This is a genomic window from Peribacillus sp. FSL K6-1552, assembly GCF_038005205.1.
Taxonomy (GTDB): Bacteria; Bacillota; Bacilli; order Bacillales; family DSM-1321; genus Peribacillus; species Peribacillus butanolivorans.
The window spans coordinates 2,189,961-2,247,631 of sequence record NZ_JBBOST010000001.1 but is presented as its reverse complement, the minus strand read 5'-3'; the positions used below and the strand labels follow the sequence as shown (position 1 = coordinate 2,247,631).

The 57,671-nt window shown below is 36.3% G+C and carries 58 protein-coding genes and 5 pseudogenes (1 of these 63 only partly in view); 9 read left to right on the top strand and 54 right to left on the bottom strand.

The window, feature by feature from the left end; genetic code table 11:
• Nucleotides 1–276: 276 nt before the first annotated feature.
• Nucleotides 277–645 (bottom strand): hypothetical protein, encoded by a 369-nt coding sequence (locus NST21_RS10970; RefSeq protein WP_340889103.1) that lies wholly within the window; start codon nucleotides 643–645, stop codon nucleotides 277–279.
• An 856-nt stretch (nucleotides 646–1,501) separates the two neighbouring features.
• Between NST21_RS10970 and NST21_RS10965 the strand changes: the two genes are divergently transcribed.
• On the top strand, nucleotides 1,502–1,630 hold the full coding sequence (locus NST21_RS10965) for a hypothetical protein (RefSeq protein ID WP_340889102.1): 129 nt from the start codon (nucleotides 1,502–1,504) through the stop codon (nucleotides 1,628–1,630).
• A 334-nt stretch (nucleotides 1,631–1,964) separates the two neighbouring features.
• Here NST21_RS10965 and NST21_RS10960 read toward each other — a convergent pair whose 3' ends face one another.
• The 5 genes and pseudogenes from NST21_RS10960 to NST21_RS10940 form a co-directional block, all read right to left on the bottom strand.
• Complete coding sequence (locus tag NST21_RS10960) at nucleotides 1,965–2,201, bottom strand: hypothetical protein (RefSeq protein WP_340889099.1); 237 nt, start codon at nucleotides 2,199–2,201, stop codon at nucleotides 1,965–1,967.
• 128 nt (nucleotides 2,202–2,329) lie between these two features.
• Nucleotides 2,330–2,581 carry a hypothetical protein gene (locus NST21_RS10955; protein ID WP_283898867.1) on the bottom strand — a complete coding sequence of 84 codons (252 nt, stop codon included), beginning with the start codon at nucleotides 2,579–2,581 and terminating at the stop codon, nucleotides 2,330–2,332.
• 719 nt (nucleotides 2,582–3,300) lie between these two features.
• The gene (locus NST21_RS10950) at nucleotides 3,301–3,504 is read right to left on the bottom strand and encodes an alpha/beta-type small acid-soluble spore protein (RefSeq protein ID WP_034304517.1); all 204 of its coding nucleotides are present in this window, start codon (nucleotides 3,502–3,504) and stop codon (nucleotides 3,301–3,303) included.
• Between the two features lie 470 nt (nucleotides 3,505–3,974).
• A complete protein-coding gene (ltrA, locus tag NST21_RS10945) occupies nucleotides 3,975–5,237 on the bottom strand; it encodes a group II intron reverse transcriptase/maturase (protein ID WP_053344638.1) in 1,263 nt (420 codons plus the stop codon).
• Nucleotides 5,238–5,845: 608 nt separating this feature from the next.
• A pseudogene (locus NST21_RS10940) lies at nucleotides 5,846–5,935 on the bottom strand (hypothetical protein); the annotation flags it as partial.
• 155 nt (nucleotides 5,936–6,090) lie between these two features.
• Between NST21_RS10940 and NST21_RS10935 the strand changes: the two are divergent.
• Nucleotides 6,091–6,315 carry an IS110 family transposase gene (locus NST21_RS10935; protein WP_340889098.1) on the top strand — a complete coding sequence of 75 codons (225 nt, stop codon included), beginning with the start codon at nucleotides 6,091–6,093 and terminating at the stop codon, nucleotides 6,313–6,315.
• A gap of 368 nt (nucleotides 6,316–6,683) precedes the next feature.
• Here NST21_RS10935 and NST21_RS10930 read toward each other — a convergent pair whose 3' ends face one another.
• From NST21_RS10930 to NST21_RS10900, 7 genes and pseudogenes are all read right to left on the bottom strand, one after another.
• Complete coding sequence (locus tag NST21_RS10930; protein WP_340889097.1) at nucleotides 6,684–7,526, bottom strand: alpha/beta fold hydrolase; 843 nt, start codon at nucleotides 7,524–7,526, stop codon at nucleotides 6,684–6,686.
• A 129-nt stretch (nucleotides 7,527–7,655) separates the two neighbouring features.
• Nucleotides 7,656–7,832, bottom strand: a complete 177-nt coding sequence (locus NST21_RS10925) for a hypothetical protein (protein WP_235566154.1) — start codon at nucleotides 7,830–7,832, stop codon at nucleotides 7,656–7,658.
• Nucleotides 7,833–7,992: 160 nt separating this feature from the next.
• Nucleotides 7,993–8,620 (bottom strand): annotated as a pseudogene (locus NST21_RS10920) (DUF3885 domain-containing protein).
• A 294-nt stretch (nucleotides 8,621–8,914) separates the two neighbouring features.
• Nucleotides 8,915–9,562 (bottom strand): hypothetical protein, encoded by a 648-nt coding sequence (locus tag NST21_RS10915; protein ID WP_340889096.1) that lies wholly within the window; start codon nucleotides 9,560–9,562, stop codon nucleotides 8,915–8,917.
• A gap of 150 nt (nucleotides 9,563–9,712) precedes the next feature.
• On the bottom strand, nucleotides 9,713–10,294 hold the full coding sequence (locus NST21_RS10910) for a hypothetical protein (RefSeq protein WP_340889095.1): 582 nt from the start codon (nucleotides 10,292–10,294) through the stop codon (nucleotides 9,713–9,715).
• A 148-nt stretch (nucleotides 10,295–10,442) separates the two neighbouring features.
• Nucleotides 10,443–10,715 carry a CPCC family cysteine-rich protein gene (locus NST21_RS10905; protein WP_340889094.1) on the bottom strand — a complete coding sequence of 91 codons (273 nt, stop codon included), beginning with the start codon at nucleotides 10,713–10,715 and terminating at the stop codon, nucleotides 10,443–10,445.
• A 134-nt stretch (nucleotides 10,716–10,849) separates the two neighbouring features.
• Nucleotides 10,850–10,975 (bottom strand): hypothetical protein, encoded by a 126-nt coding sequence (locus NST21_RS10900; RefSeq protein ID WP_340889093.1) that lies wholly within the window; start codon nucleotides 10,973–10,975, stop codon nucleotides 10,850–10,852.
• 233 nt (nucleotides 10,976–11,208) lie between these two features.
• On the opposite strand from NST21_RS10900, the gene NST21_RS10895 reads away from it, so the two are divergent.
• Nucleotides 11,209–11,697: a GNAT family N-acetyltransferase gene (locus tag NST21_RS10895; RefSeq protein ID WP_340889090.1), complete on the top strand. Its 489-nt coding sequence runs from the start codon at nucleotides 11,209–11,211 to the stop codon at nucleotides 11,695–11,697.
• A 150-nt stretch (nucleotides 11,698–11,847) separates the two neighbouring features.
• Here NST21_RS10895 and NST21_RS10890 read toward each other — a convergent pair whose 3' ends face one another.
• The 8 genes and pseudogenes from NST21_RS10890 to NST21_RS10855 all read right to left on the bottom strand — a co-directional run bounded on the left by NST21_RS10890 (nucleotide 11,848) and on the right by NST21_RS10855 (nucleotide 19,153).
• The gene (locus NST21_RS10890; protein ID WP_340889089.1) at nucleotides 11,848–12,525 is read right to left on the bottom strand and encodes an alpha/beta family hydrolase; all 678 of its coding nucleotides are present in this window, start codon (nucleotides 12,523–12,525) and stop codon (nucleotides 11,848–11,850) included.
• Between the two features lie 153 nt (nucleotides 12,526–12,678).
• Nucleotides 12,679–13,140: a GNAT family N-acetyltransferase gene (locus NST21_RS10885; RefSeq protein ID WP_340889088.1), complete on the bottom strand. Its 462-nt coding sequence runs from the start codon at nucleotides 13,138–13,140 to the stop codon at nucleotides 12,679–12,681.
• Between the two features lie 51 nt (nucleotides 13,141–13,191).
• Nucleotides 13,192–14,190: a phosphotransferase enzyme family protein gene (locus NST21_RS10880; RefSeq protein WP_340892499.1), complete on the bottom strand. Its 999-nt coding sequence runs from the start codon at nucleotides 14,188–14,190 to the stop codon at nucleotides 13,192–13,194.
• Between the two features lie 356 nt (nucleotides 14,191–14,546).
• Complete coding sequence (locus NST21_RS10875; RefSeq protein ID WP_340889087.1) at nucleotides 14,547–14,690, bottom strand: hypothetical protein; 144 nt, start codon at nucleotides 14,688–14,690, stop codon at nucleotides 14,547–14,549.
• Between the two features lie 379 nt (nucleotides 14,691–15,069).
• On the bottom strand, nucleotides 15,070–16,467 hold the full coding sequence (locus tag NST21_RS10870) for an amino acid permease (protein WP_098178069.1): 1,398 nt from the start codon (nucleotides 16,465–16,467) through the stop codon (nucleotides 15,070–15,072).
• Nucleotides 16,468–16,833: 366 nt separating this feature from the next.
• Nucleotides 16,834–18,351, bottom strand: coding sequence for a histidine ammonia-lyase (hutH, locus tag NST21_RS10865; RefSeq protein WP_340889086.1), 1,518 nt, complete (start codon nucleotides 18,349–18,351; stop codon nucleotides 16,834–16,836).
• A gap of 116 nt (nucleotides 18,352–18,467) precedes the next feature.
• Nucleotides 18,468–18,821 (bottom strand): annotated as a pseudogene (locus tag NST21_RS10860) (HutP family protein); the annotation flags it as partial.
• Nucleotides 18,822–18,979: 158 nt separating this feature from the next.
• Complete coding sequence (locus tag NST21_RS10855; protein ID WP_340889085.1) at nucleotides 18,980–19,153, bottom strand: hypothetical protein; 174 nt, start codon at nucleotides 19,151–19,153, stop codon at nucleotides 18,980–18,982.
• Nucleotides 19,154–19,448: 295 nt separating this feature from the next.
• On the opposite strand from NST21_RS10855, the pseudogene NST21_RS28795 reads away from it, so the two are divergent.
• Nucleotides 19,449–19,574: pseudogene (locus NST21_RS28795) on the top strand (IS110 family transposase); the annotation flags it as partial.
• Nucleotides 19,575–19,912: 338 nt separating this feature from the next.
• Here NST21_RS28795 and NST21_RS10850 read toward each other — a convergent pair.
• The 4 genes from NST21_RS10850 to NST21_RS10835 all read right to left on the bottom strand — a co-directional run bounded on the left by NST21_RS10850 (nucleotide 19,913) and on the right by NST21_RS10835 (nucleotide 24,352).
• The gene (locus tag NST21_RS10850) at nucleotides 19,913–20,791 is read right to left on the bottom strand and encodes a glycoside hydrolase family 73 protein (RefSeq protein WP_057217627.1); all 879 of its coding nucleotides are present in this window, start codon (nucleotides 20,789–20,791) and stop codon (nucleotides 19,913–19,915) included.
• 136 nt (nucleotides 20,792–20,927) lie between these two features.
• Nucleotides 20,928–22,325, bottom strand: a complete 1,398-nt coding sequence (locus NST21_RS10845; protein WP_340889084.1) for a sensor histidine kinase — start codon at nucleotides 22,323–22,325, stop codon at nucleotides 20,928–20,930.
• Nucleotides 22,309–22,956 (bottom strand): response regulator transcription factor, encoded by a 648-nt coding sequence (locus tag NST21_RS10840; RefSeq protein ID WP_340889082.1) that lies wholly within the window; start codon nucleotides 22,954–22,956, stop codon nucleotides 22,309–22,311. Before NST21_RS10840 ends, NST21_RS10845 begins: the two co-directional genes overlap by 17 nt.
• Nucleotides 22,957–23,059: 103 nt before the next feature.
• On the bottom strand, nucleotides 23,060–24,352 hold the full coding sequence (locus tag NST21_RS10835) for a glycoside hydrolase family 5 protein (protein ID WP_340889081.1): 1,293 nt from the start codon (nucleotides 24,350–24,352) through the stop codon (nucleotides 23,060–23,062).
• Nucleotides 24,353–24,749: 397 nt separating this feature from the next.
• Between NST21_RS10835 and NST21_RS10830 the strand changes: the two genes are divergently transcribed.
• Both NST21_RS10830 and NST21_RS10825 read left to right on the top strand, forming a co-directional pair.
• Complete coding sequence (locus NST21_RS10830) at nucleotides 24,750–24,917, top strand: hypothetical protein (protein WP_340889079.1); 168 nt, start codon at nucleotides 24,750–24,752, stop codon at nucleotides 24,915–24,917.
• A gap of 368 nt (nucleotides 24,918–25,285) precedes the next feature.
• Nucleotides 25,286–25,741 carry a hypothetical protein gene (locus NST21_RS10825; RefSeq protein WP_340889078.1) on the top strand — a complete coding sequence of 152 codons (456 nt, stop codon included), beginning with the start codon at nucleotides 25,286–25,288 and terminating at the stop codon, nucleotides 25,739–25,741.
• Nucleotides 25,742–26,115: 374 nt separating this feature from the next.
• On the opposite strand, the gene NST21_RS10820 is transcribed toward NST21_RS10825, so the two are convergent.
• The 7 genes from NST21_RS10820 to NST21_RS10790 form a co-directional block, all read right to left on the bottom strand.
• Complete coding sequence (locus tag NST21_RS10820; protein ID WP_056523440.1) at nucleotides 26,116–26,349, bottom strand: hypothetical protein; 234 nt, start codon at nucleotides 26,347–26,349, stop codon at nucleotides 26,116–26,118.
• A gap of 140 nt (nucleotides 26,350–26,489) precedes the next feature.
• Entirely contained in the window at nucleotides 26,490–27,041 is a 552-nt protein-coding gene (locus NST21_RS10815; protein ID WP_340889076.1) for a GNAT family N-acetyltransferase, read from the bottom strand.
• 227 nt (nucleotides 27,042–27,268) lie between these two features.
• Nucleotides 27,269–27,553, bottom strand: coding sequence for a DUF3784 domain-containing protein (locus tag NST21_RS10810; protein ID WP_340889075.1), 285 nt, complete (start codon nucleotides 27,551–27,553; stop codon nucleotides 27,269–27,271).
• A gap of 163 nt (nucleotides 27,554–27,716) precedes the next feature.
• Nucleotides 27,717–28,082: a nuclear transport factor 2 family protein gene (locus NST21_RS10805; protein ID WP_340889074.1), complete on the bottom strand. Its 366-nt coding sequence runs from the start codon at nucleotides 28,080–28,082 to the stop codon at nucleotides 27,717–27,719.
• Nucleotides 28,083–28,536: 454 nt separating this feature from the next.
• The gene (locus NST21_RS10800) at nucleotides 28,537–28,980 is read right to left on the bottom strand and encodes a hypothetical protein (RefSeq protein ID WP_340889073.1); all 444 of its coding nucleotides are present in this window, start codon (nucleotides 28,978–28,980) and stop codon (nucleotides 28,537–28,539) included.
• Nucleotides 28,981–29,001: 21 nt separating this feature from the next.
• Entirely contained in the window at nucleotides 29,002–29,826 is an 825-nt protein-coding gene (locus tag NST21_RS10795) for a DUF3100 domain-containing protein (RefSeq protein WP_056523451.1), read from the bottom strand.
• 78 nt (nucleotides 29,827–29,904) lie between these two features.
• Complete coding sequence (locus NST21_RS10790) at nucleotides 29,905–31,125, bottom strand: M20 metallopeptidase family protein (protein ID WP_340889072.1); 1,221 nt, start codon at nucleotides 31,123–31,125, stop codon at nucleotides 29,905–29,907.
• Between the two features lie 932 nt (nucleotides 31,126–32,057).
• Here NST21_RS10790 and NST21_RS10785 point away from each other — a divergent pair.
• The gene (locus NST21_RS10785) at nucleotides 32,058–32,189 is read left to right on the top strand and encodes a hypothetical protein (RefSeq protein ID WP_340889071.1); all 132 of its coding nucleotides are present in this window, start codon (nucleotides 32,058–32,060) and stop codon (nucleotides 32,187–32,189) included.
• Nucleotides 32,190–32,593: 404 nt separating this feature from the next.
• Here the strand turns inward: NST21_RS10785 and NST21_RS10780 are convergent, their stop codons facing one another.
• The 4 genes from NST21_RS10780 to NST21_RS10770 form a co-directional block, all read right to left on the bottom strand.
• Nucleotides 32,594–33,721, bottom strand: coding sequence for a PepSY-associated TM helix domain-containing protein (locus NST21_RS10780; RefSeq protein WP_340889070.1), 1,128 nt, complete (start codon nucleotides 33,719–33,721; stop codon nucleotides 32,594–32,596).
• A 466-nt stretch (nucleotides 33,722–34,187) separates the two neighbouring features.
• On the bottom strand, nucleotides 34,188–34,379 hold the full coding sequence (locus NST21_RS10775; protein ID WP_056523459.1) for a hypothetical protein: 192 nt from the start codon (nucleotides 34,377–34,379) through the stop codon (nucleotides 34,188–34,190).
• Between the two features lie 459 nt (nucleotides 34,380–34,838).
• The gene (locus tag NST21_RS28790; RefSeq protein WP_387512699.1) at nucleotides 34,839–34,952 is read right to left on the bottom strand and encodes a DUF5316 family protein; all 114 of its coding nucleotides are present in this window, start codon (nucleotides 34,950–34,952) and stop codon (nucleotides 34,839–34,841) included.
• Nucleotides 34,953–35,493: 541 nt separating this feature from the next.
• A complete protein-coding gene (locus NST21_RS10770) occupies nucleotides 35,494–35,934 on the bottom strand; it encodes an Lrp/AsnC family transcriptional regulator (protein WP_056523462.1) in 441 nt (146 codons plus the stop codon).
• A gap of 139 nt (nucleotides 35,935–36,073) precedes the next feature.
• On the opposite strand from NST21_RS10770, the gene NST21_RS10765 reads away from it, so the two are divergent.
• Entirely contained in the window at nucleotides 36,074–36,658 is a 585-nt protein-coding gene (locus tag NST21_RS10765; protein WP_057217645.1) for a DJ-1/PfpI family protein, read from the top strand.
• 658 nt (nucleotides 36,659–37,316) lie between these two features.
• A complete protein-coding gene (locus NST21_RS10760) occupies nucleotides 37,317–37,970 on the top strand; it encodes a hypothetical protein (RefSeq protein WP_340889068.1) in 654 nt (217 codons plus the stop codon).
• Nucleotides 37,971–38,120: 150 nt separating this feature from the next.
• On the opposite strand, the gene NST21_RS10755 is transcribed toward NST21_RS10760, so the two are convergent.
• The 18 genes and pseudogenes from NST21_RS10755 to NST21_RS10665 all read right to left on the bottom strand — a co-directional run.
• Entirely contained in the window at nucleotides 38,121–39,743 is a 1,623-nt protein-coding gene (locus NST21_RS10755) for a long-chain-fatty-acid--CoA ligase (RefSeq protein ID WP_340889067.1), read from the bottom strand.
• A gap of 148 nt (nucleotides 39,744–39,891) precedes the next feature.
• Entirely contained in the window at nucleotides 39,892–40,296 is a 405-nt protein-coding gene (locus NST21_RS10750) for a PaaI family thioesterase (RefSeq protein ID WP_053345543.1), read from the bottom strand.
• 104 nt (nucleotides 40,297–40,400) lie between these two features.
• Entirely contained in the window at nucleotides 40,401–41,585 is a 1,185-nt protein-coding gene (locus NST21_RS10745; protein ID WP_340889066.1) for a thiolase family protein, read from the bottom strand.
• A 167-nt stretch (nucleotides 41,586–41,752) separates the two neighbouring features.
• Nucleotides 41,753–42,901: an acyl-CoA dehydrogenase family protein gene (locus NST21_RS10740; protein WP_056523471.1), complete on the bottom strand. Its 1,149-nt coding sequence runs from the start codon at nucleotides 42,899–42,901 to the stop codon at nucleotides 41,753–41,755.
• A gap of 108 nt (nucleotides 42,902–43,009) precedes the next feature.
• A complete protein-coding gene (locus NST21_RS10735) occupies nucleotides 43,010–44,179 on the bottom strand; it encodes a thiolase family protein (protein WP_340889065.1) in 1,170 nt (389 codons plus the stop codon).
• Between the two features lie 119 nt (nucleotides 44,180–44,298).
• Nucleotides 44,299–45,570 (bottom strand): MFS transporter, encoded by a 1,272-nt coding sequence (locus NST21_RS10730; protein WP_056523475.1) that lies wholly within the window; start codon nucleotides 45,568–45,570, stop codon nucleotides 44,299–44,301.
• A 232-nt stretch (nucleotides 45,571–45,802) separates the two neighbouring features.
• Complete coding sequence (locus tag NST21_RS10725) at nucleotides 45,803–47,416, bottom strand: long-chain-fatty-acid--CoA ligase (RefSeq protein ID WP_445670502.1); 1,614 nt, start codon at nucleotides 47,414–47,416, stop codon at nucleotides 45,803–45,805.
• Between the two features lie 554 nt (nucleotides 47,417–47,970).
• Entirely contained in the window at nucleotides 47,971–48,102 is a 132-nt protein-coding gene (locus NST21_RS10720) for a thiolase family protein (RefSeq protein WP_340892498.1), read from the bottom strand.
• Entirely contained in the window at nucleotides 48,103–48,531 is a 429-nt protein-coding gene (locus NST21_RS10715) for an SRPBCC family protein (RefSeq protein WP_340889061.1), read from the bottom strand. It lies immediately after the preceding gene.
• A 263-nt stretch (nucleotides 48,532–48,794) separates the two neighbouring features.
• Entirely contained in the window at nucleotides 48,795–50,585 is a 1,791-nt protein-coding gene (locus NST21_RS10710; protein WP_340892497.1) for an adenine deaminase C-terminal domain-containing protein, read from the bottom strand.
• 202 nt (nucleotides 50,586–50,787) lie between these two features.
• Nucleotides 50,788–52,368, bottom strand: a complete 1,581-nt coding sequence (locus NST21_RS10705; protein ID WP_340889060.1) for a benzoate-CoA ligase family protein — start codon at nucleotides 52,366–52,368, stop codon at nucleotides 50,788–50,790.
• 90 nt (nucleotides 52,369–52,458) lie between these two features.
• Complete coding sequence (locus NST21_RS10700; RefSeq protein WP_340889059.1) at nucleotides 52,459–53,937, bottom strand: aldehyde dehydrogenase family protein; 1,479 nt, start codon at nucleotides 53,935–53,937, stop codon at nucleotides 52,459–52,461.
• A gap of 150 nt (nucleotides 53,938–54,087) precedes the next feature.
• Nucleotides 54,088–54,879, bottom strand: a complete 792-nt coding sequence (locus tag NST21_RS10695) for a 3-hydroxyacyl-CoA dehydrogenase family protein (protein WP_340889057.1) — start codon at nucleotides 54,877–54,879, stop codon at nucleotides 54,088–54,090.
• A pseudogene (locus tag NST21_RS10685) lies at nucleotides 54,872–55,900 on the bottom strand (3-hydroxyacyl-CoA dehydrogenase family protein). The gene NST21_RS10695 and the pseudogene NST21_RS10685 overlap by 8 nt, the downstream one beginning before the upstream one ends.
• Nucleotides 55,890–56,540 (bottom strand): Phenylacetic acid catabolic protein, encoded by a 651-nt coding sequence (locus NST21_RS10680; RefSeq protein WP_057217664.1) that lies wholly within the window; start codon nucleotides 56,538–56,540, stop codon nucleotides 55,890–55,892. Before NST21_RS10680 ends, NST21_RS10685 begins: the two are co-directional and overlap by 11 nt.
• A 1-nt stretch (nucleotide 56,541) precedes the next feature.
• Complete coding sequence (locus tag NST21_RS10675; protein ID WP_340889054.1) at nucleotides 56,542–56,772, bottom strand: hypothetical protein; 231 nt, start codon at nucleotides 56,770–56,772, stop codon at nucleotides 56,542–56,544.
• Complete coding sequence (locus tag NST21_RS10670) at nucleotides 56,769–57,095, bottom strand: metal-sulfur cluster assembly factor (RefSeq protein WP_340889051.1); 327 nt, start codon at nucleotides 57,093–57,095, stop codon at nucleotides 56,769–56,771. The genes NST21_RS10675 and NST21_RS10670 overlap by 4 nt, the downstream gene beginning before the upstream one ends.
• Nucleotides 57,096–57,671 carry the 3' portion of a Phenylacetic acid catabolic protein gene (locus NST21_RS10665; protein WP_340889050.1) on the bottom strand. The gene runs 363 nt beyond the window's last position, so the window shows 576 of its 939 coding nt (coding positions 364–939); the start codon falls outside the window, past its right edge; the stop codon is at nucleotides 57,096–57,098.

Genomic DNA, 57,671 nt, shown 5'->3' with positions numbered 1-57,671 from the left:
AAATCTCTTCCTCCATTCTCTTTCTATTCTCACCTTGAACTTCTTGAAGTAACCTGCCCCTTTAGTTCCATAAGAAAAAGCTGCCTCAAAGACAGCTCCGATCTTCAGCTAACGCACCTGTTCATTAAAAATCCATTAATTTTATAAATGCCAAACTCCTCCTGAAACAGGTGTAAAGCCACATATTTTATAAAAGTTTATATTTACCTTTCTCATATGCCACAGTTTTTGTATAAAAAGAGGAAGCAAAACAATAATGACCGGGTTTGGTGAGCATCAATAAGGAGCATCAATAAGATCGTAATATTTTGTGAAAGACTTAATTCCTATGTTACTAGTAATATTCCCCTTTTCATTTTCAAACAAAAAGCCATCTTCAAATTCTCCAATATAATTCTCACCTTCATCTTCCATATATTTAATAAATGGCTCGTAGTTGCCTTGTTTTACTATGTATTGATCAGGATTTTGCCAAACACGGACCATTTCAACATCTTGAAATGTTAATTTTGTAATTCCAATTGCTAACGGAATAGGATTTCCCTCTTGAAAAATATGATCCCTTTTTATAAATACTAGTACAAAAATTAAAGCAAGTATAATAATAAAAAATCTAAAAAAATTTGACTTAAACATTGATTTCAACCTTTTTATCCCTCCCCTCTATTATTTATTTTAATAAATATAATATTAACATATAATCCTTTATACTTATTGAGCTAACCTGCCCCTTTAGTTTAAGTACATTTTTTCACAATCTCAATAGTGTAGAGCCTTTTTAGACACAATCCACTCACCTACAAAATAGAGTTCATAATGTCCATATGACTTGTATCAGAATGCTTATCGTTGTAAATACGCATTATCCTGATGCTACCCTTATATAAGGTAATGAAGGTAGGTTGCTACTTATATCTAACTGATACAGATAAGCTATTGATATGTATAGAGGTCCTGGGTGGTGCTCAGAGGTACAGTGATGGTGAATCATATGTTCTATCAGTATGCTTCAATGAGTGAACCAGCAGTGACTGTGAGGTGCAGTCTGTTGTGTATCCCTACCAATGATAGATGATATGTCTAATGCGTTATGTCGTTATGCTTATGATGGTTGATGTATCATGCTATGAGTAAGCAAGGAGCATGACGTTATGATGATAGGTAGTTCAATCGATGATGGATACAACATAGAGAGCACAAGAAGAGAAGCATATCAAGCATGTCAAGGTAAACAATGTTTACCCTCCATTGATAGAAGATTCAGTTACAAATCCGCAGGGATCCAAATGAGTTCGAGGAAAGACTTAAAGGTACGCCCTACCACTTTCATAAAAAATCACTTTTTTACCTATAATAATAACGTGTGAAGTGTCGTTCACACTACAGGACCCAAAACGCGGTTTGACCGTGAACTTTAAAAATCTAATCTTTACATTTTCAAAGGATAAAACATATAAAAATATGTTATATTATGGAACAACAAAGAAGGAGGAATTGTTCAATGAAATACCATTATAATTTTATAATTGATGGAAAGCTCATCGAAGTTGAGGAAAGAAGTTATGAACGTGCTGAGCAGCGTGCTAAAGAAATTCTGGCAGAAATGAATCAAATAAAAACCAAAAAATAAAAGCCTAATCGAGACTAAAAATCTTGGTTAGGCTTTTATTTTTACTTTTTTTTAATTTCCCCCTGCTTCTATGGAGCATTTCACGAGTTTTTCTTTCATATACAGGATTTTGTTCAATGATGAGTATACATCAGGGGTCACTGTTGCTACCTTAAAATTAGGTAATCATTATTCTGTTGGTGATTATGGGTTGAAAATGAGATATTGTGATTTAGGAGGAACAAAAGGTACTGTTTGGACAAGTGTAGATGCCTTAAAGACAGCTCTAATCTTCAGCTAAAGCACCCGTTAGTTTTATAAGAAAAAGCTTACCGCACAACCTACTTATTAGCACCTAGTTAAAGAAAGACATCCTAATGAATGAATTTCCAGTTGTTAAAATGAGTAATACACCAATTCCTATGAACAATATCCGCCAGAACCAATAACTACTTATGAAAGGAAAAAAATCGATTTTTCCTTCTTCAATCTCTTTTATACTCTTATCCATCCACTTGTACTGAAACAAACCAAAATACAGGAAAATTACTCCCGTTACAAAAACAAATAAACCACCTATCATTTCCTCCACTTCATCGAACTCCCTACTTTTTCATCCTACCATTATCTTAGTATATATTACTCTTCAACAAAGCAGCCCCTTTAGTTCCATAAGAAAAGAGCTACTGATCAGCTCCTGGCATTGAAGTACAGCACCTGTTAGTCGATTAAATTAGCCAAAACAGCTAAGAAAATAAATACTGTAATCAAAGTCGACCATCCTACTTTTCTTGTTACCGATTTCTGAAGGAATTTGATTTTAGATACAATAAAAAGAACACCAAAAAGTACAGTAAATATACATACTGATTTAAGCCAAAGAGAAATACCAATTTTATCAAGATACGGAGGAAGGAAAGTTAGTACAATAAAAATTGAACTACCAAACGCTACATTTTCCCATTTTTTCAAATTGTCCTGCCACCTTTAATTTTTCAAATTTTAAACAACATTCCAATAATAAACGTTTTTTTGGTTATTTATAAAAGTAATAATACTCTGTTTTCTTTAATTTCTTAATCAACTAATCTGCCCCGTTTGTTGCATAAGAAAAGGAGCTGTTGATCAGCTCCTGGTAATGAAGTAACGCACCCGTTAGTTTAAGTGTATAACTTCACATTTAACAAAAATAATCAACTGCGTCAGTTAGAAACCTGATCTTTCGTCTCTGATAAAGGAGCATAAAAGTATGTATTGCAAATTTTATGTATCTGTACGTACTTCCTCCCATTCTTGTTCCATATAATTTACTAGCCAATTAGAGTGTAGTGTCTTTCATGTACAACACCTTCATCTAGTGATGATGGAATTTCCAAATTTGGGTTACGTAAAAATCACTTTAACTTAATATTACCAATATAAGAGAGGTTTCTGATATTGAATAATCTGTCTCTTCTAAGGCATTCTTCGTGTTGTTCATTATCCTCTATCCCACCACCAGGTATAAAGAGCAGTGACTATTTCTCAATTATTTTTTAGAATGATTAGGAGCCTAATGCAAATAATAAACTTCAAAAAACAGTGATTGAAGATGACTACACTAAGATTATTATAGGTCATGTAGAATAATACCTTTTTAATATAAATAGGGATAGCCCAATCACTATCCCTAACATTACTTATGATTTCGATTAACGAGTTCTTCCACCTAATTGTTGTTCAGCCATTTGCACTAAACGTTTTGTAATTTCTCCACCAACAGATCCGTTTGCACGAGATGTTGTATCAGCGCCAAGTGTAACACCGAATTCACTAGCGATTTCGTATTTCATTTGTTCTAGAGCTTGCTCTGCACCATTAACTACTAATTGATTACTGTTGTTATTTCTAGCCATGTTGTCAGCTCCTATGAATGTAATGTGTTGCTATTCATAGGTTTTGATATTGTTAAGAGTTATATACATAGAAAATTAAATTAAATTAAGGAAGTGATTAAAATTAAATAACTCACCTGTAGCTCTAGAAGGGAAGAGCGGAAAACATTGTAGCAACCGGGTTGCATGGTATGGGTTTCAGAAGCTCCGAAAAGAAAATAAGCTGAGGCAGGTGTAAATCCTGCCGGTGAATATCCGTAGAGAAGCGGGTTCACCCCTAGCCTATGCTTACGAAATGAGTGCGGGTTCGAATCCCGTCAAAAAGGCTTTCTCCTCCTATTGCACAGATTGTGTCTTATGCGACAAAAAAGGCATGCTCGCCATATGGAACTAACCTGACCCGTTAGTTGCATAAAATCGAGTAGGAGGAGGCGCCTAGCCTCCGACCTCTCACACCACCGTACATACCGTTCGGTATACGGCGGTTCAGTTTAAGTCTGACGTAGTTTTGTATATCGTTCATATAGATTTACTAACCCATGATGGAGCCAATAAACATTATTAAGGGTTTTGTCTAGAATAGGACTATGCGCTATGCGCCAATAACCCTTTCTGCTATTTCCCCATTCATATGCTTTTCCAAATGGGACGCCTAATCCTTTGAGTTTCTTCACCCTCGTTCTTGGCAATTTCCATTGCTTCCATAGGCACATCCTGAGTCTTCTTCGAATCCATGAATCTAAATTCTTCAATACGTTCGGAGTATCAATGAGGGCGAAATACCCCATCCAACCTCTAAGGTATTGCTTTAACTTATTTATTCGGAGTTTCATGGGTATCGGTAATTTTCTCGAGGTCATTTCCCTGATTCGTTTCTTTACTCTCTTCACCGTTTGTTTAGCCAGTAGAACCTTCGGGTTCTTCTTTGACTTCGTGAAACTAAAACCGAGAAACGTTCTGTTCCAAGGGCGATCATACTTCGACTTCTCGTAGTTGACCTTTAGCTTCAGTTTATTTTCAATGAAGCTTGAGATATTTCCCATTGCACGTTTGGCGGCTTTTCGTGTCTTCACAAAGATAGTACTGTCATCCGCATACCTTACGAATCGAAGATTGCGTTTCTCTAGTTCTTTATCTAAATCGTCTAACATGATATTAGATAATAAAGGACTTAACGGACCTCCTTGCGGAGTTCCCTCCTCACTTTTATGAAAAAGTCCGCCTATCATAATGCCTGCTTGAAGGAATTTACGAATCAGTTTGAGAACTCGTTTATCTTCAATTTTCCGCTCTAACATTCCCATGAGCTTGTCATGATTCACTTTATCGAAGAACTTCTCCAAGTCCATATCCACTACCCATGTATAACCTTCGGTTATATAGGACTTTGCCTTTCGAACCGCCTGGTGCCCTTGTTTGTTAGGGCGAAATCCATAGCTATTCTCCGAAAAGGTTGAGTCATATATCTTAGTCAATATTTGGGCAATGGCTTGTTGAATGAAACGGTCTAGAACGGTTGGAATACCCAATAGCCGAACTCCGCCGTTTGGTTTCGGGATTTCGATACGACGGACGGGCTGCGGTTGATAGGTACCCTGTAAAAGGGCAGTTTTCATGTTGTACCATTCGGTTGCGAGGTGCGGTCTCAGGTTTTGAACCGGCATTCCATCTACACCATGGCTTCCCTTATTTCTTTCTACACGCTTCAATGCCTGTATTAAGTTTTCCCTCTCTAGTATCTGTTCCATTAACATCGTTGATATCCTTTCCCTGCGTGGACGAGATGGTCTATTTGTGCCTTTATCTGCTCCGCCCTTTTGAAGTTCCCCGTGTATTCACCACTTCTTCCTTCAAATAAGTTCCGTTAGGAATTGTTTGCTTCTTCGCAGATAACGAACGCCTAGTATTCATCCTCCTTAATCTGTTCGGTCCTTCCTTATCTTCTCGAGTAGACAAGTACTATGACCTCTGCTGACTTCTGATGATTCAGCTGTCCATCACTGGACAGGTTACCAAGTGTACTTGGCTGTCATCAGACCTCCCCGGGTAAGAGTGCAATCTTTCCCTCCATCTATCTGCTTCATTTACTCTGTACCACCTTCGGCAGTAAGGACTTTGTTTTGTTTCGCAAACTCATCCAATGATACCTAGCCTTATATGAAGTTCGTGTTCCTCAGACCGGAGGTTTGCCGCTTGCTTCCTTCAGATTCCACGTCACCGTGGACACCCTTGCATTAAGCTAACCACTACTACTGCCTTCATGGTTCGGGACTTTCACCCTATAGATTGCACCCATGCCGGGCGCACGAAAAAGCTGCCTTAAAGACAGCTCCGATTTTCAGCTAATGCACGTTCGACCTGTTTTCATTAAGGCTGTATTTAAAATAGTGGCATTTTCACGTTCTAGTAAACCGATACTGCCAATTTCACTAGAGAGAGAAATTGGGGCATCTCCATGCTCTTTCAATTAATGTTCGTATTCGCCGTCATCATCGTGATATGTTGCGATACCATTGGGGGCATATGGGCTATTTAGAAGAAACCATATAAGAATTGGAAAAACAAATCGATCAACCCCTGTCCCCCTATCGTAAGGAAGTAGAATTATTGGATGGTATACCTGGCGTGAACAAAGCTGCTGCAGCTACTTTTATCGCAGGGATGGGCGTTAATTTGACCGTATTTAAGTCGGCTAAGCATCTTGCCTCATGGGCTGGTGTGAATCCCGGAAATTATGAAAGTGCTGGTAAAAAAACAAGGAAAACCACACAAGGAAACAAAGCATTAAAAACGATGGCCGTAGAGTGTACTCGTAACCTCAAGGCAAAGTAATCGAATTGCTTCACATCGAAAAAGGATTACCAAACGTAATTTGAGCCTAGATGATGATAGGGTTCTCCTGTTTTTAAGATGTTGTAAGCAATCGCTTGAAGAAAAAAAATTAACGAAGAATTAATAATGATCGAATTCCTAAAAAAGAAAGGCTATACAATCGCTCCATCTGAACAACAAACTGCATAACCAATTAATTTAACGACATAGCACATTTACGTCCTTCAAAAAATTAATATATGGTGGGCTTATATTGTATGCCCTTCACGAATATGTGTTCATACAAAAAAGGTTGCCTCAGCAACCTCTCATAGTGAAGTAAATCACCCAGTAGTTTAACAACATTAATAAAAAGGGATTTTTTCTAATTAAGATAACCGTAGAGTGTGTTTTGTAATGACATCAATCAATGCATCCCAATCGTTATAGTGAAGCTCATGCCCTGTACCATTCAATGTGAATAAGTCTGCATTTGTAATTAAGTTAGCAAGCATCTTCCCATGTTCGTATGGAATAATTGGATCTTCAGTACCATGGATGATCAAAGTAGGAACAGTAATTTCTTTCGTTCTCGTTAGGTATGACTCACCTCCCGATATTAGACCATGATTATTCATGCTAGCTATGTTGTTAGACCTTCTTATTTCTTCGATTGCCAATTGGTGTACACGCTGTTCATCGAATGTATGTCTTGATCCAGAGATTATTCTCCATTTCCCCACGATAAATTCAATAATGGATTGGTCATTGGTCCAGTCTATTGCACCTGCTTGACCAAAAAATTTTGTCACTTTATCCTCCATTGGAGGTAGCTCTGGTGCAAAATTTGATGTCGCAATAAGGGTAACTGTCAAAACCCTTTCAGGGTGCCTTAATGCAATCATTTGAGTAAGCATGCCGCCCATTGACATCCCTACTATATGGGCTTGCTCAATACCATAACTATCTAACACATGAATAGCATCGTCAGCCAAATCTTCAAAGGAGTATTCTGGGTTTCCTGGTGGATAAGTAGTTGAACGGCCAACATCACGACTATCATACCGAATGACATATAGGCCCCGGTCTGCTAAGCGTTGACAGAAATCTTCTTCCCACCATACCATAGATGCAGTGGCTCCCATCATCAGTAAAATCGCTGGATCATTTACATTACCAAAGCTTTCAGTAAAAATAGTAATTCCATTCACTTTGATTGTTTGTTCGCTCATTTAAGATCCTCTCCTTTAAAAAGAGTTTTACCATGAAAAATATGAGGACATGCTTTCTTTTAGACTAATACTATTTTTCTACACATATTTTACATAACATTAGTTGCACGAGTTAGTTGAATGAACTTATTATTCTTTGTCCAAATCATCATCTAAGAATGATGACTTTTTAGTTTCTTCGATACCATACTTCGATTCAAGGAGTTGACCAATTTTTGAACGGTTAATACCGTTTTTTACAGCACTTTCAATTACTAAATATAGAATAAATAACGATACAATAAATATAATAATCGATTTGAACATTTTATTACCTCCATCACAAATAACTAATAAACCAATTATATCAAAAGTATTATTCTTCCAGTAAAGTGGCCCATTAACTTCATAAGAAAAAGAGCTGCCGAAGCAACTCCCTTTCTGAAGTAAGCACCTTTTGAATAAAAATTATTATTTTTCAAAAAAATCATCTAAATACTTTATCAATTTCTTCTCTGTCGTAATCTAAAATCCATTCGTTGTATTTATTATAAATATCCCGAATAGTTTCAGCTGATTTACCCAACAAATCACAACCTCTATCATCATAAACATGAAAAATGGTCTCTCTATTAATATTAATGAAAAAGATATCATGAAAAATGCTTGGTCTTATTCCCATGTCCTGATTGCATATTGCTTTTAAAAGAGGGACATATCTAATGTCTGATGTTTTACATCTGAGCATAAACCGATGTGTTATATATCTACCTTCTTCATCATCTTCAGGAAATACATAAGGTATTACTTTATGCTTTAATTTGTATAGTACATCCTTATCCCTCACAAAAGGATAGAAAATATTAACTTTTTTATCTCCGTAATCATTTACATTTGCTACGACAAAAATCTCTTCATCATCTAAATGTAAAGATTTAAATAAGTTGATTGCCTCTTTTATAGACTCCCTTAAGATAAGGACTGTTCTCGAAATCATATTCTATCTTCCACTCAACACCTAATTCAAATCGAATTCCTATATCCCAACTATAAAACAAAGCTGGCCGAAGTGATAAATTTGGAAAATTGGTTTCCATATACTTTTCAAATTCCATTTGTTAAGCTCCTATCATTTTGGCTAATGTCATATTTTAGTTGTATAAGATAAAGGTTTCCTCAGCTACCTTCCTTATTGAAGTAAAGCATCCGTTTGTTCAATAGCGATTTTATACCAATCTATAATTGCCACAATGGTACAGATAAAATTCACCTTAGCTAAGGTTTCTGACATTGAAATTATCTTTTCAAATTGTGTAATCCCTTCAACTCGGTTGAAGACGAGTTTATCTTAGTCCTCCTCCTGATTGTCAACTTCGCATAGAAGTAATGCAGCTTATAGATAAACCTCCTCATAACCTCCTACTTTTTTCTCCCGACATTATGATAATATTCATAAACGCTGACTCGCCCTCACCTACAAAATTTTTCATGTGTGATACATCAATTTTTTTCTCTATTTTCACTCTTTCCCTCTCATTGCCTTTTACCTTCACTTCATATGGTACATGATTGTTCATGAGTGATAACATGGATAAATCATCTTCTTTTTCATAAAAATCAAAGGTAAATTGAGCCTCATGATTACTGTAGTTTTCAAAAAGAAGTTCACATATCCCATACAATGTTGTTTCATCCGTCATCTCAAAACTGCAACTACTTGATTCACTTTCATAGGAAATTGCATAAATGCCTTTTGCTAATGTTTTTTGAAACGCGCTGGCTGCGACATGCGGAATGGAAAATGCTAGTATAATGGCAATCAATACAAATCGGCCATGGTATTTATTCAACGACTTCACAAGAAAATACAGGCCTGCAAATAGAAACAGAATGATAGCAATCCCTACATATTTTATTCCTTCTGTTTGCACAGGTATATGTAACGCAGTAGCAACTGTTTCACCATAAGGATATTCATGGGGGAAAGGGAAGTTTAGTGCCATAGATGTAAAAAGAAGAATTAGAGCCATATTAATAAACCTTTTATCTTTTACCAATTTAACCACATCCATTTATTCAAAATGATTTAATACGGGTACCTAGCATTAAGTTTCACACTTGTAATCATTAAATCGGTTCCATTTAAGGTAATTTTTTCATTGACATCCATAAGAAAAAGAGCTGCCGAAGCAACCCTAACCAATGTTTTAATCAATAAACCATTCTTCATACTCTTCCTGATTCAATGCCTTGATCTTGTTAATCGTTCCCCCAAGCAACTCATGGTCAGATTGGATTTCTGTTTGATACTCTGTATAATCTCCATCTCCATCAAACGAATCCACAAGGTAATGTATCGACTCTCCATCTCTATTCCATTTCACACCATATATGTCTTTAAATATTTCTGAGCCCCCGTGTCCTTCTTCACCTGAATCCATATCAAATAGGACAATTCTTGCGGAATCAGGATAACCACCGATCAGGGCCATTATATTTTTAGCAGGAGACCAAGCTATTCCATATGGTTGTTCGTATCCAGCATAATCGTATGAATCTGATATATTGCTAGATTCACCTGTTTGCAAATTCACGACGAAAATTTCCACTCTCTCTTGAACCTGACTATCAAAGGCTAAATACCGCTCATCATGGGATAAGTGCAAGCTTTTGAGATGACTATGTTCAGGCAAATCAATCTCTATTGGTTCACCATTTCCTTCAATAGACAATTTACTGTCAGATTCAAACACCTGATAGTCACCAATTTTTGTTTTATGTAAAATCAAATCGTTTACGCTACCTTATTAGGATTCGAATAATATTCCATTTCATTCTGAGAACATCCCGCGATCATGAATAAAAAAATTATTATTGAACACAAGCTACGAATATTTCCCACTCCTCATTAACGGAAATCTCCGTATTTCTATTTTTTCACTCAAGCCTTCCCAATAGTTTCCAATTAGTATCCTTTATATCGGACCTTTTTGGTTTTCTTACGTTCTTCGAAAAGGCTCCTTTACTAACTCCTAATTTAATAAAGTTTTGTTGTGCTTCTCTAAAGGAAATATTGTTTGCGCCGTCTTCATCTGGATATTTATATTGATAGCCATCATCTTCCCAAAAGCAGATTTCACAAATTTCATAGGTGTCTGGTGGTTCTTCATTCAGTGTTTTATAACCGCAGCATGGACATGTAAATTTCATAAAATGTACTCCTTTTAGAAAATCACTATTAGTTCCAATCAATATCCATATAAATTTCGAAAAGTTTTCTTCCCTTAATCGTTCCATTTTCAAAAAGAGCTTTGGAAGTATCAAATTCTTGAGTTAACGAACCACTAACTCGTGTGGTAGTACTCATCTGGATTTTGACTTATCCAGTATTCCTCATTTTTATAGTCAAAACTAAATTCTTCTCCATTTTCTACACGTTCTTGCATTTCATTAAAATTCTCCAAGGTCATTTGTCTCACCTGCCGTTTAGGTTTCCGTTAAATTATACCTTTTTCCTTATGTAGCTGTCCCCAAAAGCTGAATAAGAAAAAGCAAGTGGCCTAACCTATGCTAGTTTTTGTTACAATAAACTTATGTACGAAAATCTTGTGAGGAGATGAAGATGTACATTTAAATCTCTATTAATTTAATAAAATATTATAATGAATTTAAGAATATGGTTTATTTTGGAGGAAGGGTAGATATGCTGAACATACGAAAAGTAAAAATGGAAGACTTTCCTGAACTTGTAGTTATTGAACATCTTTGTTTTTCAAAAGAAGAAGCAGCTACAAAAGAAGCGTTCGAAAAGCGCATTCAATTAATCCCGGATAGTTTTTTTGTAGCGGAGGAGGACGGTGTGCTCGCGGGTTTAATCAATGGACCAGTCATTGACACAGCGTTCATTACAGATGAGTTATTCAGTGAGATACAGGTAAACCCAGCGTCTGGCGGTCATCAAACTATTTTAGGATTAGCTGTGTCCCCGCATTTCCAAAAACGAGGCGTGGCATCCGCGTTACTTGCTCATCTTGAAAAAGAAGCGAGAGCGAACAAACGTGAAACGATTACACTTACTTGTAAAGAGAACTTAATTCGCTTCTATGAAAACTATGGATACCTCAACAGCGGTGTTTCAAGCTCAGAGCATGGAAGAGTCATTTGGTACAACATGAGTAAAAAATTATTATGAACGTTATATATCAGCTCTAAATCAATAAGACAATAAGAAAAGTAGCCAATCCACATCATGGATGGCTACTTTTTTTATTTTTACTGAACAGAGTAATATAAGCCGGCAGGATGGTTAACGCACTGATCAATGAATACAGTGTATCCTTCTTTATGAAGAATCGCACTCGTTAGCTGAACTAGAGTTACATTTTAAGAACTTGTCTATTCTTTTCATTACATTTTCTAAGACTGTAATGGACTTTGAAGTATTAAATGGTTCAATATCTAAAGAATGATTAGCATTGGGGACTTTTTCAATTTTTATATTTGTTTTATTTTCAATTTCTTGGATTTTTCTAGAAATATAATGAGGGTCTTTTTCTCCTATAACAATAAGGGTTGAATGATTACTACTTAATAATGCTTCAAAAATTGAATCAAACTTTAAAAGTGGTGTAAGCAAAATCATTTTAGAATTCATATTCATATCAATTTTCATAAGTCCGTTGATGATAGGAATTGTACCAAGTGATTTTCCTAAAAATACCGTTTCTTGATATCGTTGATTTTTAAACACCTCAGTAATGATTTGATTGACATCATTAACAATGATTTTTGTGATATCTTCCAATGGAAACTTGATTACATCCTGGCCGTATGAATAATGAATATGAACGACATCATACTGATTCTGAAGCATTGTCATTGTCGAATAATAAAATAAAGGCTTCTCATACGTGTAACCCGCTCCAGAAAATATAAAACAAACAACCGGACTTCCGGTTTCAATATGTGTGTATTGAACTTCTTTTTCATTAATAAATGTTGTTCTTTGATTAACCTTCATAATAGTCCCCCTAGTATCATTCATTTTATTAAAATCTTAAATATAAATAAAAGGGATACAATATGAAGTTCTTCTTAAACTCCCTCATTACTTTAATAAGAAAAAGCGACCTTCCTATATTTGAAGTATCGCATCTGTTAGTTAAACAATAAACTATAACTGTTTATAAACAAATTCTCTGTACTTTATAAAGTGATGTTTTTTATAGAACTCTTTTGCATCATCGTTTTCAAACCAATAATCTAATTCAATTAAATCTATATCGTTCCTTTTCGCTATTTTATATACCTCTTCCATTAACCTCGTTCCATAACCTTTTTTCTTTTGATTCTCAACTATACTAATCTGATGCACATATACTGAATTATAACCATTTTTAAAAACATTTTCTGGATAGTTTCTAATCTCTATCCACACGTAACCAAGTGATTCTTCATTATGTTCTAAAAGAAGGAAAACAAAACTGTTGTTGTTGATTAAACTTTTGAATGTATCTTTAATTTCAGTATAGTTATATTCCTTGAAATATCTGGGATAAAGCTTTGCATGCAAATTGTGAACATATCGATTTAATTTTGCAATTTTTTCATAATCAGTAGTTTGTCTAATTTGCATAATTTCCCCTACCTAACTATTCCTATTTGTTCCATGCGAACCATCAATCTCTTAAAAAATCGAATCGAAGTGAACAATAGTACGACTTTCTTTTATTCTCCGTTCAATTTTTTGAACTGTTTTGTTTAATTGACTATCTGTATTCTTTAAATCGTACTTTTTATAGAAAAAACTATATAAAGTTAGATCTCTTAACTTTAAAAATAGAGGTATTGTTTCATAATCTTCAGGTGCAAGGTGATTTTCTGTCTCATATCCTTTTATGAATTCCCTCATAAATTCGGTAGCATATCCATCGAGGTCATTTACGCCCTCACGTTCTAAGCTCCACATAAAATAATACAGAGGTATTGCCAAATCGCTTGCAAACCAGTGATTAGAACAGTCATCAAAGTCAAAAACAAGAATCTTTCCTTCATGATAATGGAAATTGCCGTGATGAATATCAGAATGAATCAATCCAAAGTTATCTTGATGAACTGGAAGAGCATTTAATTTCTTAATAATTAATTCTTGTTGGTGTATCACTTGCTCTGGAACATCAACATGATAGAGTGTTGCATTCAATAATTCTTCTTCATACCAATTCAATCTTTTATATTCTGTTCCAGGCATGTAACTTTTTGTTTTTTTATGTAGTTGGCCTATTGTTTTCCCCCATTCAAAAAATAAATGTTCGTTAAAATTTTCATCAGTTACTTTCATCCTTGCTCCAGGTGCTTTTTCAAACAGACAACAATAAAAATTTGTCCCATCAAGACCCGTTACAATTTCAACTAAGTTATTTTCTGTTGAAGGAATAACTTTCGGAATGTTACTTCCATTATTTTGTAAATATTCAATCCACTTTAGCTCAGCAAGCACTTGCTCTTTTGTACGATGTGATTGGTGTGTCAATCTCAAGATGAATGGTGTTCCATCCCGGTAAACCTCAAATACATAGTTTTCTGCATCCCCAAGTTTTACTGGACTCTCTGCACTCACTTGAAAAAAACGCCCGGCCAATTCCACCATTTCATTTGTAAAAATATTTTCTACCGCCGCTTCCATTATCTTCACTCCTATTAATGATGTTGCTTAAGCAACAAATGACTAGTTAGTAAAAAAACGAATTACATATGTTTTATACGATATCAAGGTACCTTTTCCCTTTATTTGTATTTCATTCTTTTCTTATAAAGCTTTATGATAACAAAGGTAAATATATGTTTATATGTGTGAAGAGACTAAGTAAGAATTCCTACCATTTTTAAAATCTCGCCCATTTGTTGAAAAAAGGTCAAACAGCACGCTTTAACTATCCTGCACCTCCATAAGAATTGGTTGCCTCAGCAACTCCTCCACTCTTATTTCAAATTCTTTTGTTTTTATAGCTGAATTGTTTGAGTCAATGTCACTTTTTATTATTACTGTTCTTTTGCTTTTATTTTTTCTAAAACTTTATCATTATTTTTAAGAAGTTTTTGCCAAAGGTTAAAAACATGGATTGAAAAATAGTTTGAAAAACCCACTACAACAATTTGAATTATAACTGTCACTAAAGTAGACACCTTTTCACATCCTTGATTTTAAACCTGATCACTTTTTTGTTAATGTTCTGAATCCACGGAATAAATCACTTAAATCAATTTGCATGGTGTTTATAAAAGCTGTCCAGATAAATGAGTCTCCTCTATATTATTATATTAGTAAACCTCCTTGTTTTTTTATGTATGTAATATTTAGGAACTTTCCTCCCCATTTAGCTATACAAAAAAAGGACTGCATCAGCAGCCCTTTTGTAAACTCTTGCACTTTTTAAAAGCCAATAAGTAAATGATTTGTATTTGAAAGCATCAAATAGTATAAATCATTAGGAACTTTTCTTAACAACGAAAGTTATATTTATTTAATAATTAATTCGAATAAATTCTAAAAGGGATCTTATGTCTATTTTGCATTCCTGTGTTCATCGAAATCAATTTGACATTCTTCTAACGGAATTACTTTAGTTTTCTTAATAAATTTATAGCCAAGCCACATCACCAAAAATAATGGGATACCAAGATAGCTAGCAATTACACTCGCCCACTCAATGTGATCTCCGATAAAGGCTTGATAGTTTTGCGCCAATAAAACCGAAAAACAAAGGATAAATGAAAATATCGGTCCGAAAGGAAACCATTTTGAAAGATAAGGAAGATCGTCCAGTGAAAAACCTTGAGCAATGTATGCTTTTCTAAACCGGTAATGACTGGCAGCTATACCCAGCCAAAATATAAATCCAGTGACTCCAACTGCATTCATCAGCCAAATATATATTACTCCATCACCGAAAATGGAAGCAAAAAATGCCAACATCCCTACAAGTGAAGTTACAACCAGTCCCCAAATGGGAACGCCGCGTTTGTTGAGCTTCCCAAAAATACGCGGTGCCAGCCCTTCATTTGCCATTGAGTATAACATTCGGCTTGTCACGTAAAGACTCGAATTACCTGCGGATAGTACGGCTGTTAAAATGATAGCATTCATTACGGAAGCAGCAAATGCCAGTCCCACTTTTTCAAACACCATCGTAAACGGACTAACCATGATCGTATGTCCCTGCAGACTGCTATTCGTATAAGGAACTATCAATCCAATAACAAATATCGCTAGGATGTAAAATAGGAAAATCCTCCAAAAGATGCTGCGAACTGCACGTGGAACATTTTTTGCCGGATCTTCACTCTCGCCGGCTGCAACACCAACTATTTCTGTCCCTTGAAAAGAAAAACCAGCAGCTATGAAAATACCCAATGTTGCTAAAAAACCGCCGGCAAACGGAGCGTCGCCAACTGTGAAGTTTTTAAAACCAATCGCCTCTCCATTCATAATCCCGAATATCATCAATATACCGACAACGATAAAAATGATGATGGTCGCCACTTTAATGATCGAAAACCAATATTCCCCTTCTCCATACCCTTTAACGGATACGTAATTCAACAAGAATATCAAAACCAAAAACAAAGAACTCCATAACAATGACGGGCTGTGAGGAAACCAAAACTTCATAACCATCGTTGCGGCAGATAGTTCCGCGGCAAGCGTCATCGCCCAAGTGAACCAATAATTCCAACCAAGCGCAAACCCAAGTGCTGGATCAATAAAACGCGTTGCGTAGGTACTGAAAGCTCCGCTTACTGGCATAAATGATGCTAGTTCTCCGAGACTTGTCATAATAAAATAAACCATTATACCAATAACTGCATAAGCGACCAAAGCCCCTCCAGGTCCTGCAGTGTGAATGGCCGGCCCGCTGCCGAGAAAAAGCCCTGTTCCAATCGCACCGCCCAACGAAATCATCGTTAGATGGCGCGCTTTTAGTTTTCTTTGTAAAGTATTTGACGGCTGGTTTTGTTCATTTTTAGCAGGCAGTTGCAATTGCTGATTTTCCAAATTAGATTCCCCTCCAATAATGCAATTTTATCTTGAATCAATAAAGCAAAGGAAATCACTCTATTAATAGGTTTAATTCTTCCGATTTTTCTTTATCACGGCCGTAATTAAAATTTAACTTTTTTTGGAATATAGGGGTCTGTGTAGCACTACGCAACTAGATTAGCTGACATAAAAACCCAGTAAAGGACTACTTTTTGATCTTATTAGCCTAACCTTTATAGAAAAAGCTTCGCATGCATTTTTAAAATTCGGTTACTCCCTCACATACTATTATTTGGTGGGTAAGCTCCTATGAATAAATGAATTCCAATCGATTTGATGTAACCAGCTTGCCGCTGCTTCAATATCTTTTGAAAAGATACGATCATGTGTAATGCTTGGAATAAGCTTTCTTGCTTCCGTATACAACTCTTTTGTAAATGGAGCCATCTTTTCTGTTCCACGGTATTCCACCGCCTGCAAGGCACAAATGAGTTCAATCGCCAAAACGCGACGAACGTTTTGAATGATTTGATGGGCGTGTCGGGATCCAATCGTTCCCATGCTTACATGATCTTCTTGGTTCGCTGAAGATGGTATGGAATCCACACTTGCAGGATGTGCGAGTGTTTTATTTTCAGAGACGAGTGAAGCGGCACAATATTGCATGATCATCGCTCCCGACTGCAAGCCAGGTTCCGGACTTAAGAATGGTGGTAAATCATTCAGCTGAGGATTGACGAGTCGCTCAATACGGCGCTCTGAAATATTCGCAAGCTCGGCCACAGCGATTTTCATATAGTCCATCGCAAATGCAATTGGCTGACCATGGAAGTTGCCTCCTGAAATAACCTTTTCACCATCATCAAAAATAAGCGGATTATCCGTTGCAGCATTCATTTCGATTTCCAATTTTTCTTTTACATAATCGAGAGTTTGCCATGATGCCCCATGCACTTGCGGGATGCAGCGGAGAGAATACGCATCCTGTACCCGTAGTTCCCCTTGCTTGGTGATGAGCTGGCTACCGTTGATCATGCGGCGGATCCGTTCCGCGACCTCTGATTGCTGGCGGTAACCGCGAGCTAGATGAACATCCGGATCAAAGGCGTCTTCAATGCCGCGTAACCCTTCTAACGTCATTGAAGCAATCGCCTCAGTTTGATGGGCCAGCTGTTCAGCTTCGATGTAATTGACGAGTCCCATTCCCGTCATGGCCTGCGTTCCGTTAATCAAAGCAAGACCTTCTTTTGCTTTAAGTGTCAGCGGAAGAATGCCTTCTTTCGATAAAGCTATGATGGCCTCCATTCGCTCCCCTTTATAGAACACTTCGCCCTCTCCCATCAATACAAGTGCCAAATGAGAAAGAGGCGCCAAGTCCCCACTCGCCCCTAGAGAGCCTTGCTGAGGGATGACCGGATGGATATGCGCATTCAAAAGCTCAAGCAAACGCTCAATGACAACAGGACGAACGCCGGAAAACCCTTTTAATAGCGCGTTGGCGCGGAGAAGAACCATAGCTCTTGAAACCAATTCAGGAAACGGTTCTCCTACTCCGCAAGCATGGGAATGAATCAAATTCCACTGCAGCTGCTCTACGTCCCCTGCATCAATCAACACATCGCTGAATTTTCCAAAACCGGTTGTAATACCATAGACTACTTTCTTTTGTTTCACGATATTTTCAACAGCTTCCCTACTTTTTTCCACTTTCTTAACACTATCGGCTGAAGCCGAGACAAACGCATTATCATACAATACTTTTTTCGCCTCTTCAATTGTTAAAGATTGGCCCGTTAACATAATCATTTCCTACACCCCTTATTCTTTTTTTAAAACAAACAAAAAGGAGGCTATATTGACAGACTTATCCAGTCGTCAATACAGCCCCCTATTTCACTAAATAACTATAGGCTTTTAATTATTTAAATGTGGTTAATTCTCAAGCTAACCGGTTCATGTTCAAATCCCCGAACTTGTGCTCCAATCGTTCCATACACGGCGACAGCAATCCATTCACCTTCGTCCCCGTTTTTAAACGGCCTGCCTCGAACGATAGCAAACCGAAGTCCCGCCGTCCTCAAAAGACCGCCAAGCTCGACTTGGCCGCGTGTCACTCCATGCAGTGCTTCGATAATCGCAAGATACAGCACATGCATATCACGATAAATATCGGGATTAACTAATCCCAGTCTTATTGCTGACGTCTCAATGGCCACTACTATTTTTTGCTACTCCATTGAACCGACTTTTCCTTTTCCATAAGGCCAATTCATTCGTTTTAGATCGCTTGTTAATAAGACTTCTCCCGCTAATCCGTACATGATGCATGACACCCGATTCTTTTGTCGAATACCATTGTCATGCTGAGAATTCTTTTTAATTTTCTAAATATACTAATAACTAAGTATCATTGTAAGCGGATACATATCATTCGTCAACATATTTTCACTATTTTATTAATAGTAACTGGCTTTTGGGTATAATCTTTAGATAATTCTTTTATAGGTGTCTCTTCTTTTACTATCTCTCCTTTTGCTGTTATACTCTTACCACTTTCATCTTGAACTGCTTTTACTTTTAACTCGCCTAGCGGAAGCTGTTCATCCATTGTCCAAAAAAGCCATTCCAACAAAGGTTTTTGAAAAAATCAAATTTCCGATTTTCACCCCTTATTTCATATAGCATTATTACATCTTTTATTTTTCATTTACAGTGAATGATGGTGTTTGTTTTGAATAGTTGTTAGGTGAAATAATTTTATAACTAGAATTTGATTTATTACTTTTTTCCTTTGGGCCTTTATGTACTTCTGCTTTCGCAACATTGTAATTCTTTTGCTTCGAAGTACACCCTAACAATAAAACTGAGGATAAAACTAAAACAACAAAATAGTGTATTTTCATTTTATGGCAGTTCGTTGTACCATTCGTGATTGTCGCAAGAAGAGAACGAAAGATGATATCATCCCTCGGAACAAGGGATTACGAGAGTTCTATGATAAGAAACGTGAAGAAGGAAAGCCCTTTAAATAAGCGACTTTCCAAGATCTAGCCTAGTTTAAAAGTATAACTAAATAGCATGAAATATTTTAAGTGTTCATTGAAAAATGTTGACAAACTATTAGCTGGCTTAGCTCCATAAGAAAAAGAGCTGTCAAAGCAACTCCCTTATGTATAGTGACAATAAAAATGTTTCATTTACAATAAAGTCATTTAAAATTAAACAAGGAATTGTAAAATATGAATATTAACATAAACTACATAATTCTATAGGTAACTGAAAACCTACATCTTTTTTTATGGTCTTTTTACACTATCTACCTATAGGGGATAATATCCAACTCACCCATTTCTACGTAAAGAAGAAATCATGCATATTTAAGCTGAACATTACTATCGATCAACTGTAACTGATACTGCTGAATTAATTCTATTAATTGCTTACTATATATTCTCTCACCCTCTTCATTTTCTATCGTACTGTACCCAGCTTCTTGTAAAGCCAGAGCCTGCTCCATATATGTGTTGGAAGAAAACAATCCATGCTTTCTGTAACGAGGATTTTCAGATAAGAATAAACCATGATCTTCTACGGATTCATATACATCCTCATACACCCTGAAATCATCTTTAATGGTCTGATTATAAAACTCATTCGTACTTAAATTCGCTGTTTTCTCGTTCCAATTATAGCTTTTGATTCCAAAAAGATTATGATACTTCGTTGATAATTGTGACCTTCCCCAATTCGATTCCAGTATAGCTTGTGCGATTGTAATAGAAGGCAGGATTTTGTACGCTTTATAATTAGAGATCGCTGCCTCTTCAATACTCTCGATAAAATATCGTTGCATACTATTGTTATTGTTTTTCGCTGCTATGTCCCCTTCACTAGATAATTGCTTCAGGAACGAACTAACACGCTTTTTTTGCTTTTGATTGTATTTCATATCCTTGGTCACTTGTTGCATATCCTTTAATATATAGTCATTCTCCCTTTTTCCTATAAAACGAGCTGTAATGCTTTTTATTTCATTTTTAGATACAGAATTAAGACCATATTCAGTATGTACGACCGCGGCTACGTTTCGCCAATCTACTTGTACTTTCCCATGGCTTGTTTCATCGACAATCATTTGAATTTCTTTGATTTTCTCTCTTGGAATAGCAATCTCTTTAACAGACGCGAAGTAAATCAACGCCACCAGCAAGATACTTGCAACAAATGCTACTTTTCCGTTTTCCATCTTGTCTCTCCTTCCCATTTAACATCATTTATATATTTGTTATTTAATGCTGCATTCTTCTTTCATTCATTATCATAACTTCCTTATGTCACAGCAATATAACAAACAAAAAAAGCATCCCTAAAAGGTGATGCTTTCAAGCTAAATTCAAATGAAACCATATACTAAAACTAATATACGAATCCTCTAGCTTCACTTCATACGACAATTCGTTTTCATCTAAAATAGTAGCCACAATAGATAGGCCTAGTCCCGTTCCTGAGAATGTTTTGTTTCTCGATTCTTCTATCACATAGAAAGAATCCCAAATATGAGTTAAATGCTCTTGTTGTACACGGGTTGTTTTATTTTTGATTGTACATTTTAGTTCGTTATCTCTATCATTCGTTAGTAATATTTCGAAATAGTCTTCTTCGCCGTACTTGATAGCGTTGCTAATCAAATTATGAAATACTATCTCCATTTGACTCATATCTTCTTCAATACTAAAATTCTCAATTGAATTAAGATTGCTCCTTACATGTAACTGATTGTTCTGCAAAGTAATTTTATATTGGGCTATTACTTTTTGAAGAAGCTCTCTTAAATTAAACTTTGATTTGTTCACTTTCATTGCTTGCACTTTAGACAGTTTTATTAAATAATCGACCATTTCAGAGGTATATGTTACTTGTTCCAGAATGACATCCGTATATGTTCCATCATCTAACCCATCTTGTATCCCAATCGTATAGGCTTGTATTAATGATAACGGTGTTTTTACTTCGTGCGATATACTGGATATCAACGTGTTCAAGCTTTGGTTTTTCTTTACTAGCTCAGAATGGGCATTTTTCAAGCGATTACTCATCTCATTAATGCTATAAGACAATTCTTCAATTTCATCACCTGATTTTATCTCGACTTGTTTAAAATTCAGATTGGAAATGTCCTTCGCTACACTCTTTAATTTCTCTAATGGTGTAATAATTTTTTGAGAGAAATATGCGACCAACAATAAACTAATGATAATGCCTAGTAGAATGGAATATAAATTCAATTGATTTACAATTTGTAAAGCATCCGTATTATGCACAACCACTGTTCCTAGCAAGATCAACTTATTCTCCTGCTCATATAATACTGTTAATAAGCTGGACTTCAGTTTCCCTTGATTGAATAACAGTTTGACCGTTTGTCCTTTAGCTACTTTTTGTAAAGTCTCATCTGTAATCCAAAATTTATTCAGTACTATTTTATCCTTAAACAAAGCAAATTGAACATTATCATTGATCTCTTCCGTGCTACCATGATTCTCAACCATAACAATTGTAACGTTATTATTGTTCTCAATGCTTTGTTCTGCTTCTACTAATTCTTCTATACTCAAGTTCTGCACTTCAAAATAAATGGAGGTGAGCCTTTGTTTCATTTTATACAAGTAATAATCAGACGAGAAATAATTATTCAATAAATAAGATATACCGAAGACTAACAGCATAATGATGCTTACCATCATTAATAATTTCTTGCTTATTTTATTCATTTTTATCATAAAAACTATATCCTGTTCCTCTGTGTGTGATAATATGCTCCGCTCCAATTTTGTCACGCAACCTATTGATGTGAGTATCAACCGTCCTTTCTTCGCCGACATAATCCATACCCCAGACTGACGGCAACAAAACTTCCCTAGACAAAACCTGTCCTTTGTTTTCGTATAAGTATCGCAGTAAATCAAACTCTTTTTTATAAAGAGTCAATTCTTCCCCCTCTCTAAAGACTTTCTGCCTTTGTAAATCTATCTTTAAATTCCTTATTTCGATCAACTTCTCCATACGTAATATTTTCTTGACTCTAAGAATCAGAATACGGGGATCGAATGGTTTTCTGAGATATTCATCCGCTCCAATATCCAAAGCACTGAATTCATCATCGTTGGAAGACCTCGCTGTTAGCATAACAACCTTTGCCAAACTTGTTTTCTTGATTTCTTGACAAACCTCTATGCCGCTTATCTTCGGCATCATCCAATCCAACACCGCAAGATCGACTTTCTCGGAGAAAAAAAGGTCGAGTGCTTCTTCTCCATCATGGGCGGCAAAAACAGTGAATCCCTCTTTCTCAAAATATGTCTTTAAGATGATTGTCATTTGCTTCTCATCATCGGCAATTAAAATGTTCAAGCCGCTTATCTCCTTTCTCCTCACAAATCCACTTTATTTCATACAAAACAAAAAGGTGAAAACCATTTTATAGGTTTCACCTACTATTTCATTATGATGCCTATTACTTCTTAAGTTCTTGCTTTAATGTATTCCAAATCTGATTATCTACCTGTATGTCTTCTCGGTTCGGTCTTTTACCATTCTCTAATGCCTCCCAGTATTTCCACTTAGGCGGCTGATCACCTAATTCATAATCCATGCCTTCCCACGTATCTTCACGGAAAGCATAGAAAGCCCAATGCCAGCCATACTCATCAAAAATGGAAATTAAGTCTGATAAATATTGATCCGATCCTTTTACCATCCGATTAATGCCGAATTCTTCTGCAATGATGCGATTAGCCGGTATATTATGTTCTTCCGCCCACTTTTCAATAGGTTCTAAGAATTGTTGCAGTGCTTCTTTATTGAACATTTTTTCTGTCTGTTCTTCACCAACTTTTACTTTGCCAGGGTACTCATACGTAAAGCCTTTTCTTCGATTTTGGCTGGTCATTTCGTAAGGCTCGTACATATGGAAAGCATATAACACTTTATCGTCTTTCATTGGTTTCAAATATTGAAATGCCCAAGGAGTCGAATACAGACCTGAATTCAATATGATTGGCGTTTCAGAATCTACTGTTCGAATAGATTGCACAATCGTTTCATATAACTTATTTAAATCCGCAGCTGTGTTTTCAACTTTGCTGTACCATGCATGATAGTCCTCTGTCCAAAAATCATTAAACCCTGTAGCCGTTTCAGGATGCGGTTCATTGATAAGATTATAACCAATAATAGCTGGATGATCTTTCAACCTACTCGCAAGGTCTTTCCAAAACTGAGCTGATTGTTCATGGTAACTGAAATCCTGCCAGATGCGATCATCATTTTTATAATCGTTAAACTGTCTCCATCGATTGCCCGGTAGACTCAAGACCGTCAGCACAACTTTTGACCCACGCTCGTAAGCCGCATCCAAGTCCGCTTTCAACTTAGTAAAATCCTCTTCAACGATACCTTCATATTGATCGGCATTCCCTATTAAGAAATCCTTATTAGGATTAGCATCAGCCTGATCATTAAATAAAAAGTCTCTATCCTTCGCCCATTTATCCGGAGCTAAACGAATGTATTCAATGTTAAATTCTTTAGCTGCTTCATAATTACCCGGTAAAGATGTGGAATTCATAAAATTTGTTCCTTTTCTCTGCTCATCCCAAAAAGCAATTTTTGTAATTCCTTTTACATCTTTTTCATCTTTCTCTTCCCACGCACTGCACCCTGAAACAAATAGAACGAATATACAAATCAAAAACATCACACTTCTATAACTCTTCTTGGATACTTTTATCTTACTTTCATTCCTCATATGATCACCTCACAACATATTGTAGTAAATCTATGTTACAAGAATGTCACAACAAACCTTGAAATTTATATCAGAAAGAAATAACCCTTAACCTTCATGATTAAGAAAATAAAATGTCTTCAGTAGAAAATAAGACTAATGAAAATACGGGTCATATAGCGAAATGTATACTTTAATCGACTCCATCCGAAAATTATTAGCGATTATTTGGGCTTATTTAACTTGGATTTTACATATAACTAAAAAGTGTTTAGCTCATATAATAAAATCCTTGTATAAAAGGTGGTCATTGGCTAGCAAAGGGTTAGCAAGTATTAAGCTAAACATGAGAAAATATGTTTATGCTCTGTAAAGACTCCAACCCTTTGTTTGGTTTGCTGTATTGGATGTTCAAATGATGAAACAAGTAGCAAGTTGTATACCAAATTCAGAGATACAAGGGATTGTAAGTACTTTTAATCCAAGTAACCTAAGTCAACCTGAAGTATTTAAAGAAAAAGGCATAACGGGAAAGAAAAGAATTAACAATATAGTTCAAGAAGTTCAACCAATTGGGTTCAAATAATCATTTTAGAGAGTCTACCTTATTGGACAAAATCGTTTCGCGAACATTAGTTCTATATAATAAGTAAAAATATAGAACTAAAAGTAGGGTTTCAAAATAGGTAAAGTTTTACAATTGATTTATTTCAAACCAAAATGCAATATGCTCTACTGAGTAAATCGACATTTTAATTCCGTTTTGAGAGTATGAATGGTCGATTAAAAAACCAAAAATCCACTCCCGTAGGTGAACAAGTATCTTTACTTAAAATACATATTATTTACGATCTGTGACGTACCTTCCTGTTAAAATCCTATAATAAAAATTTGGAATAGAACTTTCATTTTTATATCAAACTAATAAAAAAAATGAAAATCGGATGTGACTAAATGAAAAAGTTAAAAATGTTCCTATTATTCTTTGTCCTACTTTCAACAATGGCACCAATCAATACTTTTGCGGCCTCCTTGGAAAAGATACCTTCGTCCCTTTCCTCTAAACAATGGAGTGTAGTAATTGGTAAGGCAGACAGTTCTGAAACTAAAAATAACAAATCCAAACCTAATGTATTTAATGTTTACAGTATGGACATTAAAAGTATTGGTAATGAAGATGTAAACTTAGTGAGAATTGAGGCATATAGAGATGAGCCAAATTCTTCACCAGAGTATGAATTATTTACTATTGATCCGGGCATGAGTAAACTGCAACCAAATTTTCATCATGCTAACTTCCCTTTATCTGTTAAAGCATCAAAGTTAAAGGTTGTAATTACTTGGACGAAAAAAAGTGATAATGGAAAATATCCACGGAAATATAGGGAACAATTTTTATTCGAACAATAATAGTTTTTTGCGAGAGGAAGTAATAGTTTTCCTCTCTTTTTGTTGTTTATACAAAATGTGCTATAAACTTTTTCTAAAGGTATTCTTTAAATCATTTATCGTATAATTAATTAGTCGTCATTTCAGATTTAAGAAAAAAACACCTAACCAAACCAACAACTAACCCATACCCAAAAATCACTAAAACTATAAAGTTGTTAGATAATTTCCCTTGAAGAAGAATAAACAGTAATACTGAAACGAATATAACCATAGATACCAAAACAACGTCAATACGCTTCATGAAACCACCCTTAACTAGACTGATATTTTACAATTTTAAACCCTCTTTTGCGTAAGGCCAAGGCCCTTTATTGCGCTAACGTACCCGTTAGTTAAAGAAAGACATATCTAATGAATGAATTTACAGTTGTAAAGATCAGTAATATACCAATTCCGATGAACAAAATCCGCCAAAACCAATAACTATTTATGAAAGGAAGAAAATTGATTTTTCCTTCTTCAATCTGCTTTATCCCCTCATACAACCACTTGTACTGAAACAAACCAGAATACAGAAAAATTACTCCCGTTACAAAAACAAATGAACCACCTAGCATATCCTTCAATTCATCGAACTCCCCACTTTTTCACCCTACCATTATCTTTGTAAGTATTGCTCTTAAACAAATCTACCCCTTTAGCTCAATAAGTACATTAGTTCACAAAGCCATGTATTAATTTAAAGGAAATGTTGTTTGACCTTATTTTAAATAAGAGTGAGATCTTCTTTTATGATTGAGTACATATATAAATCATCGAATTTACCACATGTAAATTCATAATGTCTCAGCAAGCCCTCTCTTCTAAAGCCTTGCTTTTCTACTAGTTTTTGTGATGGGAGATTAGCAGGTTCAATTAGAGCCTCAATTCTTTCTAACTGAAAGTGACGATAACCATACTTAACAACGGCTTCCAATGCTTCACTAGCTATCCCTTTTCCCCAGTAATCTTTGCTTAATTCATATCCAACTTCAGCTCGATAATGTTTGGTAAGCATATTAAGAAAACCACAACTTCCTATTACCCTACCAGAATTTTTTAGTGTAATTCCCCATCTAATTCCTGTACCTTCTTCGTATATAGATTTGTACCACCTAATTTCGTCCCATACGTCTTTTACTGTTTGGCAAGGTACTAACCCCATAGGTTTCACAACATCTTTATCGGATAGATATTTAAACATATCATTAGCATCCTCTATTATTACTTCTCGTAAGATTAATCTTCTTGTTTCAATTATAGGAAATTCTCTTTCCATCGAATTTCCCTCCTCTCAAGTTTTAATAGAGCAAATTGTAAAAAAAAACAATGAAACTATTATCTATTCTTTAACTGGTTCAATCATTACTTAATTAAACCATTAATCAACGTTCTTTTACTGCAAGAACACAAAATATTGTTTTAATGTTAGCTTGCCCATTTAGTTCCATAAAAAAGGAGCTGCCAAACAGCTCTTGGTAAGGACATAAATCACCGTTAGTTGAATTAATGAAGTAATCTTCTATTGATAAATACGTACACAATTGTTAATAAAACCAACATAGCAATTATAAGAACCATTACTTCATAAGGATAGTCAATAAAACTATTGATAACCACTAACAATCCTAACGGTAGAAAAAAAACTCCACCTGTTATTGTACCTAACAAAGACTTGTTTTTAATCATTTTTTCATTAAATCCAGCTAACAACCATGTTTGTTTTTTCACAGCTACTAAGTACGACACAAGTAAGAGAGCGATACCAATAACCAATAATCCGTAATCCACCCTCAGACCTCCCAAGGACAACTTTATTTCTTGTTACTTTTATACGAATTTAAAAGGGGAAAGTTTCCATTAATTCAGCTTTCCTGCCCGTTTATTTTGCATTAGAAAAAGAGTGATCCTCACAGCTCTTTTATGAACAATTGCGCCGTTTAGTTGAATAAGATTAAAGGGGTGATTTTGTTTTTGTACCTTGATGAAAGAACATTTGCCATCTACCATTTCTATATTTCCAGATTGAACTTCGTAATGTATGTTCAATTTTTATTTCATTATAAATTCGATAGGTAGTTAACACTGTATCCTCAGACAATTGATGTATTTCAAAATTACTTAATGTCATTGTTCCAACGCCAATCCCCTCGTCTCCAATGCAATCCCTTTTATACCATACGTTACCTGAACTTCCGAACTCAAAAAAATCATCTTTCAACAATTTTGAAAGTTCTTCAGGAGATGTACGGATTTCAGGTTTTAACAAATTCTCCTCCAATTGACACAAATGTTCTTTTAACGATGATTTACTCTCCATTTTCCCAGTCCCCTTTTTAATTTCTGCAGTTGATTCATTGCTTTTATTTTGTAGAGAGTTTTTTCTATAATAATATGAAATATTCTTAGGAAAATACCTAACTAAACAGCTGCAAACCTCTGTCTACATTGATGTTTAAAAGATTATATTGCGAATGATATTCTGTTATTCATATACCATATCCATTGGGAATTAGATACCAAGCGCAGGGAGCTAATACATCAGTTCTTGCTGGAGAAATTATTGCTTCCTTTGCATAAAAAATGCCCGATTCCATCACATTAGAATCGGGCATTTTATTAAACTATTAAAGTTAAGGTAAAACTGTGCTGCTCTTTTGACATCTCATACAGCGAAGACACCTTCAATATACGTTCAAAAGTCGCCATAAACTCTTTCGATTTTTCGTTTCCTTGGTTTTAAGTCAAGTACGGAGCAGCACGATCACGAATACTTAATGAAATTTACCAGTTAATCTAAAACCGATTTCTGCAACAAGAGTTGACAGTAAAAATGTTCCTGTATATACAACTAGTGAAATAACAACTATACGCCATCCTAATTTTTTAAACTCTTTCAAATCTTTCCCGAAAGATAGGCCGGCATACGCCAAAATAGGTGTTGCCAAGGCCATAAAATTAACTTGTTCCGTTACTTTTATGATTGATGCGTGTCCTGGAAAAATCGGCGTTGTAATCAATAAGGCTAACATTGAAACCCAAACAACAATTGGTAGTTTAATAGGGATGATTTTTGCAAAAAAGAACCCTAATATCGTAACAGCAACAATGATCATCATACCTGGTAATGCGTCAATAGGCGAAACATTATATCCAACCCAATTTCCCATAATGGCTATTATTCCAATAATAATAAAAGTCAATATTTTATCTTTCATATAAAATCTCCCCTTTATGTCCTATGCTCCAATATTTTTCATTTGATCTTTTTTTGACTTTCGCCCTAAAATAGGTTCAAATTTGTTGTATAAATAGTTTGTAAAAGGAAGAGAAAAGAATACACAAATATACGTTCCTAAAATTGTTGTAATTAAGTTAGCAGCACCAGCAAAAACTGCGATATCCTTTGCGGATTCTGGGAATATAACGGCTAATGCTCCAGACATGGCAGCCATCATACTACCTGAACCTACACCGGCACCCATGGCTAGTGAAATTGGGTGAAACCAACCAGTTTGAGCCAAAAAACTTGCTAACACTGACAGATATAAAGCTCCAAACAAAGTACCACAAACATATACTCCAAGTGCTCCCCGTCCTTCTGGTGAATCAGAGCCATATTTTTCAGCAATAATAGCTAAGTTAGGTTCTCTATCAATTGAAAAAGTAGCACCGACTGCTTCTCTTTTCATTCCAAGAAGTAAAGCAATTGGTAAACCTAATAGGATTGTCCCTGCAAAATGCCCCACTTCTTGTAATCCTAAAGAAATCCCCGCATCAAATATCTTCGGCAATGATGGCCCCATTAACATTCCCAATTTGGCTACAAAAAGCATGAATGAAATTCCTAAAATATTGGCGGCTACATTCATTTCTTTCATTTTTAAAATTTTTAAAGAAGGTAAACTAATAACCGCTCCGATAATTAATGCATACAACATTGGAAATAATGCAATAGCTCCAATCCCGATGTTAAACGTTTTTACGCCGATAAATTCTGTAACACAGACTAATATCAAAACAAATAAATGAATTTTCCAATTACGCAGAGAATTTTCTTGCACTTTTTTACACTCCTTTTCTACAAATAGTGCTGATTCTAAAAAGGAAAACCAACACTATTATTGCTTATTATTTTTTACTTATTGAATTTTTTCAGTAGTATTTAATGCTAGTCCAACGATAAGAGAAATCCCTTGGATCATCGCTTTTTCATCTGGTAAAAATACGTCACTATGCAGCTTCATAGGATCCTCTGGGTTTTCTCCTACTCCTAAGAATACAAATGTACCCGGGACTTTTTCTAGATAGAAAGCAAAATCTTCACTTGCCATACTTGGTTTACTCAACCACTGCACTGAGTTTTCTCCAAATAATTCAGTAGCAATAGCAGCAGTATGTTCATTAAATTTTGGATCATTCATTGTAACAGGATACCCCACTGTAAAGTTATAGTTTATTTCAACTTCTAATTTTAGAGCGGAAGCTACTCCCTCGATAATTCGTTGAATACTTTCAGCAACTTCCTTACGAGTGTTCGCATTAAGTGTTCGTACAGTTCCTTTAAAACTAGCTTTTTCAGGAATGATATTATAGCCATCTCCCGCTTCGATTGTTCCGATTGTAATAACAACAGAATCTACTGGATCTGTTTCTCTGCTAACAATTGTTTGTAGAGCTGTTACAACATGAGCAGCGCCCACAATAGCATCTACTCCTTGATGAGGTGCTGCCCCGTGACCTTGTTTACCTTTTAAAATAACATCAAAAGAATCCATACTTGCCATAATCGCACCATTTCTAAAACCGTATATTCCAGTTTCTAACTCAGGCCAAACATGAAAAGCAAAAGCATGGTCAACGGGAGGGTTACTTAATACACCTTCCTCAACCATCATTATTCCACCGCCCTTCATCTCTTCAGCAGGTTGAAAAATGAATTTTATCGTACCCGAAATATTATGCTTATTTCGAGATAAAATATTAGCGGCAGATAGTAACATTGCAGTATGCATATCATGTCCGCAAGCATGCATAACCCCAGGATTTTTAGATTTGTAGCTTACATCTGTTTTCTCCTGAATAGGTAAAGCATCAATATCCGCTCGTAAAGCAAGCACAGGCCCCTCTTTCTCTCCACGAAGAATACCAACAACGCCTGTCTTAGCTACTCCCGTTGTCACTTCAATTCCAAGCTCTTTTAAATAATTCGCAATAATTTCAGCCGTTTTATGCTCTTCAAATCCAAGCTCAGGATTTTCATGGATCATTCTTCTTAATCTCACAGCTTCTTCAAATATTCCAGATGTTTGCTTTACTATTTCAGCTGGCTTTAATGCATTTGAAAGATTTTTGATACTCATCATCATCATCCCCTAAAGAAAAATATATACAAAATATTCTTACTATAATAATAATATTTTAGTTAGATAAACTTTCATTATTATAAAAAAATGATTTCTCTAAAAAAAACCTATAATTCGATAACTCTTAATAGATATTGCTATACTACCATTTCAAATATTAACTGTAAATATTGAAAATACAAAAAAATCATTATTCGCAATAAGTGAGTGTTCAAAAAGGAGAACAAAAAGAGTTAGATGTTCGGGAGCGACAATTTTTAGGACCTGATCTTATGGAGTTAATAAGCGAGGAGCGGACTTGAACAAGACAAGGAAAGCTAAAAGAGTTAGCTTTTTTGAGGACGTGTACGACTTTAGAAGAAGGTCATAAAAAGGCTGGTGAAAAACTACTTTCTAGAAACTTTGAGAGTCAGTTTTCTGACGTTAGCCTTCCCTCTTACCTGTAATAAAGTACCATATTGGTATATTAGTTGGCTAAAACTGAACGATCTTCAAAGTGCATTGCCAAAGTATAAGCATTGGACAATAGTCTTCCAGCGATAACAACTAAAGATAGTGTTGAGAATTAAAACTAGAATTCGAACACACCTCGATCCTCATATCAAAAGAAAAAAACTATCGTGCTGAAACAGAAGCTATTCTACATGACCAATTTCAACAGCAAGCAGATGTTTAAGCAACCAACGATATCACCGATAAAGTAGATCTAACTTAATTAGCTAACTCCAAATTACAAATGAATAGCACCCTTTGATGTTTAATGCCGGGAAATATCCCCAACCCGAACAACTTCATAAGACCTTTACAACCTCTCCTATTTCTTTTATAAAATCAACTGGTGCACTTTTTCCAATCCCTTTTTATCTTTTTATGTTTTATCTTCTAGTTTTTGGTGACCTTAATAAATAACCACATTTAGGAGGGGTATAGTGAAAACAGAAGATGAAAAAACCTCAGAAGGCTTAAATGAGATCTTTGAAATTATTAATGCTAAAGGTGACATAGAAGAATTAATAGAAATCGTCCAAAAACCTGATGAACAATTAGATAAAGACAAATAAACTGAGAGGATTTAATATCCTCTTTTTTAGCTGTTTTACATACTCCTTGAGTCAATTACGACATCTAAGGATCACTTCTTTCTTAACCTACCCTTTTAGTTCTAAAAAAAGCAAATATAGAAAGCTAGTTTACATAAAGGAACAAAATACGAAAAAGCCCTTTTTTCTTCAAATAAGGGCTTTTCCTGTAAAAATGTACCTTTACGAACGACCTTACTATAAAATGCATGATCTAAAATTGAAAAGAATCCAATCAAACTGTTCACAAACCTATCATCCATCAATCTTTTTTTAATTAAGCGACATCTTTGAACTCTCCCGTTTTGAGTAAATAATTTTTCTTGCAATTTACTTGACAGGGATATAAGCGATAAGATAACTAGGGATTTCACATCGCAGTGAGTTTATGCTACGGCTCTCGAGTCGATTTTCTGTTTCCGTTTGTTCTTGTTCTTTTTCTTATACCACCACATATAGACACCAGTGAACATCAGTATAGATGGAGTAAGACCACCGATAGCATACAAAATTTTTGTAAATAAGCCACCAAAACTACCGGTATGTAATGGAAGGTGCCAAGTTTGATACATAAGCCCACTGTTAACACGAGGATCTAGCTTGCCCACTACTTTTCCGCTATACTGATCTAACCATACTTTTACATTTCCATTCCCTGGATCGTATGAACCGCTGAGACGAAATTCCACTGCGCCTTCTGGAGTTCCTCTTTCCACCTTATCGGGCATTCTAACTTGCATAAGTGTTCCCTGAGGTACTGCTTTTTCAGCCCTACTTAACAATTCATCAAGTGGAAGCTTTCCAGTGGGAAGGGTTTTTGAGATAAGCTGCTCTTCTGGAGGCATCACCTTTGCTTTTGCTCCAAACCAACCAAAAATCATTTCATCATACACAAAAAGTGCTCCTGTTAACGAAACAACCAATAAAAACGGAATGGAAACTCCACCAATGACTTTATGTAGATCATATTGCCGTACATAAGGGTTAGCATTACGTCTTAAAATAAACCCACGCGCCCATTTTTTAATCCCCGGCCACCATAAATAAAATCCTGATAATGTAATAAAAAAGAAAATAAATCCAATCGTACCGATGATTTTCTCACCATTGAAATCTTTTAACAGCAGCTTTTCGTGAAACTCCGCTATTAGATTAAAAAATGCTTTATCCCCTAATGTTCCGTTTATGTATCCTGTTCCTGGATCGACAAATATGTTTTTTTGTTCTTCTCCTTCTTTAAGGCGGAATAGGTAAACTCCTCGAGCGTTAGGTTCACTTGGAGTGTATACACGGTCAATTTGGCCTTTTGGATGTGATTCTGATACAACCTGCAAGGCTTGCTGGTACGTAACTTTTTTTCCTTCTGTTACCTTATACAAATTAGGATGCAGCATGCTATTTAGTTCAGGTTCAAAGACAAGCAAACTTCCTGTTAAGCCAATCAGTACTATAAAAACCCCTGCTAGCATACTAAGCCATAAATGAATTTTTGCGATGATTCTACGTGTTTTCATAGAAATGCCTTCTTTCCAAAAGTAGTATGAAATTATGAATGATAATCAATAATATAAAGAGAATGATTATCATTGTCAATAAAAACTTGTAAAAGTCTACACAACCCTTATTTGATAATCTTTAGATGAACCTAACTATAATAAAAAGAGATGCCCCAAAAGTTATACTTTTGGAACATCCACTTTTAGAAAATGTGTTCAAAAACGTGTAATTTTTCCTAGAAACGTTCGTGGTGGTAAAACCAGCTGTATTCCCCAATGGCTTTCACGAGATCTTCTTCTGTTTGATATGAAGAAAAATGCGCTGTCTCTGTTTTGAGATGCGAAAAGCAAGATTCGAAACAAGCATTATCAAGGGCAAATCCGCCTTTTCCTGATTTCACTCTGATTGTACTATACATTAATGTTCAAAAATAAAATTAACTCCTAGCATAATACATGCTAGGAGTTAAAATTTTATTCTTTATTAATAAGCCTTATCATGTGAATATTCAAGTGAGATACCTCTTTTTAAGGCTGATTGTTCAATCAATCTAATTTCATGATACATAGCATTAGATAAGATTCCTTTTTCTATGTTCTTATTTATTTCATAAAAGAATCCGGCCAATAAATCTAAAGGTAGTCTATCGTAAAGAGAACTTTTTTCTTCCTCCATAAAGCACCTCCTAATTCAACTATACAAAAAATTAGCATCAATTGAAAGCGTTTTCTTTTATTATCAAAGACAACTACGTTTTAGACAGGAAACTAAAATGAAAGAATAAACTACCAATCTTCCATCATACCAATTCAAATTTCAAAAAACTGGATATACTCTCCATCTGAGTAAAATGCGGGAGGTATAGCCGGTATGTCAGATATATAATGAAGAAGCAGATATGCTTAAAAGCTTGGCGGAACGTGCCATGCAAGAATTAACGGCAATTCCCCTTATTCAGAAACCACCTGCCTAACTTGTAATGGAGGAAGTGCATATAACTCTTTTTTCCTTTTATCGCATTAAAAAATAACTAACCGATGCGATTCATATATTGAATAGCCCAATCAATAAAATTGTATTAGTTTGTGAAAATCTTTGTCTTCTATCTTCTTTTGATTCTGATTGTAAATTTCTTCACAGCCTATCCCCATCCACGAAAGCTCCAGAAAACAAAGCACATAATACCAATGAGATTATTGCAACAACCCCAGTAATTTTATTCAATAAAGTGAAATCGCTTAAAAACACTGAAATGAGAAGAGCTACCACCACGATACCAATTTCTTCATTAACAATACCCCCTTATTGTTTTTTACTTTTTATAAGCTTCAATTTTTTTCCTTTTAATTATACATTATAATATTTATAAATTTTAACAATTTATTCAACCTCCACCGTTAACTCATAAGAAAAAGAGCTGCTGAAGCAACTCCCTTATTGAAGTATAACCCTCTTTAGTTGAAGACTTACGCCTACGAAGTATTAGGATTCTTTACTTGTTCGGGAAAATAATTATTACCATTCGATTTTTCAAATAATATTCCACCACCCTTTATAGGATTACTTTCAAATTTTAGTCCTCAAAATCCTACATGTAATGAAAAACTATCTTAATGGTTCCTTCACATGAAATCTCCATTAGAATATAGATACATTTTGAATAAGTGGCCTTTTATTTGACCCTTCCAATGCTAGTTCTTTAATTAAACTTGTTTGAATAATCGTCTGTCCATATCAAAAATAATTGCTTTGTTCAATATATTCTTTACTCATGACAACATAGCTCAAACTATTGTTCTTCCGCTAAAAAAGGATCAATTATCTTTTTTTTATGGGAAGATAACACAATGTTTGTTGAAGGTGTACCATATTGCATTGACGCATCGATAAATTGTTCTAAACTCTCGACAGAATGTGTTGCTATTTTGATAATATAGCTAATTTCTCCTGCTACTCGATAACACTCAAGTACATCCGGATGGTTATGACAAAAGTTCGCTAATGCTTTACATTCCTTCGACTCGAACAATATAATAGCACACATTGGTCGATTCATTTTTTTCAATGCGACATGTGCATGATAACCTTCAATAATTTGCTGCTCTTCTAGCTTTCGAACACGCTCTGTAACTGCCGGAGAAGATAAATGAACGACTTCTGCTAATTCCTTCATAGAAATTTTGGCATTTAATTGCAATTCCCTCACTATTTTTTTATCTATTTGATCCATATTTCCCCTCACCTTTTTTTATTAAATAGAATAAACTAAATTCTTTATTATTTAAATGAAAATAAACTAATATCCTTTTTGAACTTATGTAATATAACTCTGTATGCTCATATAATAAAGACATTGGAGGAGATATAGGATGAAAAAAATATTATTGTTATTAGCTGATGGCTTTGAAGCTGTGGAGGCTAGCGTATTTACAGATGTGCTTGGTTGGAATAAATGGGAAGGGGACGGTTCGACTGAGGTTGTGACAGTCGGTCTTCGGGACAAGTTAACTTGCACATGGAATTTCACCGTCGTACCCGAAAAAACAGTTGATGACATTCAATTAGATGATTTCGATGCACTGGCTATTCCTGGTGGATTTGAAGAGGCCGGCTTTTATGAAGACGCATTCAATGAGTCATTTTTAAACGTTATCCGGCATTTTCACTCTAGACAAAAACCTATTGCTAGCATTTGTGTTGCATCGCTAGCACTTGGTAAAAGTGGCATTCTCATTGATAGAAAAGCTACAACCTACGATCATCCAACGAGCAAAAGAAAAGAGCAGTTAAAGCATTTCTGCACAAACATACAAAATGAGAGAATTGTTCTTGACGACAATATTATTACATCTTCAAATCCAGGTACTGCTTTTGATGTGGCATTTCTATTGCTGGAAATGCTGACGTCTAAAGAAAATGCACATCATGTGAAAGACCTCATGGGATTTACCTAAACAAAAGTCCAAAGTAGAAAGAGATTATTTTACCAAAATTTCACTTTACTTTATTTTAACCTTATTGATCAAACGGGTGCGTTATTTCCATAGGAAAAAGAGATACCAAAGCAACTCCCTTATTGAAATAAAGCACCCGTTACTTTAAGAAAAAAACTCTTTATTATTGCTATGTAATTCTCTCATTACCTATCTCACATTAGCGTTACTGTTTTTATTTTTTTAAAAATAAACGAGTTGATTATGCTCAATCCTAAAATTATAAGAAACAAGTAGAAGGATGTAGCGTCTCCTGCTAAACTCAATTCATCAGATTAAAAAGTCAAATACCTCCAACCCTTACATAGACAACCCTTCTTAATTATTCTGTGACTTTTTTACTATCCAAATTTTAACACATAATATAAACTCATATTAAACTAACCTGTCACTTTCAGGTGCTTAATCCCACCATTGGCGAAAAAATGATATATTATAGTTTGTTACATCAATGGTTTAAGTCAAGGAGGGATGAGATATCCGTAAAAGATGGGTCATATCAACAATTGCAGGATTTATACTTATTTTAGTAAGTGTATTAACCTTCTATTATTTCGACAACCAAAATAAATCGGGAAAACGGAAAAATATAGAAGCTAAGGAAGTCAATTTTCCTGAGGTGCAGGAATATGGTGGGAGCCATCTCGATAAAGTTGGCGATAAGGTCCATCAAAAAAATTGGGGAACTTTCACTTTACTAGAGTCAAAGTCAATAAATAAGTCGTTTGAATTAGCACCTATGGTCATCACAATCAAGGATATCCGCAGGATTCAATTATCTTCCCTCGAAGAAGAGGCAAAAGAAGAGCTCAAGTCCTATACGGGATTAAGTTTTGAAGAAGCTTATTCAATATACTATAAAGAAAATTTAAGCATGGAGGAAATCGATCAACAGGTTGCGTGGTCTAAAACGGATATAGGCAAAGAGGTTTCTTATCTTGAAATAACGTATTCTGTGAAAAATAAAGACTCCAAAGAGCTCCAATTTTTCAGCATGGAAAATGTTACATTTAATAATGAACTTACATATAATGTGCCGTCTAAAAATTTCATCCACTCCGGGGATACTTTAATTGGGACAAAAAAAGTCAGTCGCTCAGATTACCAACCAGGGGAAACAAGAAAAGGCATAATTAGTTTATTAATTGATTCAGAAGAAAACATTGATGAGCTCACTTCCTTTTCATTTACTACAGATGATATAGCAGATGGTGTTTCTCATGAATTATTAGTTAAGGGGACTTCGTTTACGATTTCTCTAAAAGGAAAATAGATTGGTAGTTATTAAAAAACGATAGAAAACCCTAAATAAGGTTAACCTTTTTAACATTCCCCTTATTTAGGGTTCTTTCTTGATGTTTATATGAATAGTAAGCTCTGAATCACTTATTACAGACCCAAAGTTTTTTAATAACAAGTACGCTTACCTTTCACCTTTAGTTATTGTAGTTTGCTTCACCATTTCTTCTTCCAATAATATTCGCCGCAATATTTTCCCTACGGTAGATTTCGGCAATTGTTCCCTGAACTCAAATCTACGCGGCACCTTATATCTGGCCAAACGTTTATAGCAGAAATCCATGATTTCCTGCTCCGTTACACACATCCCTTTCTTTAGGACAATAGCCGCTTTGACTGTTTCCCCTCGATATTTATCTGGTACTCCAAAAACACATGCTTCCTCTACGCTCGGGTGCTGATAGATGATATCTTCCACTTCAATTGGGTAAATATTGTAGCCGCTAGCAATAATCATATCCTTCTTTCTGCCTACAATATAGAAATATCCTTCTTCATCCATCCTCGCGATGTCCCCAGTATATAACCAACCGTCCCGCAAAGCCGTTGCAGTTTCCTCAAGATTTTTCCAATAACCCTTCGTCACCTGCGGGCCTTTAATGATCAGTTCACCAGCCTGACCAGTTGGCAATTCATGTATCCCTGTATCGATATCCACAATTTTAGCATCGGTATTAGGATACGGGATTCCAATACTTCCTGGCTTTCTTTGACCTATCACAGGATTCCGATGAGTGGTAGGTGAAGTTTCCGACATACCGAATCCTTCAGATATCGATATACCCAATTTTTCTTCAAATTGATTAATGACTTCTATCGGGAGAGGGGCTGAACCGCAGCTACAGTATTTAAAGCAACTTAAATCGTCAGCAGTCAAATCTGGATGATTTAGTAAAGCGATATACATAGTCGGAACGCCTGGGAAAATGGTTGGCCGGTGTTTCCGAATTAAATCTACCACCTTGTTTAATTCAAACTTTTCTAAAGTGATATAAGTCGATCCAGCATAAACAGAACTATTCAAACGGCCATTACCAAAAACGTGAAATAATGGTGTCAATCCAAGCATACGCTCACCAGGTCTTTTGAGTTGAAGGGCATTTGCCGTAAATGTAAAGTCTTGATGGACATTGGAGATTAAGTTAAAATGTGTGAGCATGACCCCTTTAGACTTCCCTGTTGTTCCTCCAGAATATTGAAGAACAGCTAGATCTTCTTTAGGATTAATATCCATTTCAGGAAGATCCTTATTTCCTGTCACACTCCAAGAATAACAGCTGTTTTCCAACATATTATTAGCTGAAATAATCGTAAACTCGTCAGTCAAACCGATTTGCTCTAACTTTTTCTTTTGTTTATCATGCCCAATAAACCATGTGGCTTCGGAATCCCGTAAAATATAGTCTAATTCATTTGGCTGATACAAGGGATTTACCTGAACAACCACACCACCCAAACGATGAATTGCATAATAGGCGATAATATATTCTAGACAATTTGGTAGCATGAGTGCTATACGATTGTTCTTTTGAAACCCCCTATTGTATAAATCCGCAGCAAAACGATCTGATGCATTCTTCAATTCCAAATAAGTTATTTCCTTCTCACCATCTATAACTGCTTTATTAGTTGGGTATAGTTGAGCCGAATGTTCTAATAAATCGTATAATGACAATAATGGGATCTCAATTTCTAAAGGAGTCTCTTTCGGATAAAATTCATGCCAAGTTCTAATCAATTCCCTCACTCCTATTACTTTTTCTACAAATAAAAGTGGAACTCTGCAAATTATGTAAGAACCAATCCTTTCTTTGGCTCTTCTTTATTAAACCTTTATTAGTGATTCTTGACTATCACTTTAACCTGAATTTCGTTGACAATCGAACATACCATTTTCATTTATCACGAATTAGTTTAAATATCCCAGTGCCTTTTGCAATAATATTGCCTTTGGAATCTTTAATTTCTCCCTCTGTAAAGGCAATTTTGTACCCTTGTTGAAGGACTTTTGCTTCCGCAAATAATTCTCCTGATGACATACTGGCTAGATAATGGACCGTTAAGCTTGTCGTCACAACTTTAGATTTAGTCACAGTACGAGTCACCATTCCAAGAATAGTATCCAGCATGGTAGCATGAATACCTCCGTGCAGTGTTCCATTTACATTGAGTAAATGTTCTTCGATATTAAGCTTTAAAAGAACATTCCCTTCTTCAAATCGAACGATTTCAAACCCTATATGTGAAAAGAATGAACTACTTTCGAATAGGTTGCGAATATCCTCCACTTTAACAGGCAAAATGTCACTTCTCCTCTCTAGTTCCCTTGTTATTACATCCTTCTAACTTATGTACCGAAAGGAGAAGAAACATAATGAGTTTCTACTCCTTTAATGGACATTCTTTAAATCGTTTCGATCAAAATGGCCATTCCTTGGCCGCCGCCTACACAAAGGGTAGCAATTCCATATCTTTCTTGCCTGCGAATCATTTCATGTATTAATGTTGTCACGATACGGGCACCCGTTGATCCAACTGGATGGCCGAGTGCTATAGCGCCTCCATTAACATTGACCTTGTTTTCATCAAGGCCTAGCTCCCGAATCACTGCCAATGCCTGTGAGGCAAACGCTTCATTTAATTCGAAAAGGCCAATTTCTTCTACTTTTTTCCCGGTGCGTTCCAATAGTTTCCCAACGGCTGGCACCGGACCGATACCCATCACTTCAGGAGAAACCCCCGCAGTCGCCCAGTCTACAATCTTTGCAATTGGTTTTAATTGTAACCGTGTAGCCTCACTCGCCTTCATTAATACCAATGCCGAAGCTCCGTCATTTCGACCACATGCATTTCCAGCGGTAACCGTTCCATTTTCTTTGAATGCCGGCTTTAAGTTTGCAAGCTTTTCACTAGTGGTGTCAGGGCGAGGATATTCATCTTTTTCAATTGTAATCGTACTCTTCCTATCAATAACCTGGACAGGAACTATCTCATCCTTAAACTTTCCTTCTTCCATCGCTTTAGCCGCTCTTCGTTGGCTTCCAACAGAAAAAGCATCTTGTTCTTCCCTAGAGACCTTGTATCGTATTGCGACATTTTCAGCTGTGATCCCCATTCCTAAGTTTTCTCCGTAAATTTCTTGAGGTTGCTGTCCAGCTTCAGTATTTGAATCTACAAGTTTAGTCCGGTCTCCACCAAAACGAGCACTTCTTAAATAAATTGGTGAACGGCTCATATTTTCCGTGCCGCCTGCAACGACTATATTAGCTTGCCCAGAGCTTATTTGCTGTGCAGCTGAAGTGATGGCCTGCATTCCTGATGCACATAATCGATTCACTGTAAAAGCGGGTGCAGAATCAGGGATTCCTGAACGAAGTGCTGCCACTCTCGCGACATTGGACGATTCGGTCGTTTGTCTAACCTCTCCCAAGATAACTTCATCGACCTGTTCAGCCTCTATATTTGCCCGTTTGATCGCTTCTTTGATGGCAATACTCGCCAAATGACCCGAACTAATTTCTTTAAACGCACCTCCGTATCGTCCAATTGGTGTTCGGACAGCGCTCACGATTACAATATCTTCTCCCATTTCGTTCTCCCCCTTGAAATTTTAATGTGCATATGTACAGGTTTATCTGCCACTACGCATCATCCGTATTTCTCACTGGCTTCAGTAATATACTTTTACCGTTTTAGCAGAACCCTAACTCCTTACTCTTTAATGCTTAAGTCCATGATTTCCGAGACAGAAGACGCTTAGCACACTTCCAATATATTCCTAGCAATAATTAAACGTTGAATTTCATTTGTTCCTTCATAAATCTTCGTAATGCGGGCATCCCGATAAAAACGCTCAACTGGATATTCCGCCATATACCCCATACCCCCGTGAATTTGAACAGCCTTATCCGCTACTCGATTAAAAACGTCAGAAGCAAATAGTTTTGCCATTGATGCTTCCTTAATCACCTTTTTCCCTTCATCAATCTTTTGCGCCGCCATCATCGTTAACGCTCTTGCCGCTTCTGTTTCCGTTGCCATGTCTGCAAGCATCCATTGAATTGCCTGGTTGTCTGCAATTGGTTTGCCGAATTGAATACGCTCTTTCGCATATTTAGCAGATAATTCAATTAATTTACCGCATGATCCAACCGCTCTTGCTGCCAGACCGACACGCCCTTCACCTAAGATTTTAAGTGCTGACATATACCCCATTCCAACTTCACCAATTACGTTTTCTTCAGGAATGATACAATCTTCGAAAATAACTTGGGATGTATACGATCCTCTTAATCCCATTTTCTTGTCCTTTTTACCGACAGTTAAGCCAGGAAAATCTCTTTCTATTAAAAATGCAGTAATTCCGCCTTTTGCACCCTTTTCTTTATCGGTTAAGGCAAATACCGTATAGACATCAGCAATCGGCCCATTAGTGATGAAATGCTTCGTTCCGTTCATAACCCAATAATCTCCCTTTTTCACTGCGATTGTTGCCAAATTTGTTGCATCCGATCCTGCTCCGGGTTCAGATAGAGCAAAGGCGGCAATTTTGTTACCAGCTGCCATTTCAGGCAAATATTTATTTTTCAAATGTTCGGATGCAAGCTTAACTAGACCTGTGCTTCCAATCCCGGTGTGAGCACTAATTAATGAAACAAAACCATTATGTGTTCTTCCTAACTGCTCTAAAACGGTAGCCTTTTCTACCGCATTTAAGCCAATTCCACCGTATTGTTCAGGAATGCTTATCCCGAATAAACCGAGTTCTTTGGATTTTTCAACTAAATGCTGTGGGATGGCATCTTCTTCTTCAATTTGTTGTGCGTAAGGCTCTACTTCCTTTTCAACAAAATTACGAATCATATTCTTCATTTGCAGCATTTCTTTATTTAAAGTAATCGTCATAATTCATACTCCTCCTTAGGTTTGCTCACTTAACTGACTACTAAGATTAAGATCGAAACAATCACATTTTATACGAATTTTTCCTGGATAGTGATAAGCAAAAAATCATCAATCACTTTCAATAATCGTAGCAATTCCCTGCCCACCTCCAATGCAAGCTGTAATAAGAGCATATCTTCCGCCAGTTCGCTTCAATTCATAGGCCGCTTTCGTAATTAGGATTGCACCTGTAGCACCAAGTGGATGTCCGTGGGCGATGGCCCCGCCATTCACATTCACTTTTGCAGGATTCATATCAAGCTCCCGGTTACAAGCAATCACTTGAGCTGCAAAGGCCTCATTTATTTCAATAATGTCCATATCATTTAACGAAAGTCCTGACTTTTCCATTACCTTTCTTATAGCGGGAACAGGTCCGATTCCCATAATGTTTGGATCTACACCTGCAACAGCATGTGCTCTAATTGTTGCTAACGGCTTAGTCCCCAATTTTTCTGCTTTCTCCCTAGACATTATGACCAGGGCAGATGCGGCATCATTTAACCCTGAACTATTGCCAGCGGTCACGGATCCACCTTCTAAAAACGCTGGAGATAATTTTGCTAGCCCTTCTTTAGTTATATGCGGTCGTGGATGTTCATCAAACTTGAATTCGATAGGCTCTCCCTTTCTAACTGGAATGCTCACTGGAACAATTTGCTCATTAAAACGGCCCTCTTCCATTGCTCTGGCCATTTTTTTCTGGCTTTGGAAAGCGAATTCATCTTGTTCTTCTCTGCTGACCTCATATTTTTCAGCTAAGTTTTCAGCGGTTATTCCCATTGGCGGATCACCGATTTCTTTTGGAGACAACTGTGATTTTCTGAACTTCGGGGGCATTGAACTATATATTTTTTCTGGACGATCCATCAAGTAAGGCGCCCTGCTCATACTTTCAACGCCACCTGCGATATAAACTTCTCCATCACCAGCCCAGATTGCCTGAGCAGCTAGATTGACAGCATTAATTCCTGATCCGCACTGACGGTCAATAGTCAGGCCGGGCAGCTGAATAGAAAGGCCTGTTTGCAGCGCGGTTAACCTGGCGATGTTTCCACCGCCGCTTAAAACATTCCCCAAAATAACATCATCGACCATTTCAGGATTTACATTCGCTCGTTTTAAAGCTTCTTTTATCACCTCAGCACCAAATACGTGGGTGGGAACTGACGCTAGTTCGCCTCCTTGTTTCCCAATTGCTGTTCGTACTGCTGAAACAATGACCGCATCTCTATTCATTTCTCCATCCGCTCCTTTTTCTTTGTAATTCAACCCTTTTCATATCAAGGCTTTCAAGAAAAATAACCTGTCATTTATTTTCATTAGTATCATTTTATAATCAGCTATTGAGACCAAGCTTATGAGGATTTAAGATTATAGTCTTTCTGTTCATCTTTATTCCCTTTTGATTTAGACGGTTTTACAAATATGGCAAATAGTATGCCAAAAGCCAAAACAAGTATGGCCATGAACAAAATAGATAAGTTATAGCCCAATATTTTATTTCCTCCAGCTAAACCTATGATATAGCCGGTTAAAAGAGGAGCAATAATCCCTGCTATGTTACCTGATGAAGTTAAAATACTTGTCATCAATCCACCGCGTTCACGCATCTCATTTATCATAATCGTTGGGCCTATTGGTAATATGGCATATGTAAGGCCCTTTGCTAAACACATCGCAAGAATCACCCAAATTGGATTTTGAAAAACCATGATTGATGAAAAAAATATTGCACCCAAGATCATTGCACCAGCTACAACGAATACTCTTGATGACCGCCAATTTTGATTTTTCTTAAATAAATAATCAGACAGCATAGAAACACCCATATAAATACAAACGGAAACGACTCCGATTATTGCCACACTCGATCCCATCTGACCGGGTGTCATCTTAACGGCTTCCACTAAATAAATAGGCAGCCACACTGAAAACCAAACAACAAGAATATAGGTTGAAAAGTAAGCGAGGGTAGTAAATAAAGCAGTAGGTGACGCTAGAAGCACCAGGAAATCTTTCACTTTAATTTTCTCTAGTTTTTCTTTCTTTTTCTTCTGTACATTTTCATAAACTTCAACAGGATTTTCCTTTGTTAAAAATTGAAATAGGAAGAACCAAACAAGACTTGCTACACCAAGAGCGGCAAAGGCAACCTTCCATCCGAAAATGGTAATTAAAGAAACGAGGATTGGTGCAACAATCATCGCCCCAACAGTTCCCCCGCCAACCACTACCGAATTAGCAAACCCTTTTAGTTTGGGAGGAAACCACTTATCCGCATGACTGTAAGCAACTGGGCTATACGGCCCTTCAAATGCACCTAGTAAAATTCTGTAGAGAATCAGAAACGGCAACGCTGCAATGGCCAAAACCCCGAATTGCAAAACCGTCCATGTCAGCATGATGAATCCAAGTACTTTTTTTGCCCCAAGCCGATCCGCCCACGCTGCCCCGAAAATACCTGTTACTGGATATAGCCAATAATAACTACTTCCGACAAGTCCCCACTCAGCATAAGAAAGATCAAATTCTTTCATGATAGGTACAGCTGCAAGTCCGATGATTGATTTATCAGCAAAGTTAATAACGGCACCAAAGAATAATAGAATGAGAACAACCCAACGCATTTGAATTCCTCTTTTCTTTTTGTGTGTTCACACACTTCGAATTTAATCTAATAATTGATTCTTTAATTAATACTAAACGAACTACTTTCATCATCTGTTCTCCCAATGACAACGTCTTCTTTCCCCTATCTTTCTGAATGAATACCTTATAAAATGACTTTAAATCGTGGGAGTATACAAAATATGCATGTTGGATCCCGTTCTGCTACTCTTTCAAACTATGCATTCTTCCTTAATCACTTTTCTCCTCCTTTTCAAGTTCTTCTTTAATAAGCAATCTTTTTAAAAGTTTTCCGACTGTGTTCCGCGGCAGTTCTTTTCTAATTTCAAATTCTTTTGGCACCTTGTAGGGGGTCAACTGGGAATAGCAATATCCTTCTATTTCATCAAGATCAATGGAGGCGTTTTCTTTCGGTACAATAAATGCTTTTACTACCTCACCTATTTCTTTATGAGGTATACCCACCACAGCAGCCTCTTTAATAGTCGGATGTTCATATAGAACTCCTTCCACCTCTTGGGGATAAATATTAAACCCGCTTACAATAATCATTTCTTTTTTTCTCCCGACAATATAGAAATAACCTTCTTCATCCATCACAGCGAGATCACCAGTGTATAGCCAATCATTTTGTAATGCCTTTTTTGTTTCAGATTCATTATTCCAGTAACCTTTCATAATTTGCGGGCCTTTTATAAGCAATTCTCCAACACCTGTGTTTGGAACTTCATTATTATCATCATCAATAATCAAACAGTCTGTGCCTGGAAAGGGAATGCCAATGCTTCCTATTTTCCTTTTCCCAAAGGGTGGATTACGGTGAGTGGATGGAGAAGCTTCTGATAAACCAAAGCCTTCACCAATTTTGGCACCGGTCAGCACCTCAAATCGCTTCATTACCTCAACTGGAAGTGGAGCTGATCCGCAAGAACAATTTCTTAAACAATCCAGTCCATAGTTTTCGATTTCCGGGTGATTGACAAAAGCGTTATACATCTTTGGAACTCCTGGAAAAAAAGTAGGACGATACTTTTTAATGTTATCAAGTACATTTTGGACCTCGAATTTAGGAAATAATAGAATAGAGGCTCCAATATAGATACCTAGATTCATTGCACTTGTCATTGCATAAACATGATATAGAGGTGTCGATGCCAAGACGATTTCTTCACCTGGTATCATTGAATCCCCGTACATTTCAAAGCTCTGTACAACGTTGGAGGTCAAGTTATAATGAGTAAGCATAACCCCCTTCATCTTCCCAGTGGTACCACCGGTGTATTGAATAACAGCAGTATCTTCATAGGGATTTATACATTCAGGCTTTTTAATTGCTTCTCCAAATTCAATCATTGAACGAAGAGAATGAGAGTCATTTTGTTCGACATCTGTATTAATGCAAGCTACAAAGTCATATATCCCTTTCGTTTCTTCTACTGTATTCGCAGCAGTTTGATCAAACACAATATATTTAGCATTTGAGTCTATTAAAATTTGCAATAGTTCTCTCGGTTTATACATTGGATTCAGCTGTACAACAATAAGCCCAAGCGCCTGAGCTGCGTAATAACTGACAATAAAATAAGGATGATTGGCCATCATCAGACCAATTCGTTCTCCTTTCACGAAACCCAACTCTTTCCATTTCCCTGCAAGTTTGTCTACCTGCAATTTCAGATTTTTATAGTCTATTAAATTGTCTTCAAAAATAATGGCTGTATGATCAGGAAACTTTTTGGCTGTTTTATCAAGTAGTGTATAGACGGATATTTCCGGTAGCTGTAAGAACTTCATTCTTTCTTCATACCATTGCTTCCATGGTTGAGTTACTGTTTTTCGCACCATTTATCCCTCCTCTTAGTAACAAATCTTCATATTTTTCCATTTTCGATTTATACTTATTTATCAATGCAACTTGCATGCCAAGACATATATAGGTGTAAACAGCTTGATTTTACGAAATGAGTCAATTCATTAATGAATTTTATTCTCTTAAAAAGCCTTACTTTTAAGGATTCATGTAAAAACCAATAATTCATTTTTGAATTTTTAATAGAGTTAAGAATATTTCTCAATAGATTAGGGTGGGATTTTTCGGAATCCACGAGTTTCATCCTTCTTTTTTCCTTATACAAATTTTTGTTTTTCTTATGAGTCATATTTTTCTCATTCAGAGTAGAAAAACCCCATCCAACTGGGCAAGGATGGGATTTTCAATCTTCTAGAAAGCATACAATTCTATAGCAGCACTGATTATACCTGTAATTGCTTTTGAATAATAAATGAGGCAATATAGAAGTCTTATTCTGAGGCTGCACCTGAAATTGGTATAGTTATACTTACTCAACTACCGCCGACATTTAGAATAATCACAAAACAAACAATTGAAATCTCTAGAATCAATCGCCAGTTTTTTGCCGCCTTTGGCTTTCCAATGCAAATGCATCATGAGCTTTACGGGAAATATGATATGTTTCTGCTACGTTTTCTGCTGTCCTTCTATAAAATACATTTTCTGTTGTATATCTTATTTATCCTTGATGCCACACACCTGGTTTTTTTCCTTCCACATATTGCTTAAGAATGTACATAAGTGAACCCCAAGTTGTATTAATCATCGCATATGGTCCTTCCATTGACTCCCATCCAGAATGATTAAAGTTTACAACCGTCGCTCCGTTTTCATTTACATTCAAATCAAAACGAATTTTTGTACCTTTCCATCCTGGCATATCATGTTGAGCTGTCCATACTACCAACTTACCTGGTTCAAGCTGATCAATGTGCATTTGGAAAATAGCTTTACGATTGTAAAAGCTAAATTCAGCAATGCTTCCTACTTGAGGTTCAGCTTTAGCATCTGTTGTCCACCACCCCTTAAATCCTTCAGTTGTGGTAATGGCTTCGTATACTTTTTCATCAGGCGCGTTTATCATAATTTGATGTGGCATGTTAATCATCATTTATCCTCTTTTCTTCTTTTAGTTTTATAATTAGTTCTAAGATTGAGCTTTATTCCACTCTTTGATACGAGAATTTATAACGTTAACAATACCTCAATATTAAAAAGCCGAATTCCTCACTGATATCACTGAGAAATACGGCTTTCGTTACTTAACAATGGCGCCCTTTTGTACGGGTAAATGAATTCTGCTTTCATTTAATTAAGTTACTAGTTTTATTTACTTCTCAAGAACCTATTTAAATCATCATCTTGTCTAACTTAAGCTTTAATTTCGTTTGATAAGTAAGTCATGGGTATGGAAGGTACCAAGATTTTATCAGTTTTTACTTCGTATAACCCAAAGGGAACTAAACGGAGCCCCGGAAGAAAATCACAAGTTAAAAACAATAAAGTATATAAAATGTCATGGAAAGGAAATCCTCGTGCTTGGAGTGCCGATAATAATTTATCATTAAATTCTACTGCCTTATCAAAGGAGGGATCAGTGGTCATCATACCGGTTAGCTGTAAAGGGATTTCAAGAATGATTTCCTCACCATCAACTATTACCACACCACCACCCATTTCATAAACACGTGCAGCAGCTTTAGCCATAGCTTCCGGGTTTCTACCGATGGTAAGCAAGTCAGTAGTTGTATTAAAGGTTGAGGCCATCCCATCCAAATTAATCGCAAACTTTTCTAATATTCCTTTTGTCACCCACTCCCCATTTCTATGGATTAGAGTTGCATACATAAGACCTTCTTGATCTGTTAGATCTACAAATCCATTCCTAGTTGGAAGCTCCAAATCTTTTCGTTGAGTTATTACATTACTTCGAAAAAAAATAACCGGCACTGAGTTGCTTGAAGATGTTTCTGGGTAAATATACAAGTCTGGGTTTTCTAAAATCTCTCTTGAAAATGTAAATGGTTTTTCAGATAAATATTTACTCCAATCAATATCAGGCATCTGTATGGTTAATTTACCCTTTTCAGCCACTATTTCTCCGTTTGAGATTACTAAATCCGGACGGAACTGGTCGAGGTCAGGCAACAATAAAATATCAGCTTTTTTTCCTGGAGCTATTCCCCCAATATAATCGTCCTGCTTGAGATATGTAGCTGCATTAATGGTTACCATTTGAATTGCTTCCATAACGGGGACTCCTAGTTCCACCGCTTGCCTTACTAGTCCATCAACAAATCCTTCTTTTTCAATAAAAGATGGATGCGGGCCATCTGTTGTCATTAAGATTCTGCTCGTACTTACATTTCCCTCTGTAATCAGCTTGATTATATTTGACAAATCTGGACGCAGCGAACTATTTCGAAGTACTGTCCACAATCCCAAACGTAAACGGTCCAAAGCCTCTTCCGCTGTTATAGCTTCATGACAGGCACTAATTCCAGAAGCTGCTATCGAATTTAATTTTTCATAAGAACACCCGGCATTATGTCCATCAGATACTTTTCCCATCTTTTTCGCTGCATCTATAATGTCTAATAAGACTGGGTCCCCATTGTATAATAACGGCCAGCGCGTCACTTCTGCTGTTCCAAGGACATTTTCTAGCGAAAGTAGGTCAATAATATCCTTTTGGTTGAACCATTCTCTTTCCCCTGGGAATATGGCCTGTGAAACTAATCTAATCAACCAAAAAAAGTTCCCTGGTAATTTCTCTAAATCGTCTACAAGTTGTTTAAACCCTAAGGCACCCATGTGTAAATAAAAAAACAAATTATCATTTACAGTCGTCGTGGTTCCCAACGGCAATACCTTTTCTGTAACACTTACCGGATTGTATACAACCCATGGATGTGCATGAGTTTCGATAAATCCTGGAGACACGTACAAACCATTGGCATCAATTACAGTGGTGTCGTCATTTATGGTTACTTCATTTTCCCCGACATATGCAATGCAATCTTTATACAAAGCAATATTTTGCTTTAGGAATTCACCAGAATACACATTAATCACTGTTCCGCCTTTAATTAACATATCAGCGGGGCGTTTCCCTTGCGCCACTTCAATTAATTCATCTCTCAGTGCTCTTGTTTTCACTATTCTTCGCCCCCCATCCATATTTTAAGATTCTTTAGATTCGTTTAAAATAATTCTGCTAATGGAAAACTACGGTTGAATATCAAACACACAATGATACGCTTCTGCGTTGCTCCAGACTCTAGAGCAAACTTGACCAGCTTTTATCAAAGGTTAATCATTACTTTTTTCTGTTTAGGTTTTACACTTTGATAATTAACTTGTTTCAGCCTCTTAATTTAAATCTTTGAATTTTTCCAGTTGTAGTTTTTGGCAACTCATTCACGAATTCAATGACACGGGGATATTTATATGGTGCCAACACCTTTTTGATAAATCCTTTAAATTCAAGTTTCAGTTCTTCCTTCGGTTCGACACCAGCTTTTAATACAATATAGGCTTTTGGTTTAATTAAATTATTTTCGTCATTTACCGCGACAACAGCAGTTTCTAATATATCAGGATGAGATAAGAGAGCGTTTTCAATTTCTATTGGCGATACCCAGATTCCATTCACTTTCATCATGTCATCAATTCTGCCGGCATACCAATAAAAACCATCTTCATCCTTAAAATATTTATCTCCCGTCACAAGCCAATCACCAATAAATTTCTTTTTATTTTCTTCATTAAGATTCCAATACGATGCCGCAATACTTTCACCCTTAATTAAAAGATCTCCTACTTCATTCACTGCTGCTTCCTGACCATCTTCATTCACAATTTTAGCTTCATAACCTGGAACAATCTTTCCCGTGCTCCCTTGCCGAATTTGATTAACTTGATTAGACAGATATATATGAAGAGATTCCGTTGAGCCTATTCCGTCGATAATATCTAAATTAAAAACATTCTTCCATTGTTCTATATAAGAGGCAGGCAACGCCTCTCCAGCAGATACGCAAAGTCTTATCGAAGAGAGATCATAGTTTTTTTTCGTCTTCTCAAGGTAATTGAGCATAGATCCATACAAGGTAGGAACCCCAAAAAAGATGGTAGGACGATACTTTTCAATCGTCTCAAACACTTTCTCTGCAGTTGGTCGGTCCGGCATTAAAACAGTAGTAGCTCCGGCTCCAAGCGGAAAATACATCCCGTTTCCCAAACCATAGGCAAAGAAAAGCTTTGAAGCAGAAAAAGTAATGTCATTTTCAGTGATCTGTAAAATATTTTTGGCGTAATTTTTAAAGGCTTCTTCCATATCTGTTTGAAGATGAATCACACCCTTTGGCTCACCCGTACTGCCTGATGTATAAAGCCAGAACGCTTGATCATTAATATTGCTATAACAGGGAGGCAATACTTTATCTTTGCCCTTTATTAGATTTTGAAAGGAGTGTTCATCTGCTTCCTTCAAGGGTTGATTTTCCTCGTCAACTAGGATTACATGTTTTAAGAAGAGTAAACGGTTCTTAATAACTTTTAATTCTTCCCAGCGTTCACAAGTTGTAACCAACACTTTTGAACGACTATTATTCAATAGAAACTCATAATCCTTTAACGGTAAAAGTGTGTTGGCAGGAATAGGAATTGCTCCAACTTTAATTGCACCAAAGAAACTCATTATGAATTCTGGAGAGTCATGTAATAATAGTAAAACGCGCTGTTCCATCTCTATGTTTAACTCTTTTAAGGCAGCACCAAATTGGTTAGCAGATGTATCGATTTCTTGGTAGGTGTAAAAACGATCTTCATAATAAATCGCCGCTTTATCACCTCTGCCTACTTCTATATTTTTTTGAAAGAAATTATAAGAAGCATTATACCTCGCGCCCAAACCTCTAATTTTATGCTCGGTTTTTATCACACATATTTCCCTCCAATAACCTTAATAAATTTCCTGCCTTTTTCTAAAATCCTTTATTTTCTGATAAAAATTTTCCCACCTATTATTCTATTACAGACCAAACATATTTAACTGCTTTTCACCTACATATGAGACTACACTTTTCGTTTCAGTATATAAATCAAGAGTTTCAAGAGATAGTTCTCTACCAAAGCCTGACTGCTTATAACCTCCAAATGGAGTTCCAGGGAATGCAGAAATCGGGCTGTTAATCATCACAATCCCGGCGTTAATTTTTGCTGCTACCCGATTCGCTTTTGCATGGTTTGTTGTCCAAACTGCAGATGCTAAACCGTAAATCGAGTGGTTTGCCATTTCTATTGCTTCTTTTTCATTCGTAAATTTCATGACAACAACAACTGGACCAAATACTTCCTCTTGAGCAATTCTGCTTTCATTTGTGACATCACTAATAACAGTCGGTAAATACCAATAACCGTTTGCAAACTCCTTACCTTCAGGTCTGCTCCCTCCACAAAGAACGGTTCCTCCCTCTTCTACTGCAAGCTTTACATAGTCGTCTATTACTTTTTCATGACTTGAGGATATGACTGCCCCTACATGTGTTCCTTTGTCGAATGGATCACCGACTTTTAGTTGCTTCGTCTTTTCTACGAATCTATTTAAAAATTCCTCGTAAATCGATTCTTCTACAAAAATTCTAGAGCGAGCTTCACATGACTGTCCAGTATTATAAAAGATACTGTATAAAGATCCATTTACCGCATCTTCTATTTCTGTATCAGCAAAGATGATGCTTGGTGACTTCCCTCCTAATTCTAAAGTAACGCGTTTTAATGTCCCAGATGCTTTAGACATGATATCTTTTCCTGTTTCCGTCTCACCTGTGAAGGCAATTTTATTAATGCCTTCGTGCTCTGTCATGTATGGTCCAATTTCCGAACCGCTTCCAGTAATTACGTTCACAACTCCCGCAGGAACTCCCGCTTCTGTACATATTTCAGCAAGCAGGTACGCAGTAATTGGCGTGTAGCTAGCAGGTTTAAGAATCACTGTACAACCCGCAGCGAGTGCTGGTGCTATTTTCCAAGCCGCCATCATTAATGGATAATTCCAAGGTATAATTTGACCGCAGACACCTACAGGCTCTTTCAAGGTATAGTTGAAAAAATTATTCGGCATTGGATTTGTGCGTCCACCTGAAGTTAAAGCAACTCCTGCATAAAACTCGAAATCCTCAATGGCTTGAGTAACTTGACCTCTAGCCGCAGGAATGTTTTTACCTGTGTTCAAAATTTCTGCTTTTACAAGTTCATCAAATCTTTCGCGCATGATACTAGCGATTTTATTTAATACCTGTGCTCGTTTACTATGTGAAAAGCGACTCCATTTCCCTGTTTCAAATGCAATTCTTGCTGCAGTCACAGCGGTATCTACATCAGATTTGCTTGCTTTAGCTACCATTGATAATACTTCACCTGTTGCTGGATTATATGCTTCAAAAAACTCTCCTGATTCACTTTCAACCCATTCCCCATTTATATAAAGTTTGTAATAGTCTTTCAGCATGTAACTTTCCTCCTACTATCTTGTATATATATTGGCGCGGAGATTCAAAAACCAATTCGATTTCATATCTCAGTCACAGCATTCCATACTGTCAAAGGACTCCATTTCATCTGCCCCATAAATCTCACACACTGTCATTTTCATTGATTATCAGGTGGTAAAAGGTAGTTCTTTATTCTCTATTTGTGACAAGTTATATGACTTAATCTGCTGTTTGTAATTTTCATACCGGGCAAATGCCTCGACGTTCCAACCAGAAATAACAAACTTTCTTAACAATGGAGCTGGCCGATATCGTTCTTCCTGTAAATTATTGTATAACCCTTGTAAGACAGAATACACTTCATCAAGCCCAATACACTCTCCCCACTCTAGCGGCCCTTTGGGATAGTTTGTTCCAAGCTTCATTGCTATATCGATATCTTCCTTTATAGCTATTTTTTGCGTAAAAGCATAAAATGCTTCATTAATAATCATTGAAAGCACCCTTGGAAAAACTAGTCCTACTTGGTCTTTAACAAATTCCGTTTCTAATTCTACATTTTCAAGTTGTTTAGTAACCGCTTCCAAATTGTTCGTTTCCCCAGTTAACGGCAAAGTTAATTCAACCAGATTTTGAGAATCCAAGTCTGAAAAACAAGCAAATCCTACAATTTTCAAATGTCCATTTGTCCAATTAGGTACTTCTGTGCAGGTAACAGAAAGTACACTCGTTATAACAATTGAATGTTTATTTAAAACAAATTTTTCAAGTGCCTGAATTGTTTTTTTCTTGTTTCCTAGATTACCATGCTCTGTTTCCCAAATGAAATCAAAAAATTCTGTTTCACAATCGGCTAAGTGATCAGCAGTTTTAATTTTTGTCGAACCTTCAAAAATTTTATGAAGTCTGGCGGCCAATTGATTAGAGCCAACAATGAGCACCTTCTCGAAGCTACTCATATTTGTAAAACCCCTTTCCTGTTTTACGTCCAAGCCTGTTAGCTAGTATCATTTCTTTTTGTAAATAATGTGGTTTAAATCTACTCTCATTTTGAAAATTATCAAATAATGATTGCGTCGTATTGTAATTAATATCAATACCAATTAAATCTTGTAATTCAAATGGGCCCATTTTAAACCCGCCAGCCTTTTTCATGATTCGGTCAACTTTCTCATGTGTGGCTAGACCTTCATCGACAATTCTAAGGGACTCATTATAAAAAGAACGGGCAATTCTATTGACGATAAAGCCTGGTGTATCTTTACATATTACCGGCCTTTTCTTAATTTGGAGGAAAAGGTCTCTAGTTCTATCGATGGTGGTTTGATCAGTTAATTGACTTTTTACAATTTCAATGAGTGGCATTAGGGGTGCTGGATTAAAAAAATGAATACCAATCATTCTTTGAGGATGATTTAAATTGGCTGCAAATTCTGTAACTGAAAAAGATGACGTATTGGTTGCTAGAATTGTTTCAGGGTCGGAAACTGCATCTAACTTCTAGAATAATTCTATTTTTAAAGATTTAATCTCCGGTACAGCTTCAATAATTAAGTCTAAACCCGATAAATCAGTGAGTTTTGTACTCACCTTAAGGTTTCGATTCGCTGACTCTGCCTGCTCTGGGGTAATTTTACCCTTTACTTTCATTTTTTCGATATTAGTAATAATATTTCTAGAGTTTCTTTCAAGGATTTCGTCTTCTATATCATATAAAGTAACTGATAATCCACTTTGTAAAAAAGTCTGGGCAATTCCACTTCCCATTGTCCCCGAACCAACTACACCGACTGTTTGGATTCCTTGAGTTTTCTCAGGAGATGCATCAGCAGTTCCACTCCAACGTATACTTTCAAATACAGTTTTACAGTTCTGGCAATAGTACTGCCTAACTAGCTGTGCAGTGCCGAAGGATGAATATAACTCAACATTTTTCCCATCACAAAATGGACAAGTTGGTTTTTCCTTTTCACTGAGCATTTACAATTTCCTCATCCCTCAAGCTTGGGATCAATGCATTCTTATATGAATCAGCTAGATTACTATTTTTAAGAAGAACATCACTCTCAACAAGAACAATATTGTTTTCCACTTGCTTCAACCATGTAATGACTTCTTGTTCACAAAGCTTAAAAGCATTGACGAATCGAGCTGGTATAGATCCGCCATCATTTAGCAACTTGAGTGCCCAGCTTTTTGAGTACAAAATATGTTCTTCCTGTTCTTTTACTAATTTATTAAATTGCAGCCCTATATCACTGCTTTTCTGATGACTGGTTAAAGCGGTTATCAATATGTTAAGCGCTGTGTTCATACAGTAGAGTCCTGCAATAAGTGATATCCATTCCTCGATTTTAACTATGCTATCGAATGCTTTTCCTGTTTGTTCCTTCACATCATTTTTGTTACCTTTTCCACCTTTTAAATTCGCTCCCCAGTTATAGAGAAGGCGCGCATGTCCAAGCTCTGATTGCGCCATCGCAATCGCTGCAAGTGTTCCTTCTAAGTCAGGTCCGCTCACACCGACCTCGACAAGACGGTCTCCTAGGATAAATTTGTTATCAGCAATCGTTTCTATTAGAGTAATTAATTCATAATTGACATTTGTGGAATTCACCATATTAAACCACCCTTTTCTTAAAAAATGGTTCTACTTCTCTAATGCAAATCATATTTTCCCTCTTGACTATATACATTTCCACCCATTTTTCTTCGTCGTAAATATATCGTGCATAAACACGCGCCAACTCATCACTGCTGGCCTCGACGGTTCCAATATGCATTAAATCATCACCTCGATTAATTCTGGAAAACACATTATATTCAAACTGTTTACCTGCTTTATTATTCATCTAGAACTAACCCCCCAAGTCTTTAATTTTTGTTTACCTGCTTCACTCATTTGATCGACCGTCCAGGCAGGACTCCAAACCACTTCAATTTCCACTGTATTTATATTCTCTTCTTGAAGCAGTCGATTTTTGATATCGCTTTCAATCCATTGCATACACCCACAGCCTGTTGAAGTATAAGTCATCGTAACAAGCGCCTTATTTTCTTGTTTTTCTACCCCATAAATTAATCCCATATCAACAATGCTTATTGGAAATTCAGGATCAGTAACGTCTTGTAAGACATTGATAAGAACGGGATCTTTATAAAAAACCTTTTCCATCTAGATCGCCTCATTTCGATATTCTTCAAGTTGTTGATATCCTTTTTGAATTCGATTAACAAATTCCTGATTTTGCGGACCTCTCTGCTTAAAGCGCTGGATGACATTATCCCATGTATCTGGCTCATCATATTTCCATCGCTTATTTTCAACATCGAATTTACAAGGAAAGGGAACAAGCAAATCATATTTCCCAGTCTCTTCGTTGTATTGGGCCGGAACATTAAGTCCAAGAGATTCACAGAAAGGGATAGCCGTTGACATCCATTTTTGCCTTAGTTCATCATTTGTTTTTCCTTTCAACTTATAATCAAGCTGGGATGAACGACTTTTTAAGTTATCCGCTACACCAAAGAATTCCAGTGACATTATAAACATCCAATCAATTGCTTCTTGGACCTGCTTAGCCGTTTCCGGTTCTTTCATAGCTGCCTTCATGATAATTTCGCCGTTTCTCAAATGGAATAATTCCTCTTTATCTACTTTGACTAACGCACGTTTCCATGGTCCGTATGATGTATGCTGGTGTGCATCTCCCAAAAGGGTATAACCTGCACGGTCAAACAATCCATTAAA

What these genes read in the sequence shown, in the direction of transcription:
- NST21_RS10830 (WP_340889079.1), top strand. Translation starts at nt 24,750, where the DNA reads ATGAAACAAGTAGCAAGTTGTATACCAAATTCAGAGATACAAGGGATT.
- NST21_RS10725 (WP_445670502.1), bottom strand. Translation starts at nt 47,416, where the DNA reads ATGGTGCGAAAAACAGTAACTCAACCATGGAAGCAATGGTATGAAGAA.
- NST21_RS10930 (WP_340889097.1), bottom strand. Translation starts at nt 7,526, where the DNA reads ATGAGCGAACAAACAATCAAAGTGAATGGAATTACTATTTTTACTGAA.
- NST21_RS10855 (WP_340889085.1), bottom strand. Translation starts at nt 19,153, where the DNA reads ATGGATGAACAGCTTCCGCTAGGCGAGTTAAAAGTAAAAGCAGTTCAA.
- NST21_RS10740 (WP_056523471.1), bottom strand. Translation starts at nt 42,901, where the DNA reads ATGACGATTACTTTAAATAAAGAAATGCTGCAAATGAAGAATATGATT.
- NST21_RS10745 (WP_340889066.1), bottom strand. Translation starts at nt 41,585, where the DNA reads ATGGGAGAAGATATTGTAATCGTGAGCGCTGTCCGAACACCAATTGGA.
- NST21_RS10850 (WP_057217627.1), bottom strand. Translation starts at nt 20,791, where the DNA reads ATGGAAAACGGAAAAGTAGCATTTGTTGCAAGTATCTTGCTGGTGGCG.
- NST21_RS10965 (WP_340889102.1), top strand. Translation starts at nt 1,502, where the DNA reads ATGAAATACCATTATAATTTTATAATTGATGGAAAGCTCATCGAAGTT.
- NST21_RS10775 (WP_056523459.1), bottom strand. Translation starts at nt 34,379, where the DNA reads ATGGAGGAAGAAAAAAGTTCTCTTTACGATAGACTACCTTTAGATTTA.
- NST21_RS10680 (WP_057217664.1), bottom strand. Translation starts at nt 56,540, where the DNA reads ATGGTGAATTCCACAAATGTCAATTATGAATTAATTACTCTAATAGAA.
- NST21_RS10730 (WP_056523475.1), bottom strand. Translation starts at nt 45,570, where the DNA reads ATGCGTTGGGTTGTTCTCATTCTATTATTCTTTGGTGCCGTTATTAAC.
- NST21_RS10885 (WP_340889088.1), bottom strand. Translation starts at nt 13,140, where the DNA reads ATGCAAATTAGACAAACTACTGATTATGAAAAAATTGCAAAATTAAAT.
- NST21_RS10845 (WP_340889084.1), bottom strand. Translation starts at nt 22,325, where the DNA reads ATGATAAAAATGAATAAAATAAGCAAGAAATTATTAATGATGGTAAGC.
- NST21_RS10790 (WP_340889072.1), bottom strand. Translation starts at nt 31,125, where the DNA reads ATGAGTATCAAAAATCTTTCAAATGCATTAAAGCCAGCTGAAATAGTA.
- NST21_RS10870 (WP_098178069.1), bottom strand. Translation starts at nt 16,467, where the DNA reads ATGATTTCGTTGGGCGGTGCGATTGGAACAGGGCTTTTTCTCGGCAGC.
- NST21_RS10890 (WP_340889089.1), bottom strand. Translation starts at nt 12,525, where the DNA reads ATGAAGGTTAATCAAAGAACAACATTTATTAATGAAAAAGAAGTTCAA.
- NST21_RS10700 (WP_340889059.1), bottom strand. Translation starts at nt 53,937, where the DNA reads ATGCTGAAAGACTATTACAAACTTTATATAAATGGGGAATGGGTTGAA.
- ltrA (WP_053344638.1), bottom strand. Translation starts at nt 5,237, where the DNA reads ATGTTAATGGAACAGATACTAGAGAGGGAAAACTTAATACAGGCATTG.
- NST21_RS10895 (WP_340889090.1), top strand. Translation starts at nt 11,209, where the DNA reads ATGCTGAACATACGAAAAGTAAAAATGGAAGACTTTCCTGAACTTGTA.
- NST21_RS10695 (WP_340889057.1), bottom strand. Translation starts at nt 54,879, where the DNA reads ATGAGTAGCTTCGAGAAGGTGCTCATTGTTGGCTCTAATCAATTGGCC.
- NST21_RS10735 (WP_340889065.1), bottom strand. Translation starts at nt 44,179, where the DNA reads ATGAATAGAGATGCGGTCATTGTTTCAGCAGTACGAACAGCAATTGGG.
- NST21_RS10675 (WP_340889054.1), bottom strand. Translation starts at nt 56,772, where the DNA reads ATGAATAATAAAGCAGGTAAACAGTTTGAATATAATGTGTTTTCCAGA.
- hutH (WP_340889086.1), bottom strand. Translation starts at nt 18,351, where the DNA reads ATGATTATGTTAACGGGCCAATCTTTAACAATTGAAGAGGCGAAAAAA.
- NST21_RS10815 (WP_340889076.1), bottom strand. Translation starts at nt 27,041, where the DNA reads ATGGAAAGAGAATTTCCTATAATTGAAACAAGAAGATTAATCTTACGA.
- NST21_RS10825 (WP_340889078.1), top strand. Translation starts at nt 25,286, where the DNA reads ATGAAAAAGTTAAAAATGTTCCTATTATTCTTTGTCCTACTTTCAACA.
- NST21_RS10765 (WP_057217645.1), top strand. Translation starts at nt 36,074, where the DNA reads ATGAAAAAAATATTATTGTTATTAGCTGATGGCTTTGAAGCTGTGGAG.
- NST21_RS10880 (WP_340892499.1), bottom strand. Translation starts at nt 14,190, where the DNA reads ATGGAAGCGGCGGTAGAAAATATTTTTACAAATGAAATGGTGGAATTG.
- NST21_RS10905 (WP_340889094.1), bottom strand. Translation starts at nt 10,715, where the DNA reads ATGAAATTTACATGTCCATGCTGCGGTTATAAAACACTGAATGAAGAA.
- NST21_RS10800 (WP_340889073.1), bottom strand. Translation starts at nt 28,980, where the DNA reads ATGAAAGATAAAATATTGACTTTTATTATTATTGGAATAATAGCCATT.
- NST21_RS10670 (WP_340889051.1), bottom strand. Translation starts at nt 57,095, where the DNA reads ATGGAAAAGGTTTTTTATAAAGATCCCGTTCTTATCAATGTCTTACAA.
- NST21_RS10715 (WP_340889061.1), bottom strand. Translation starts at nt 48,531, where the DNA reads ATGATTAACATGCCACATCAAATTATGATAAACGCGCCTGATGAAAAA.
- NST21_RS10780 (WP_340889070.1), bottom strand. Translation starts at nt 33,721, where the DNA reads ATGAAAACACGTAGAATCATCGCAAAAATTCATTTATGGCTTAGTATG.
- NST21_RS10900 (WP_340889093.1), bottom strand. Translation starts at nt 10,975, where the DNA reads ATGACCTTGGAGAATTTTAATGAAATGCAAGAACGTGTAGAAAATGGA.
- NST21_RS10835 (WP_340889081.1), bottom strand. Translation starts at nt 24,352, where the DNA reads ATGAGGAATGAAAGTAAGATAAAAGTATCCAAGAAGAGTTATAGAAGT.
- NST21_RS10950 (WP_034304517.1), bottom strand. Translation starts at nt 3,504, where the DNA reads ATGGCTAGAAATAACAACAGTAATCAATTAGTAGTTAATGGTGCAGAG.
- NST21_RS10925 (WP_235566154.1), bottom strand. Translation starts at nt 7,832, where the DNA reads ATGTTCAAATCGATTATTATATTTATTGTATCGTTATTTATTCTATAT.
- NST21_RS10770 (WP_056523462.1), bottom strand. Translation starts at nt 35,934, where the DNA reads ATGGATCAAATAGATAAAAAAATAGTGAGGGAATTGCAATTAAATGCC.
- NST21_RS10805 (WP_340889074.1), bottom strand. Translation starts at nt 28,082, where the DNA reads ATGGAGAGTAAATCATCGTTAAAAGAACATTTGTGTCAATTGGAGGAG.